Here is a 56,985-nt window from a genome sequence, read left to right on the forward strand (position 1 = left end):
GTGATTCGGGAATTCCTGGAGGAAGAACGTGGCGACGGAGGGCACCACCGCCTCGGCGCCCTGGTCGATGAGCCATTGGACGACGTTTTTGTTTCCTATGGAATTATACTTTACGTAAATCTCGCCGACGATGCCGATGCGGGGGACGCGGCGGTCGTGGTCGCAGATGGCGTTGAAGTCGGCTGCCGCCTCGGCGAGGAGGCGGTAGAGCGCCTTGGTGTCGCGCACCGCCACGCGGGCGATGGCAGCCTGGATGTATTCGTCGCGAAGACGCGCGGCGGAGCCGGGTTCGCGTTCGCGGGGCACGGAGGCGTAATACATCTGCGAGATGCGGTCGGCGTAGAAGACCGAGCCAATGATTTCGCTAAGGTTGCCGAGGAGCTTGAGTTTGAAACCGGGCTGGGTGTTCGAGACCGCGCCGCTCGATGTGCCGAGCGAGACGACGGGGATGTTGCCGTGACCGGTGGCGATCATCGCTTTTTTGATGAGGGCGATGTAGTTTGACGCGCGGCATTGTCCGCCGGTCTGGCTAATGCCGATGGCGATTTCGTCGGGTTTGTATTTGCCGCTGTTGAGCGCGCGGACGATGTCGCCGACGACGAGCGTGGCCGGGTAGCAGACTTCGTTGTTGGCGTATTTGAGGCCGAAGTCGATCGAGGCGGCGTCGCTCGGCGGCATGACTTCGCATTTGTATCCCATGAGCCCGAGGAGCATCGGGATGAAGGGCGAATAGACTTCCGAGAAAAACGGCAGGAGGATCGTGCGATGCCGGTCGGCCTCGGTGAAGATGGGCGTGGTGAGGGGTTGGGTGGATTGGGTGGCATGGGCGACCCGCCCATGTGGATTGGGCGCGAGGGAGAGTTTGCGCGCGGTGGCGGGGGAGGCGGGGAGTTTTTCCCAGCGGTTGGGATTGGCGGGGGGGGACATGGGCGAGTCGCCCATGCCACTCGATCCGCGGTAGGCGAGGCTTTCGACGAGGGAGCGGATGCGCAGGCGCAGGGAGCCGAGGTTGCTGATGTCGTCGATTTTTAGAATGGTGTGGCTCTTGCCGTTGCGGCGGAGGATGTCACCCGCCTCGTCGATGATGAACGCGTCGGGGCCGCAGCCGAACGAGGTGAGTTGCACGAAGTGCACGTTCGAGGGCGCCTCGGCAACCCAGCGAGCGGATTTGAGGATGCGGTTGGTGTAGGCCCATTGGCGGACACTGCCGGGGCCGCCGGCGTCGGTGTCGTCGTCGAGGCGCACGAGGTCTTCCGAAATCACATCGACGCCGAAGCCGGCGATCATGTCGGCGACTTTGTGCTGGATGAGCGGGTCGGCGTGGTAGGGGCGTCCGGCGAGGAGGATGGTGACGCGGTTTTCGGCGGCGGCGCGCGCGGCGATGGCGCGGGCTTTTTCGGCGAGGGTGCGGAAGTGCTCGGTTTGCGCGGCGAGCGCGGCAGCGAAGGCGCGCTCGAAGGCGCGCGGGGCGACGCCGAGCGTTTTGGTCATGTAGTCGCGGCAGGCGCGTTCGAGGAGTTTGCGGTCGCGGAAGCTGAGCGTGGGCGCGTCGAGCGGGATGCCGTGCTTGCCCTCGGGGTTGATGGCGCTGCGGATGACGTCGGAGTAGCCGGTGACGATGGGGCAGTTGTAGGTGTTGACGGCGTTTTTGTCCTCCTGCTCCTCGTAAACGACGAAGGGCATGAGGATGCGGTCAACTTTGCGCGCGATGAGGTCGTAGATGTGCCCGTGGACGAGTTTCGCGGGGAAACAAATGTTGTCCGACATGACGGTGTGCACGCCTTTGCCGTAGAGCTCGAAGGTCGAGCGCGAGGAGAGCGTGACCTTCATTCCGGCGTGCGTGAGGAGCGCGTGCCAGAAGGGGTAGTTTTCGTAATAATTGAGCGCGCGCGGGATGCCGATGGTGATGGGATTTTCGATTTTCGATTCTCGATTTTCGATTGCTCCGGCTGCGGGTGACGGCGCGGTTCGTCCGAAGAGTTTGCTGTATTTGAAGGCGTAGATGTTTTCGCCTTTGCGGGTGTCGGCTCCGCGGTTGGTGAAGATTTTTTCGCACTTGTTGCCCGAGAAAAATGTGTTCGCGTTTGCGAAGGTGTATTTGCGGACAACACATTTGTTTTCACAACCGGGGCAGGTGGTTTCCTCGGTGGTGGAGGTGGCGGGATGGGCTAAAGAAGAGAGAAGAGTGAAGGGTGAAGGGTGAAAATCCGATCCTTTGGAATTTGGAACTTGGGGTTTGGGATTTGCACGCGAAGCGTGTATGGCGGCGCCATACGCGCCCATGAGTTCGGGCATGTCGGCGAAGGCGACGTCGCGGTCGGTGAGGTGCTCGAGCGCGCGGACGACGGCGTGGTTGCGCATGGTGCCGCCTTGGACGACGATGTGCGCGCCGAGGTCGTCCACGTTTTTTAATTTGAGAACTTTGTAGAGGCAGTTTTTGACGACGGAGTAGGCAATGCCCGCGGCGATGTCGGGCAACGTGGAGCCTTCGCGGAGCGATTGCTTGACCTTCGAGTTCATGAACACCGTGCAGCGCGTGCCGAGGTCGCAGGGATACTCGGCGGTGCAGGCGGAGGTGGCGAATTGCGCGGCGGTCTGGCCGAGGGTGTTGGCGAAACTTTCAATGAAAGAGCCGCAGCCGGAGGAGCAGGCTTCGTTGATGTCGAGGCGGACGATGGAGCCGTTTTCGATGAACGTGGCTTTCATGTCCTGACCGCCGATGTCGAGGATGAAGGTGACTTCGGGGTTGAGTTTGTGCGCGGCGAGGTAGTGCGCGATGGTTTCGACGAGGCCGCTGTCGAAATTGAACGCGGCCTTGATGAGGTCCTCGCCGTAACCGGTGACGGCGGCGCGGGCGAGGCGGAGCGCGGGGCGTCCGGCGGCGATGGCGGCGGCGTTGAGCCCGGCGAGGCCCTTGGCGACGACGGCGAGCGGATCGCCGGAGTTTTTTTCGTAGAAGGTGTGGAGGACGTTTTCGCGCGCGTCGGTGGCGACGATTTTTGTCGTCGTGGAGCCGGAGTCGATGCCGAGGTAGATTTCCCCGTTCTCGGGCAGGTCGGCGAAGTGTGCGCGCGGGAGCGCGTAGCGTTGCTTTTCGATTTTCCAGGCTTCGTGTTCGGCGGCGCTGTCGAAGAGCACGCGGAGCGGCTGGCCGTTGAGGAGCGGGCGGCCGGCGCGCGTGGTGTTGGCGAAGCGCGCGAGGAGTTCGTCGATGGTGATTGCGAGGCGCGGGGTGTCGGTCGCGAGCGCGCAACCGAGCGCGGGGATGAGCGCGGCGGCGTCGGGCACGACGCAATCGTCGTCGGTGAGACCCATGACCTTGAGGCACGCCTTGCGCAGTTCGGGGATGAACGCGAGCGGGCCGCCGCACAGGAGCGTGAGCGGCGCGATTTCGCGTCCGCGCGCGAGCGAGGTGACGAGTTGCAGCGCGACGGCGTGAAACACGGACGCGGCGATGTCGGCCTTGGAGACGTTGCGCGCGAGAAGATTTTGAATGTCGGTCTTGGCAAACACGCCGCAGCGCGAGGCGATGGGATGCAGGGCGGTTGAGTTTTTGGCGAGTTCGTTGAGCTCGGAAACCTCGCAGCCGAGGAGCGTGGCCACCTGGTCGATGAACGCGCCGGTGCCGCCGGCGCAGGAGCCGTTCATGCGGATGTCGGGCGCGCGGCCGGGCGAGAAGAAAATCATTTTCGCATCCTCGCCGCCGATGTCGACGAGCGTGCGGATGTCGGGGTAACGGCGCTGGGCAACCTCGCCCGCGGCGACGACCTCCTGGATGAACGGGATGCGGTAGGTTTCCGAGAGTCCCATGCCCGCCGAGCCGGTGACGGTGAGCGAGACAGGGGCGTTGCCGATGCGCGTGTCGCGCGCCTGCGCGAAAGCCGCGCGCAACGCGGCGGGCACGTCGGCGTTGTGGCGCCGGTAATCGGTGAAGAGGATTTCGCCCGCGGAATCGGTGATGACGATTTTAAGCGTGGTCGAGCCGACGTCGAGGCCGGCGAAAAGCGAGGGTGCTGGTTTGTCCGCGGGTGCAACTGTGTTAGCCGTGCTCATGGCTTGTGGATGCAGATGTGGTTGAGTTGGGGGGTCAGGCGGCGGCGCGGGCGGCCTTGCGTCCGGAAACCGCCGCCTTCGTTTTTGCGCGCGCGGTTTTGTTTTTTGCGGAGGAAGACGCCGGCGCGGCGGATGTGGCCGCGGCGCGTTTCATCGACGCAAACAGGGTTTGCATCATGGAAACGATGTAGGGCTTGCGCTCCATCATGAACGCGCGGAAGGCGTCGGGGTTGTTGTCGAAGAAAACCTCGTCGAGCGCGGGCTTGGCGAGGAATGGGAAAATGAGCATTCCGTAGAGGCTCGTGAAAATATGCGCGAGCGCGGCGTCGGTGTCGCCCTCGATGCAAAGCTCCTTGCCGATCTGGGCCTTGAGGCGCGAGACCTCGCCGAACTCGCCGCGCTTGTCGCGGAAGAGCTGCACGAGCACGCGCGGGTCGCGCTGGATTTCCATCACCATGAAATGCGGCAGGAGCGGGTCCTCGAGCAGGAGCGCGAGGTAGCCGTCCACGAGCAGTCCGGCTTTTTCGATGAGCGGGATGTCGAGCTCGATGAGCATGGCGACCTTGGGGATGAATTCGCCGACGGCGCCGTCGAGGATGGCGCGGAAAAGGGTGTCCTTGTTGCGGTAGTAATAGTGCAGGAGGGTGCGCGAGATTTTCGCCTCGGCGGCGATATCCTGCATGGTGGTGGCGCCGAGTCCCTTGCGGAGAAAAACGGTCTTTGCGGCGTGAAGTATGGTCTGTTCGGTCATCCGGTGCTTTTGTAAAGAGGTGGCGAAGGAGACGCATTTTGACACCTGTGTCAAACATGTTTGTCAAACAAATCTTGCAGGCAAAAAACGCGCCTTTTGGCTTACTTTTCGGGCTGATTGCCCTTGAGGACGAACCGCCACGGCTTGGCCGACCAGACGGGACCGGCGTAGTCGATGCCGATGCGCGGGGTGATGAGTATTTGTTTTTGGGATGCGCGAACCGGCGCCGGTGTGTCCTCGATCCAGAGGCCGCTGGCGGGATCGCAGGCGCAGGCGCCGTTGAGCGCGCGGTTGATTTTGAGGGCCTTGGTCAGGCGTCCGGGGCCGGTGACTCCGCCCGCGGCGCGGATGAGAATTGCGCTCGGAAAATCTTCGGGGCCGGTCACGAGATTGAGCATTTCGTGCACGCCGTAGCAGAGATAAACATACCAGACGCCGCCGGCGCGATACATGACATCGGTGCGCGCGGTGCGGCCTTTCGATGCGTGGCAGGCGAGGTCGGTTTCGCCGTGGTAGGCCTCGGTCTCGGTGATGATGGCGCGTTGAGTTTCGCCGCCGGGCAGGCGACGGGCGAGTGTTTTGCCAATGAGCCGGCGGGCCAGGGCGACAGTGTTTTTGCAACGCAATACCTCGGGAGACATCACGTTGCCTGCCCGGTTTGGTTTCGCTTTGATTGATTTGCCCATGCGCGTTCAGTCCACTGATTCAGTCACATTTTTGCGTCAACGCATCCTTTGTGTCAAAACGCGCCCGTGTTTCAACACCGACGCGATGCCCGGGCTTGGCTTCCTCGTGAAGCATGTCTTGTATTGCCCGCAAAACCGGCGCCGCGCCGCGCAATAATTTCCAATGATCATCACGCTTACCGGAAACCTCCTCGCTGAACGCACTTTCGAATTTGCCTCGTGGCAACCGGGCGGGACGCAGCGCGCCACGGCGGAGTCGTTTCAAGTCGGAGGGAAGGGCATCAATGTCTCGAAAATGCTCGCGAACCTCGGCGCGCCCACGCTCGCCGTCTGTTTTGCCGGTGGCGAAACGGGCGATGAATGCCTGCGCTGGCTGAAGGCGCGCGGCCTTCCGCATCATGCGTTTCACACGGGCGCTCCGACGCGCAGCGGCACGGTGGTGCGCGCGCCCGATCGCGCCGAGACGACTTTTCTCGGCGTCGATGTCGAGCCCGGCGAGGCTGCGTTTGCCAAATGCGCCGCGTGGCTCGACGCGCAACCGCCCTCGCCCTCGCTCGCCATTTGCGGCAGTTTTCCCGGTTTGCTCGAGCCCGCGGGCGCGCTTTTGCGCGAGGCGATTGTCCGGCGCGTTGCGCACGGCAGTGTCTTTGTCGATACCTACGGGCCGCCGCTCGCGTGGCTCGTCAATGAGCCGGTCGCGCTCGTGAAAATCAATCGCAACGAATTCGACCAGCTATGCGCCTCCGTGAAAAACCCGGAGCTGGCGCGCGCGCTTTCTCCGTCCAACCCGATGCCCGACCGCCTCGTCGCCGCATGCCGCAACTGGCCCGTTCGCGCCTGGGTGATTACCGACGGACCCGGTCCGGTCTGGCATGCCGGGACCCCGACGGATGGGAGCGCCCCCGCCCCTGTTTCGCACCAACCGCCGGCAATCCGCGAGGTCTCGGCGACCGGTTCGGGCGACGTGCTCTTTGCCGTGTTGCTGCATAATCTCAAAAACCGTCATTTTTCACTCGCAGACGCGGTTGCGAACGCCATACCTTACGCCTCGGCCAACGCCTCAACCTCAACCCTTGCAGAGATAAACGAAAAACAGGACTGAACCAACCGCCGACTTTCCGGTCTGACACAAAAACCGGGCAAACTTTAAATTCTCACCAACAACCAACACTCAACCGTTAAAAAACAGCCATGAACAAAGCCGTAATCGCAGCCGTCATCATCATCGCCCTGCTTGTCGGAGGCTACTTTGGTTACCAAAGCCATCAGACAAAAAAGGAGAAAGCACTTATGGAACAACGCATCGCGGACGAACAGGCCGCCCATGAGCGCGCCCTCGCCGAGGCCAAGAAAAACGCGGAAGCCGCCGCCGAGGCCGCCCGCCTCAGCGACCTCAAGGCCAAGCAGGAAGCCGAAGCCGCCCAGCGTGAAATCGCCCGCTTGCGCGCCGAACAGGCCGCCGCCGAGGCCGCCCGCCGCAACGCCGAGGAGCAAGTCCGCTTCGCCGCCGCCGAGCGCGCCCGCCTTGCCAAGGAAAAGGAGCAGGCCATCGGCGAAGCCCGCCGCATTGCCGAGCAACGCGAGAGGGAAGCCGCCGCCGCCGAGGCCGCCCGCAAGGCCACCCTCGAAAAACTTGCCGCCGCCGAGGCCGCCCAGCGCGCCGCCGCTGACCGCGAGGCCGCCCGTCTCGCCGCGCTTCAGACGCAGCAGGCCGTCGAGCGCGAACAGGCCCAAACCGTGGTCGCCAAGACCCGGGCCGAATACGAGGATCGCGCCGTTTACAACACCGACTACAAGCGCCGTTCGCACTACAACCTCAGCGTTGAAATGAAAAACGCCGAGACGGAAGGCCAATAACCCGCAAACGCAACCGGTGCGAAACCGGCGGGGATCCAAAAATGCCCAAAACGCCGCCGCGCGTCCCTCAAAAAGGGGCGGCGGACGGCTTTTCTGATGTTTTTGGCAAATAATCCTTGCTACCGTTTGCGCCGGGCTTCTTATTCCGACCTTTTATTTTCACATGAAAGCCATTATTAAAACGCAAGGACAGCAGTTCGCCGTGACCGAAGGCGACATCCTCGTCGTCAACCGCTATCCCAAGACAGAAGCCGGTAACACGGTTGAGATCAAAGAGGTGCTCTCCGTCGGCGAAGGCGATTCTTTCCGCGTTGGCACGCCTCTCATTGAAGGCGCAACCGTCACCGCCAAAATCCTTGAAAACAAGCGCGGCGATAAAATCGTCGTCTTCAAGAAAAAGAAACGCAAAGGCATGGAGCGCAAACAAGGCCACCGCCAGGAACTCTCCGTGATCAAAATCGAATCAATCAAAGCATAAGGAACAGTCATGGCGCACAAAAAAGGTCAGGGAACATCCTCCAACGGACGCGAGAGCCATTCGAAACGACTCGGCGTGAAGAAATTCGGCGGCGAGTCCGTTATTGCCGGAAACATCATCGTCCGGCAGCGCGGCACCAAGCTCCACGCCGGCCGCAATGTCGGCACCGGCCGCGACTGGACGCTCTTCGCCCTCAAGGACGGCAAGGTCGTTTACGACAAGCCGCACCGCAAGGTCTCCGTCGAATAAGACGTAAACGCGGAGCATCCGCGCAACACGCGCAACCCATTTCAAACGCGGCCCGAGGGCTGCGTTTTTTTATTTTGCGGGGTTGGCCCGCCCATCCTTTGCGGGCTTGCGGGCAGGGCGGTTTCGCCGTTTCGAGCGATAACGACAGTCCGCCAATTGCCGCGTTTTGTGTTTCCCGCACCCGGCACCCGCGATTCTCGGAGCGCTTGGCGAAACGGCTCGACTTCGCGACAATCCTTTTCATTCTCGGGGACAACCCCGCTTCCCCATGCAAATCCCCCCGCTTCGTCTGCTTGCGTCTAAATTGTCGCTGCTGTTGTTTGTTTTCTTGCTCGCTCCGTTTGCTCCCGGTGCCGGCGATGACGCCGCGCGCATCGAGCAACTTCGCGTCGAGATCGCGCGCCACGACGACCTTTATTACAAAGCCGCGGCGCCGGAAATTTCCGATACCGAATACGACGCGCTCAAACGCGAGCTGCGCGAACTTGAGGCCGCCAATCCCGGGCTCGCCTCCAGGCAATCGCCCACGCGCCGTGTCGCAGGCGACGGGCACGACAATTTTTTCAAACGCCGCTCGCACATCGCGCCCATGCTCAGCCTTGAAAACACCTATGATGAGAACGCCGTTCGCGCCTTCGACCGGAAAATCCGCAAGCAGCTCGCGTCCCCGCCCGCCGCGGTCGCCACGCTTCAATATGTCGTCGAACCAAAAATCGACGGCGCGGGCATCAACATCGTTTATGAAAACGGAAAACTAACCCAGGTAATCACGCGCGGCGACGGCGCGGAAGGGGACAACATCGTCGCCAATGTGCGGGCCGCCCGCGCGTTGCCCGAGCAGCTCGTTGACGACGGCAACGGTCTGCCCTCATTCATCGAAATACGCGGCGAAATCCACATGCCGCTCGCCGATTTCAACCGCATCAACGCGCAACGCGCCGCCGAGGGCCGCCCGCTTTATGCCAACGCACGCAATCTCGCCGCCGGAAGCATGAAGCTGCACGATCCCGCCGAGGTGGCGCGACGCGGTTTGCGTGTTTTTGTCTTTGGCATCGGCGCGTGCGAACCCGGCACCGAGATGCGCAAGCCCATTGCCAGCCAGGGCGAATTGCACGCGCGTTTTCGCGCGTGGGGTTTGCCCGTTATGGAAAAAACATGGGTTGCCGACTCCCCCGAAAAACTTCTCGCGGCAATTAGCGAGCTTTCCGCCATGCGTCCGCAACTCGCGTATCTGATCGACGGCGCGGTCATCAAGGTTGACAGCTTTGCGGCGCAAAACCGGCTAGGCTCGGGCGCCACCGCGCCAAATTGGGCGATCGCCTACAAATACTCGCCGCGCAGCGCCGAGACGCGCGTGCGCGCCATCACGCTCCAAGTCGGACGCACCGGCGCGATCACTCCCGTCGCGGAGCTGGAGCCCGTGATGCTCGCGGGCACAAAAATCACGCGCGCCTCGCTCCACAATCCGCGCGAAATGGTGCGCAAGGGCATCGGCGTTGGCGACATTGTGGTGATCGAGAAGGCGGGCGAAATCATCCCCGAGGTTGTGCGCGTGAAACCCGAGGCGCGCTCGCCGGAGAATCCTGTCGCGCCGTTTTCGTTTCCAAAAAATTGCCCCGAATGCGGCACGCCTCTTGTCGGTTCGGGCGACGCCGGTGATGAAATTGCGAACCGCTGTCCCAACACACAGTGCACCGGGCAGGTGAAGCGCCGCATTGCGCATTTCGCGTCCAAGCAATGCGTCAACATCAGCGGACTTGGCGAGGCGACGATTGGGAAACTTGTGGACGGCGGTCTCGTGCGCGACGCCGCCGACCTTTACGAATTGGAGGCGGCGCAAATCGCAAAAATAATCAGAAGCGAAAAAACCGCCGCGCGTTTGCACGCATCCATCGCCGCCAGCCGCCGCGCGGATTTGTGGCGCGTGATTGCCGGGCTCGGCATTCCCGACGCGGGCGCGGCAACGGCAAGGGCGCTCGTCAAAAAATACAATTCACTCGAGGCATTCATCGCGGCGGACGAGGCCTCGCTTGTTGCGATTTCCGGCGTCAATAAAAAGTCGGCCGCCAGCATCGCCGCATGGCTTGCCGACCCGGCCAACCGCGCGCTTGTCGAGCGACTCGACAAGCACGGACTCGGTTTGCGCAAACGGTAGGGCGGTTTCGCCGAAAGGTGGCGCGGACTGGCACGCCTGCCTCGGAAAAAAATTGCACGATTGACGGAAGCCAGACTTGGCAGTCCGCGCTACGTTACAGCTTGTTTGCCATCCGGTTTTTCCTACGCACTCCGGCTTGGAGCGGTGCCGGCGGCGCGAGCAATCGCATCCGCCATGAACTTTTCCTGCGCGGAAACGAGCGCGGCGTTTGGCGCGTGCGCGACTGGCGTGTAGTTTCCGTTTGAGCGCAACTCGCGCGCATTTTCGTTGTCGGCCATCTCGGTCGGGAAAAAGCGGCTGGTTATCCATTCGCGAATCGCGGGCGCGTCGATCGGATAAAGCACCTCGACGCGGCGGAAAAAGTTGCGCGGCATCCAGTCGGCGCTGCCGGCGTAGATGAGCGGCGCGGAATCGATGTCGCCGCCGTTGTTGTTCTCGAAATAAAACACGCGGGCGTGCTCGAGGAAGCGGCCCACGATGCTGCGCACGCGGATGTTTTCGCTGCGTCCGCGGATGCCGGGCACGAGGCAGCAGATGCCGCGCACGATGAGGTCGATCTTCACGCCCGCGCGCGAGGCGGTGTAGAGGTTGTCGATCGTCTCCTGGTCAACGAGCGAGTTCATCTTGGCCATGATGCGCGCGGGGCGGCCGGCGGCGGCGTTGGCCGCTTCCCGGAGAATGAGTTCCTGCATGCGCTCGTGCATTCCGAAGGGCGCGACGATCAGCCGGTCAAACGCGGGCGAGCGGCTGAAGCCGGTGAGCGTGTTGAACAGGTTGGCGGCGTCCGCGGTGATGGTTTCGCGCGCGGTGAAAAGGCTGAGGTCGGTGTAGAGGCGCGCGGTGTTCGGGTTGTAATTGCCGGTGCCGAGGTGGACGTAGCGGCGGAGCGCGTCGCCCTCGCGCCGGACGACGAGCGAGCATTTGCAATGCGTCTTGTGCCCGACCAGGCCATACACGACGTGCACGCCGGCGTCCTCGAGCTGGCGCGCCCAGTGGATGTTGTTGGCCTCGTCGAAGCGCGCCTTGAGCTCGACGAGCGCGGCGACTTGCTTGCCGTTGCGCGAGGCCTCGATGAGCGCGCGCACAATGGGCGAGTCGCCGCTGGTGCGATACAGGGTTTGCTTGATGGCGAACACCTGCGGATCGCGCGCGGCATACGAGACAAAGTCGACGACCGGCGCGAAGCTGTCATACGGATGATGCAGCATCACGTCCTGCTCGCGCAGGATTTCGAAAATGTTTTTGCTGTCGGCGTGATTGGCCCTTGTGTTTCCGGCGGCGGGGATGTCCGGGTTTGCGAGCGCGAGCGGCGAGCAATTCACCGGTGTGAAGGAGGGATACTTGAGCTCGGGCCTGTCGATGGCGGTGAGGCTCATCAGGCGGAAAAGGTTGAGCGGGCCGCGCAGGCGGAAAACGTATTCGGGCGCGATTTTCAGGTGCGAGCAAAGGGTGCGGTAGATGAAGCCGGGCGCGTGGTCCTCGATCTCAAGGCGCACGGCGGCGCCTCGCCGCAGGTTGCGGAGTTGCTCCTCGATGTGCTTGAGCAGGTTGTCCGACTCCTCGTCGTCGATGTAGAGGTCGCTGTTGCGCGTGACGCGAAAGGCGCATGTGTCGCTGATTTCGTAACCGGGGAAAAACGAGGACGCGCACAGTTTGATGATTTCGCTCAGGAAAATGTAATTCGGCGACTCATCGTCGGCGAGCGTGATGGGCACGAGCCTGGGCAGAATACGCGGCACGGGAAGGATTGCGATGCGCGGTTCGTTGTCGTCGGACTCCCCGCCGCTGGATTCCCCGGCGAGCGTGACGAGGACGTTGAGCGTCTTGTTGCCGAGCTGCGGAAATGGATGCGCCTGGTCGATGGCGAGCGGCGTGACAACGGGCAAAACCTGCTCGTAGAAATACGCCTGTATCCACGCGAGCTCGGCGGGGCGTAGGTCGCGCGCGGTTTTTATGACGATGCCGTTTTTTGCGAGCGCGGGGACGAGTTCGCGGCGCCAGCAGCGGTATTGGTCCTCGACGAGCGCGGCCACGAGCGCGTGGATGCGGCGCAACTGCTCCTTCGGCGAAAGGCCGTCGGCCGTCGGCTCGGTGATGCCGGACTCGACTTGCTGGATGAGGCCGGAGACGCGAATCTCAAAAAACTCGTCGAGGTTGGAGCTGACGATGGCGAGAAACTTCACTCGTTCGAGAAGCGGGTTTTTTGCGTTGCGCGCCTGGTCGAGCACGCGGCGGTTGAAGGCGAGCCATGAGAGCTCGCGGTTGAAATACGCGCCGCGCCGGGTCGTGCGTTTGCGCCCGGTCGATTTGCGCTTGCGGCGCTTGGACGCGGCGGCCCCCGCGGCGGACTGGCCCGTCGCGCGCGAAGAGTTTTTGCGTTGTGCGTTTGTCTGCATTCCGGCGTCTGGTGAAGTTAAGTGAACTTGAGGCGGCAGGTTAGTGATCGCGCGCGCCCAATCCACACAAAACAAACCGCGCGCGCGAATCGTGCGCTGTCGCACAGACATGCAAACACCGCAAAAGTGCGCATTGTTCATGCGCGGCAAAAAAACACCGCCGACTTGCGGTCGGCGGTGTTGAAAATCTGACGGATGAATTTAAAGATTTATCTAATTCGCCTTATTCTTTTTATCCCCCTTCGGCGCCTTGCCGCCTTTCTTTTCCTGCCTGGCGACGATCCGGTCCTTGATCGACTCGTAGGCTTCACTGGTGATGATGTTTTTGCTCTTGAGCTGGGTCTTGTTGCCGTAGGGACGGCCTGCGATGATTTTGTTCGCGGTGGCGACATCGATTCCGGGTAGCGAGGCGAGTTGTTCGGCGGAGGCGCGGTTGATGTCGATTTTGGCGGGGCCCTTGGCCTTGCCGGATTTCTTTTCGGTTTTTACGGGCGCGGCATCTTGCGCATTGACCACGACCGGCGTGGCAACCAGGGCGAATACAAAGCAGAGCGAGGCGAGTTTGATGAGGAGTTTCATGGTGGGTAATGGGTTGATTGAAGCACGGGTATTATTGCCACAGATGCTGTGCGTTTGAAAGCAAATTAAGCGCCGCCCGAAAAACGGCGCTCCATTTGCCAAAAAATGCCGCCGATGAATTGTGTGAGATATCTGCAACGCGCGCGTGTTTTTTGACAGTGTAGCGCAAAAAACTTGTTCGGTTTTGCTAAGCTTTGGGATTATATGGGCAAAAGAACATGCCGACTGATGCTGAACTTCTTTGTGCGTATGCCGGAAAACATTCCGAGGCGGCTTTTACCGAATTGGTGGAGCGGCGCGTCGGCTTTGTTTATAACGCGGCGCTGCGCCAGCTGGCGGGCGATGCGCACATGGCGCATGATGTGACGCAAATCGTATTTTCGCTTGTCGCCAGAAAGGCGGCGGCGCTTGCGCGTCACGAGTGTTTGTCCGGCTGGCTTTACACGACGACAACGCATGTGGCCCGGCGCGCACTGCGCGATGCGCGAAACCGGCAAAAACGCGAACAGGAGGCGGTTATCATGAGCGAGATTCAAAAAAGCGAGCCGACCATGCCGGAGGCTGAGTTTGCGAAGTTGCGTCCACTGCTCGACGATGCGCTCGGCGCCTTGCGGGACGGCGAGCGCGAGGCGGTATTGCTGCGTTTTTTCGACAAATGCAGTTTTGGCGAAATCGGCGCAAAACTGAAAATGTCGGAAGACGCCGCGCGGATGCGCGTGACGAGGGCGGTCGAAAAAATGCGCACTGTGTTTGCGAAGCGTGGCGTGACATCCTCGGCCGTGGCGGTGGGAATGTTGATGACGGCGGAGGCGGCGGCGAGCGCGCCTGCGGGGCTTGCCGCGACGGTATCGGCTGGATCACTGGTCTCGGCGGGCGGGACGCTGGCGGCAATCGCGGGTGCCGGCGGCATTATGGCTTTTATGGGTTCCACAAAAATAACAATGGCTGCCTTGGCTGCGCTGTGCATCGCGGCTGGCATGACGTTTTACGGGACGCAACAGGAGCGCGCGGCTGAGGCGAGACTGATGCAGGCAAAAGACGAAAACAGCAAATTGACCGGGCAATTGGCCGCCGCCGAACGAAAGGCGAATATCCAAAGACAACGCACGACCTCCGGCGGCCGCGCGCCGATGGGGAGATCGGCTGAAGAAACCGAGGCTGCGCGTCTCGCTGGGGAAAAACTTTTGGCCGAGCATCCGGAGATCAGGGACAAATTAAAAATGCTCGGAGTTTCCTCAAGTTTTATCAAAGCACATCGTGTGGCGGATGAATTGGAATTGTCCGCAGAGCAGCGCGCAGCGCTGATTGACGCCTGCGCCACCAATTGGAGCATGTCGATGCGTGATGTGCCGGGATACGGAGCGGTTACGCTTGGGGGCAGAAAACCTGGCGATTCGGGGCATTCACGGAAAGAACAGGATGACAGAATTCGCGATTTGTTGGGGGACGATGGATTTGAGAAATACAAGGCGGCGGAGGAGCGGCATTCCAAATATGCGAGGTATTCGCGCACGATGGCGTCGGCGCTTTATTTTACCGAGACGCCTTTGGCGGCGGAACAGGCACGGGCGCTGGAGCGGGTTTGCGCCGACCTGCGGGAAGCGCAGGGCGGCCCCGTTGACAAGGCGGTTTGGTGGGACGCATTGGAGGCGCGGTCGCAGGCGTTTTTGTCAGAAACGCAGATGATCACTTTGCGTAAAATGAAGGAACGCCTTCAGTCGAATTATGAGGGGCAGTTGCGGCAGGAAGAGCAATCGAAACGGCGGAAGAATCGAATAAAATGAAAAGACGCGCCCAAATAAGAAACGCCGTGCTCGTGGTATTCGCGGTTGTCGCGATTGCCGTCGCGGGTGTGTGGACGAAACGCGCGCTGACCGCTAGGTTTGCGCATAACGCGGCGAGCAAGGATTTGGATTCAAAGAATCTCGTGCTCCTTGAGCAGATTCGCCAAGCCGAGGCCGTGCAGCCAGCGGCCGCTTCAGATGCGAAATCGGCGCAAGCGGATGAGGCGCGCAAAGCCCGGGAAGAACGGGGTCGGAAATTGTTCGAGAGTCTCCACACGCGGGCGAAAACCCTCAACGAACGGCTGGAAAACGACAGGGCGTTCGCAGTCAATTATTACGCGGAAAAACGCGCGAATGTTGATCTCAACTACGGGCCGTTTCTTTACTGCATTCGGGCGACCGCCGCGCAGCGCGATGCGATTGCCGAGGCTTTGTTTGCGCGCGACATGCGCCTTGATTTGCTGGACGGACGCGTGCGCGCCGGCGAGTCGCCGCGTGACGACTTGGCCTCACGGAATGCAAGGGAGAATGCCAGCAATGAATTGCGCGAAAACATTGCGACGATTGCCGGCGATGACGCGGCGCAAGCATTTGATCGCTACGAGCGTGCGCGGCCGGCATGGTATTTTGTGAACCAGCTTGCGACGGAGCTGGCCTTCACAACGTCACCCTTGGATTTGAGCCAGGCCGTGAGTTTGGCGTCGGCGATTGCAGGGGGTAGCGAACCGTATCAAAACGGCGGCAAGATGTTTAATCGCAAAATTGACTGGGATCGTGTGGATGCGAAAGCGCGGACATTTTTGGACGACACCCAATTCGAATTTTTTTCCAAGGCGCAGCTCACGGCGCCCGGCGGCGTGATGAGGCAGAGTGACGAGATGCGCCAGGCAATCGACAGACTGCGCCGACAAGGCGAAGAATAAAAAAACGCGAACCGTTGCGGGTTCGTGTTTGGGAAAGAGCAGGGGGCCGAGCTGATGCTCGGCGTTCCCGGGTTGTTTCGCCGCGTCGTCGGAGGCACCGATGCGAATCGCCTTCACGTAAATCCCTAAGTCGGAAGTCGAGGAAATCAACCGTTTGCTGAAGGGGCGTTTCCGGCGAAAAAAATTCACCCACGAGAATTACTTGGCCAAGATTGCCAGATTCCGATTAGTGTTAATCCAAGCAATATAGCGAGGCCGATTGTGGCGAGCCTGTTTCGGTGTTTGTATTGGTTGTATATTATCGCGACCATTCCCGCTGTCGCCACAGCCGCGAGCAACCATTTGAGCAAGTCGCTATATTGCAGCCGGGACATACTGGACAGCGCGGTTTGTCTCGGCGCGAGCGCTGATAATAATGTGACGCCGAAGCCCGTGAGGAATAAACTAACAATATACTGCAACGTGTTGCGGGTTAGGGAGGCGACCAGCATCAGCGCGAGGGCAATCACAAGCAGCTGAGGGAAAAGCAAAACAATTGCCTGCGCATTTTTTGCATCATGAAACCACCCGTTCCCCACAAATCCGCATATTTTTGCCATCGATAGCGACAAAATTGGGGCGATTGCGCAGAACAGGACAACTACTATAAATTTTGATAAAAACAACTGTGCCCCGGACACCGGTCGGGTCATCCAAAATTCCGATGTGCCGGACGGAGGCGCGTCGTGAACGATGAGTGACACAAAACTCACCCACATCACCCATGTCAGGGATCCCAAGAACACCATGTGCATCCCCGCGCCATCTAGAAAATTGTGTGCAAAATATATAAATGCCGCCACCATCCACAACAGGATCAACAAGGCAAACCGGCGCAGGTCCCTATAAACAAAAGCTCGAATGACATTCATAATGTTTTGGTTCCTTTCCTTGAGGCGGCGTTTTTTACCACCACCATATAAATTTCCTTCAATGACATGGGTTGCAGTATGAAAGAGCCCGATGGCCACGCAGTGCGATAGTCGGACTCCGTTTGCGGCGAGAAATCAGTTTCGATCCACCGAGCCTGCGTTCTGACGTGCTCGAATCCGATGCATGTGCGCGGTAGATCAGAAGGTGCTCCGGTGAAGGTTGACGCTTCCACGCGTCGGAATCTCGATCTTAGCGAATCCACCCGCTCGTTTATCAACAGCGCGCCCGATTCTATAATTACTGCCGTTTCAACAAGCCGTTCCACGTCGTCAATATCGTGCGACGAAACGAGTAGCGCCCATTCGCCTGTGCCGGCGAGTTCGAGGATACCGTGCGTGAGCTCGTCGCGCACTACGGGATCGAGTCCGCTGAAAGGCTCGTCGAGCACGATCAGCTTGGGCCGGTAGGCGAGCGAGGAGAGCAGCATCGCCTTCATGCGCATGCCGCGCGAGAGGTGCGCGAGCTTGCGCTCCGGCGGCAGTTCGAAGCGCGCGAGCAGGCGGGTTTCAAGATCAACGTCCCACTTCGGGTAAAGTTTGCGGCAGAAATCAAGAAGACCGCGCACGGTCATTCCGGCGGGGAGCTTTTGGTTTTCGGAAACATAACCGATTTGCTGAAACTCCGCCGGACTGAGTTTGCGCGAGTCCGTGCCGAGCACGGTGGCGCTGCCTCTGGACGGGCGCAGCAGGTTCATGAGTATTTTGAGCGTGGTTGTCTTGCCCGCGCCGTTCGGGCCGAGAAGCGCGCACGCGTCGCTTGGAGAAACGGAGAACGTGAGCGAGCGCACCGCCTCCGTTTTGCCGTAGTTATGGGACAGGTTATGGGTTTCGATTATATTCATGTGGAGGGGGATTATGGGATCACGCGCCGCCGATTTTTTTCCAGTGCTTGTCGATGGCGGCCTTCAACTCGGCGGATGTGATGCCGAGAGCCGAGGCCTCGACGACGAGGCGCTCGATCTCGGCGTTGAGAAATGCCGTCTTTTCCCGGCGGCTGCCGCCGGGCTGCGCGGCGACTGTGGTTCCGACGGCGGGCGTCGCGATGAGTGTGCCCTCGGAGACGAGCGCGGCGACGATTTTGTGCGCGGTGTTCGGGTTTATTTTGAGCTCCATGCTCAGCTGCCTGACCGACGGGAACGGATCGCCCGCAGCGAGCCGGCCGGTGGCAACGGCCTTTTTTACCGCGAACACAACTTGTTCCGCGATGGGCAGGCCGGGTTTGATTTCCACGGGGAAGGGGAGCATGGGATTGTTTTTTGAAAAAACGGGTTGGTTGTCACCTGTTCTACTTGAAGTAGAACAGGTGGGACAGTTTGTGCAAGAAAAAATCACACAAACGTGCCGCGGTCAAAACAACGCCAGGGATCGAAGTTGCGGGCTCCGGGTTTTTATTTGCCTGGGTTCAATACTCCGAAGCTCGCTTCGGCTTGGCTGGAGGGACGACCTTCGTGTCGTCCGGGTTTGGACGCAAAGGTCTTTTGTCGTTCGCGGGCCGGACAGCGCCGGTCCCTCCAACGCCCGGAGATTGCTCCGGGGATCTTTACTGATAAAAAAACGCGAACCGTTGCGGGTTCGCGTTTGGGAAAGGGCGGGGGCCGAGTTGGTGCTCGGCGTGGCCGGCTTACTTTGCCGCGGCTGCGGCGTTGATGAGTTCGAGGAAGCTGCGCGATTCGAGCGCGGCGCCGCCAATCAGGCCGCCGTCGATGTCCTTTTGCGCGAGGAGCTCGGGCGCGTTGGCGGGTTTCATCGAGCCGCCGTAGAGGATGCGGATTTTTTGCGCGAGGGCCTCGCCGTAGAGTTTGGTGAGGAGTTCGCGGATGAAGGCGTGGACTTCCTGAGCCTGCTCGGTGGTGGCGACTTTGCCGGTGCCGATCGCCCAGACGGGTTCGTAGGCAATGACGACGTTTGTGATGTCGTCATTGGACACGCCCTCGAGCCCAACTTCGACTTGGGTTTGCACGACTTTGAGGGTGGTGCCGGCTTCGCGCTCGGCGAGGGTTTCGCCAACGCAGAGGATGGGCTTGAGCTGGTTCTTCAGCGATGCGGTGACCTTCTTGTTAATGAAGGCGTCGGTTTCGCCGAAATAGCTGCGGCGTTCGCTGTGGCCGAGGATGACGTGCGTCGCGAAGAGGTCGCGGAGCATGGCGGCGGAGATTTCGCCCGTGTAGGCGCCGCCGGCCTCGGGGTGCATGTTTTGCGCACCGAGTTTGATGCTGGAACCGTCAACAATTTTGCCGACGGTTTCAAGCGCGGTGAAGGGCGGGCACACGACGATGTCCACGTCCGTGTTGCGGCCCGCGGCGGCGACGATTTCCTGCGCGAGGGGCGCGGCTTCGGTCGCGGTTTTGTTCATTTTCCAATTTCCGGCGATGAGTTTTTTGCGAATCATGATGGTGTAATAATTAGGAGTCAGGAGTTAGAATACAGGAGTCAGGAGATTAAAACAGGGGATGGTGGAGTGGCGATAAGTGGAAAGGATGTCAGGATTCTCGGAGTTTTTAGGATGACGAAGTGGTTTCTTCTGACTCCCGTCTCCTGAACCCTGACTCCTTTCCCCGAAAACGTCAGCTTTCCAAAAACACGACTCCGGGGAGCGCCTTGCCTTCGAGGAATTCGAGGCTGGCGCCGCCGCCGGTGGAGCAATGGGTGACTTTGTCGGCGACGCCGAATTTCTTCGCGGCCGTGGCGGTGTCGCCGCCGCCGATGACGGTGGTCGCCCCCGCCGCGGTGGCCTCGGCGATCGCGGCGGCCTGGGCCTTGGTGCCGTCGGCGAATTTATCGAATTCGAACACGCCGGCGGGGCCGTTCCAGACGATGGTCTTGGAGGCTTTGATCGTTTGCGTGAAGAGTTCGTTGCTCTTGGGGCCGACGTCGAGGCCCATCCAGCCGGCGGGGATGCCGGTTTCGTCGGTGGCGGTTTGCACGCTGGCGTCGGGGGCGAACTTGTCGCCGCAGACGTAGTCAACGGGGAGCACGAGTTGCACGCCCTTGGCCTTGGCTTTCTCGACGAGTTCGGGGACGAGCTTGGCGCCCTCGGCATCGAAGAGGCTGTTGCCGATTTCCATGTTTTGCGCGACCTTCTTGAAGGTGAAGGCCATGCCGCCGCCGATGATGATGGCGTTGGCTTTGTCGAGGAGGTTGTTGATGAGGGGAATCTTGTCCGCGATCTTCGCGCCGCCGAGGATGGCGAGGAGCGGGCGCTGCGGGTTGTCGAGGACCTTGGCGAAGGCGTTGAGCTCGGCCTCCATGAGGAAACCGGCGGCCTTTTCCTTGAGCGCGACGCCGACCATGGAGGAGTGGGCGCGGTGCGCAGTGCCGAAGGCGTCGTTCACATAGATGTCGCCGAGTTTGGTGAGGCTGGCGCGGAAGGCTTCGACGGCGGCCTTGTCGGCCTTGACGGAGGTGCCGTCCTCCTGCTTGGCCTTGCCTTCTTCCTCGATGTGGAAGCGGAGGTTTTCGAGGAGCATGACGTCGCCGGGCTTGAGCGTGGCGGCTTGTTGCTCGACGACGGGGCCGACGCAGTCGTCCGCGAAGAGGACGGGTTTGCCGATGAGTTTTTCGAGTTCGGAGGCGACGGGTTTGAGCGAGTATTTCTCGACGCGCGCGCCGTTGGGGCGGCCGAGGTGGCTCATGAGGACGACGGACGCGCCTTTTTCGAGGGCGTATTTGATCGTGGGGAGCGCGGCGACGATGCGCTGGTTGTTGGTGATTGCGCCGGTGGCCTTGTCCTGCGGGACGTTAAAGTCGACGCGGATGAGAACGCGTTTTCCGGCGAGGTCGAGATCACGAATGGTTTTGAATTTAGGCATGGTAGGAAAAAGAACCTCCAAAAAAGAACGGTAATGGCGGTGCTGGCAAGAATTGGTTGCGGTTTGCTGAAATGCGGTGGTTGAAACTTGGAGGCTATCCCGAGTTGAGATTTTCTGATTTTTCTAACCACGGAGGGCACTGAGAGGCACGGAGAAATCCATGAAAACCCATCGGTGAATTTCTCTCCAGGCTCCGTGCATCTCCGTAATATTACCCCTGAAAGTTCCCTAATTTTAGCACGATCCTCCTATGTCGCACCCCAATAAAATCAAAGACAGATTTAACCGCAGATAAACGCCGATGGACGCAGATTTTCAAACCATCGATTCATAAATTCATTGTTTTCCGTATCTGCGTATATCTGTGTCCACCTGCGTTTAAAAAATCTTCGGTTGCGGCAAAGCCGCTCCGTGTCCTCCGCGATTATGTTTTGTTCAGGGATAAACCTTTGGGCGGAATCATCTTCCCTCGGTTTCCCATCCGGCCTTCTTTGTTCTGACAACAACCGGCGGTGTTTTTCGCATCCGGTCAGTCAAATGCCAGCGATGCGACTTCGCGCAAGGGGAGCGCGGTGATTTTGTCATCGAGGGGGAAATGGTATTCGCCGGGATGCACGATATACAGGTGTTCAAGGCCCAAGTCTTTCGACAAAAGTTTATTGAATATCGACAAGCATGGGTTGCGGTTTTCAAGAACGCAGACTGCCGTTTCAGGTGGATTGAAGTGATGAAGGCAAACTTTCGGCTTGATGAGCTGATTTTCCACGTTTTCTCTTCGCGAATCACGGCGCGCTTCGCCTTTGAATGCAAGTGGAATCCCCCTGCCGGCGCGGCGCCTCTGGCTACGTTCTCTATCTGCCGCCCAAGCGTTAACTAGACCGTCGTGAATTCCGAAAATTATATTGATTTCGTCACGGGCAAGAGCAGGGCGTGAGCCTGGCATCCTCTTCATATGGAGGAGTTAAATAGTGGTCTTTGCTACACATTATCCATGCACCTTATTCCATATTTTGATCACTTCGCCTGTTTCACAATCCCCATAATTTCGAATTCAACTCATTTAAACTCCACTTTCGGTAGACTTTTGACGATTTGCACAGTTTGCATACTGACTGCGATTACGCTTAATAATAGATTGTGCATGTAGGCGGGTTGTTCGTGTTCGCGCGCCCAGTCGTTGGGGTCGTTCACGATGCCGCTCTCCTTGTGGGTCGTGATTTGGTAGCGCTCCATTATCCATTCGATGGCGGATTTGCCGTTGACGATGTATTCGTAGGCTTCGACAGGGATGTTGCGGATGACGCGGTGTTCGTTGTAACGGATGGCGGTTTTGTCGTCTTCTTTGCCGTTTTTCTCGAAGCGCATTTTGGTGACGGCGTAGGTGAGATAATCCGTCTTTTTTCCGGCGAGCGATTTTTCGACGTCGGCTTTTGTTGTCGGTTCGAGGAGTTGGATGACCCCGAAGCGTTCCGTGGCTTCGTGCGCGTAATCCTCGTAGTGCAAATGCAACTCGGCAAGTTCGCGTCCGACTTCGGTGTATTTCCAAAACGCGGCGGAATCCTCGACGAGCGGAATGCGCGGCAGGGATTTTTTTAGGTCGGCGGAAAAGGTCTGTCGGTAGTCGGGATTATGCAGCAGTGCGTAGACGTAATAGAACACGTCTTCCTTGGTGGTTTTCGAACCGTAGTTTTTGCGCACGCGTTGCAGGATGCTGTCGCTGATACCGTCGCGGCGGGCGTAGTGTGCGGCTTGGGGTTCGGCAACTTGATCGAAAAGCGTCGCTTCCTCCTTCTTACGCAAGTCTTCATACCAGTAGAGAGGGAAGCATTGGCCGTTAAACATCAGCTGTATGTCAGGAGTGATATTTGTAATAAAGCAGGAGGATTCTTTATTTCCACCGAGGCCCGGCACGCAAATAACGATGTTTTCTGTTTCGGATGTCGGGAAAAGTTGGGGGATGCGATACGTCATCTCATTCAAATTTTTATCCGAATAGAGATATTGAGCAAAGAACGGACGATACATACTCCGGACAACCCGACCGTCTTTTTTTAGGACATTCCCTTTTTGGGCACCATTGAACAAGGCTCGGCTCCAACTGATTTTCTTCGCGTTCTTTTCGACGAATTCCTCGGCTGAAAGTTTTGGATTGCCGCCAACAGCCGTTTGAAAGGCGGCAACTTGTCCGTTGTAGAAATCTATCAACCCATTCATTTGCCGCCGCAATTGCTCTTGGGATGAAGAATAGGCCCATGCATCGCGTTGGGTTTTTAACCCGCTGGAATAAGTGGTAAAAACGCTGCTGGTTTGGGCATCGAATTTCTTTTCGGAATCAAGGGGAATAAAGCTGTCGAAAGCATCGTTTCGGTGATTGATCCAGTCGCCGTGTTCGTTCGGCAAGAGAGTTTTCCACGGCATATCCGCGCCAGCAAGATCGTGAAACTTTTGGATGATGGAAAGCTTCTCGTCTCGGCTGAGGTAGTCGCCGATATCGTGATAGTGAATGATGGCTTTGCCTTGGTGCCGCGGTTTTTTGACAAGCAAGGTGATGCTGATGGGTGTGCGACTGCCGGAGCCGAAAATTTTGCCGCCCTCCTTGCGTGAAAGTTCACCACTGGTGCGTTGGTTGCCCCGGAGATTGAAAACGTAGATGGCGGAGAATTCGTTTTCGAGGCAGAGGCGGAAACCTGCGGTGCTGTTTCCATCGAGCCATGCGCCATTGCTGACGAAACAGATAATGCCTCCGTGTTCGGGATCGAGGCGGTCTGTGCTCCAGCGGAATGCTTTTATGTAGGAATCATAAAGCGCGTTTTTGTTGGTTGCGTCACTGGCAGCCACGTAGGTGTCGGCGATGCGTTTTTCGAGTTTTGGATAGGCTTGGTTTTGCGCGTTGTCGTTGGCGGATTTTTGTCCGACGGAATAGGGCGGATTGCCGACGATGATGCGGAGCGGCGCTTTGCGTTGGGCGCGGACGCGGGCTGAGTTGGCGGGGAAGATTTCGTCGAGGAAATCCTCGCTTTCCTTGGTTTCGCCGAGCTGGAAGGTGTCGGTGAGGCAGATGCCGTCAAAGGGGACGTAGTCGGAAGTCCCGCCGGTTTTGTTGGCGAGGTCGTGGAAGACGTTTTCGATGTTAACGGAGGCGATGTAGTAAGGCAGGAGGACGATTTCGTTGGCGTGGATTTCCTTCTTGTATTTGCGGAGGAGATTTTTTTGGGAAATGTGTCCGGATTGGAGGAGGCGCGTGATGAAGGTGCCGGTGCCCGTGAAGGGGTCGAGGATGTGGATGTTTTCGTCGTCGAGTTTGCGCGCGAATTCTTTTTCGAGAACGGCGGCGACGGAGTGGATGATGAAATCAACGACGGGGACGGGCGTGTAGACGATGCCGAGTTGCTCGACCATCTTGGGGAAGGCGTTGCGGAAGAATTTGTCGTAGAGTTCGACGATGATGGCTTGCTTGGCTTCGGCGTTGTCGATGTCGGCGGCACGTTGTCGGACGGAGTCGTAGAATTTTACGAGGGTGGCGTCGTCGTCCTCGCTTCGGTTTTCGCGAAGGAGGAAGAGCATTTTCGTCATTTCCTTGGAAACGGGATTGTTTTGAACGAAGGAGTAATTTTCAAAAAGCGCCTCGAAGACGGGTTGCGTGATGAGGTGCTGGGCAAGCATCTCGATGGCGGAGGCGGCGTTGACCGAGGGGTTGATGTTTTTTTGCAGACTGCCGAGAAACTTTCCGAAGGCGGCGTGGTGTTTCGGGGAGTTTTTGACGAGAGCGGTGATGTTTTTGATTTCGCGTTCGGCGATTTGCGCGACGTCCTTCGCCCATTGTTCCCAGTAGCGGCGTTCGCCGACTTTTTCGACGAGCTTGGCGTAGAGAAGTGACTGCATTTGGTCGAACCGCATCGTGAGTTGCCCCGCGGCGTGCTCATGGGCGCCTTTGCCGACACGCTCGGTGCCGTCGGTTGTTTCGGCTTCGCCGTGGGCGGCTCCTCCGATGACGATGCCGAGGGGTTTGTTGCGATTGAGTTCGATTTTGTTGACGGTGGCGGCGAAGCGGTCGTCGTGGGCGCGAAGGGCGTTGAGAACGGTCCAGACGACGGCGTAGGCGGGGTTGTTGCCGAGGGCTTTTTCGCCGGAGACATCGGTGGGCGTGACAATGGGGATGATGATGTAGCCGTATTTTTTGTCGGGTGCGCGGCGCATGACGCGTCCGACGGATTGGACGACATCCACCTGCGAATTGCGGGCGGAAAGGAACATGACGGCGTCGAGTGTGGGAACATCCACGCCTTCGGAGAGGCAGCGGACGTTGGTGAGGATGTGGCAGGGATTGGCGGCGGCGGTGTTTTGTCCGGGGCTTTTGAGCCAGGAGAGTTTTTGTTCGCGGGTAGGCGCCGCCATGGTGCCGTCAACATGGTCGGACGAAACGGTGACGAGTTTTTCCCGCGCGTCGGCGGAGAGGGTTTTGTAGTAAAGCTCACCCATCTGATTGAGGGTGGCGGTGATTTGCTTGGAGGTTTTGATGTTTTGGCAAAAGGCGACGGCAGTCCGCATAAGGGCGGGGTCGGTTTGGCGGGTGATGCCTTTGTCGCCGACGATTTGTTTGCTGAGGGCGTTGATGCAGCCGATGAGTTTGTTGATGTCGGCGGCGGGGATTTCAGTTTTCCCGGCGGCGATCATTTTTTGCGCGGCTTCTGGAAGGTCGCCGTCGTTGACGGTGAGGATGAGGACTTTGTAGTCGGAGAGGAGCCCGCGTTGGACGGCTTCGCCAAAGCCGATGTGGTAGAACTGCGGGCCGTAGAGCGATTCGTCGTCCATGGAGCAGAGCACCATGTCGTTTTCGTCGGCGATTTTTTTGGCGGTTTCGTGATAGAGGCGCGGCGTCGCCGTCATGTAGAGGCGGCGGCGCGCGGAGACAAAGGCGTTGTCGTGAACGCGGACAAAGGCGGATTCGTCCTCATCGGCGAGGGTGACGCCGGTGGTGCGGTGGGCTTCGTCACAAATGATGAGATCAAATATGGCCCTGTTTTGACCGACTTTTTGAGCCCATGCTTTTTGCGCTTTCGCAACGACGGAGATTGATTGGTAAGTGCTGAAAATGACCGTGAGTCCAGGAGTGTTTGTTGCGGCGTCGAGTTGCCGGAGAATAACATGGGCGTCCGTCGATGCGGGTAGCGCGAGATCCACTACGCTGAAACCGCCGGAATCCTCATCCTTTGTTTTTTTCTTGGAGACTTCAGGATCGGAGCAGATACAGATTGCCTTGATGGGATGCGCCGCGTGCGCGCTCCACTCATCAAGAGTTTGGCCAAGGAGCGAGATTGAAGGGACGAGGAATAGAACGGTGCCGGCGCTGTTGGCGTTTTCGAGAGAAAAAGTTTCCGCAATTTTAAGGGATGTGAATGTTTTGCCCGTGCCGCATGCCATGATGAGCTGGCCTCGATCTGCAGTTGAAAAATGTTTCTTCGCGGCGGAAATGGCGTCGAGTTGGTGCGGCTTCGGTTGATGGGCGGGTTTGCGAGCCTTCTCGCCGCTCATGTCGCGGGCAAGTTTGTCCCAGTCAACCGCACTGTTTTGCAAATGTGCCGGAGAAATGCGGGATACTGGTGGGATGCGGTTGTGTATCGCTTCCTCTGCATTTTTCCCCCAGTTGTCGGTCGTGGAAATCCAGAGACAGTGCGCAAATTGGGCAGTCCTTCCCGAGTCATCCACAAAGGATCGGCTGGCGGTCGAGAGAAAGCTGTCCACCTCGGCTTTGTCGATGCGGGCATCGGCAGCGTAACATTTGCACTGAACCGCCCAGTAATCCCCGAGTGTGTCTTGGGCAACCAAATCGATTCCGGTATCCTTGCCACCGAGATCGGCACGGAAGGGGAATTCATTCCAGAGCCAAACATGTTTGAAGCGACCTTCGTATGTGGGATCTGTTTTCAGAAACCGCTGCATAAGACGCTCAAAACGCGCGCCTTTTTCGCGCTCATTGGCCGAATCCGAACGAAAGGTTTCGAGCAGTTGTTTGAAATCGCGACGCCCCACGGCGTCGCCAACAGGATTATGTGCAGACATGGTAAAAGGGCGCGCTTTTGCCGTGTCTGCGGAAGTTCCTTTTGCGGGATTTCCTTGGTGCCCGAATACAAAAAAGGGACGCATTTACTTGCGTCCACCATCGGGCACCTTGGACGGCCCGCAAAAAGAACGCTTTCAATGCGCCCCAATGGGAGCGCATGTCGAGCGCGGCCTTTTTGCTCACGAAATTTCCAAGGTTTCGATGGTGACAGCAGCCGAAGCTACGCGAAATAAGTGTTTTTTATATAGTTATTGGTTCTGTGTTTATTGAAAAAATAGAGGGTATGGACTATAGCAGGGAAAAGGAGAAAAACAAGTAAGCACGGGGACGGTAATAGTGGCAAGAACAGGTTGAGTTTGCCCAAAAAAGGCCAGGGCGTTTTGCGCCCCGGCCTTGGAAGTGAATCGCGCGTTTTTTACGCGTTTTTCGGACCTGATTTTATCAGAGCTTCTCAGCCATTTTCTGGGTGAGCTCGACGACGCGGTTCGAATAACCCCACTCGTTGTCATACCAGCTCACGAGCTTGAAGAACTGCGGGTTCAGCTCGATCGAGGAGCCGGCGTCGAAGATCGACGAGAGCTTGTCGTGGATGAAGTCCGACGAGGCGACTTCGTCCTCGGTGTAGCCGAGGATGCCCTTCATGTAGGTCTCGCTGGCCTTCTTGAGCGCGGCCTTGATCTCGGCGAGCGAGGTGGGCTTGGCGGTCTTGAAGGTGAGGTCGACAACCGACACGGTCGGGGTCGGCACGCGGAACGACATGCCGGTGAGCTTGCCCTTGACTTCGGGGAGCACGAGGCCGACGGCCTTCGCGGCGCCGGTCGTGGAGGGGATGATGTTGATCGCGGCGCTGCGGCCACCCTTCCAGTCCTTCTTGGAGGGGCCGTCCACGGTTTTTTGCGTGGCGGTGTAGGAGTGGATGGTCGTCATGAGACCTTCGGTGAGGCCGAAGCCTTCCTTGAGCATGACGTGCACGATCGGCGCGAGGCAGTTCGTGGTGCAGGAGGCGTTGGAAATGATGTTGTGGTTGGCGTAGTCGATCTTGTCGTCGTTGACGCCGAGGACAACGGTGATGTCCTCGCCCTTCGCGGGGGCGGAGATGATGACCTTCTTCGCGCCGGCGGTGATGTGGCCCTTGGCTTTTTCGGCGTCGGTGAAGAGGCCGGTCGACTCGATGACGAGGTCAACGCCGAGCGCCTTCCAGGGAAGGCCGTCCGGGGTGCGGGCGGAAACGACGAGGATTTCCTTGCCGTTGACAACGAGGACGTCGTCCTCGGCCTTGTCGGCGGCGGATTTCTTGGAGGAAACGGTGCCGGCGAAACGACCCTGCGTGGAGTCGTATTTCAAAAGGTAGGCGAGGTTGTCGGCGGGGACGATGTCACCGACTGCGACGACGTCGAGTGTGGTGCCGAGCAGACCCTGCTCGACAAGTGCGCGGAAGACGAGGCGGCCGATGCGGCCGAATCCATTGATTGCAACTTTGATTGCCATGATTAGCTCCGATTTCTTTCTGAGTGTTGTATTACTGTTTGACTGATGCGGTTTGCGGAAGCGCATCCCGTGATGTGAAACGCAAATAAAATAGCCGCGCGCGCCGCTTGGCAAGGGTTTTGGTTTAAGGATATTTATTCACGTTTTTGCGGCTTGGCGGCGTTTGGCGGCGGCTTCGGCGCAGTTGGAATATCCCGCGCTGTTTCCATTTTGCCAACGCGTGCTTGCATTTTTTTTGCATGGCGTGCGTTTTTGCGGGCATGCGAAAAAACATGTGCCGGCCCTTCGATTTGTCCCCTGCGATTGTCGCTGTTTTGTTGTTGTTGCTCGCCCCCGGATTCACGGCGAACGCGGCGCGGGCGGAAACCGGCGGCGGCAAATCCGACTACGAGCTCGATGTCGAGGGAATGATCGCGGTCCGCTTTTATGATTCCGTGCGCGAAATTACCCGCGGTGTCCTGGAGTCGCTTGAGCGCGTTGAGAAAAACATAAGCGACGCGGATCGTTACATTCCGAACGCCGACCGCTATAAATCAGGCTACTCGAACTGGCGTTCCATGCGCATCGAGTCGCGCGCCGGCGGCGCGTTGCGCGTGCCCAACTTTTACGAGAAAAAAACCATCGAGGAGTTTCGCTCCGTGCACGGGAATCTCATGTCCTCCCTCACCGAACTGGCGGCGCTCAACGACTCGCTGGTCGAGTATTTCAAGGGCGAGGGCGCGAAGGCGGAGAGCTTCAAAAAATACACGGACGCAAAACCGGGGCTCGAAGAGTTCGTTTCCAAAACCCGGGACATGGCCAACTGGCTTGATTCCCTCGCGTTGAAAATCGCGACCGCCGGCGAGGCGCGCACGCTCGCGAAAAATCCCCGCGGCGTGTTCATCACCAACATGCGCGAAGTGCTCGCCGTCGCCGAGTCGGCGCTCCCGTTCGTCAGCGATCCCGCGCTCAAGCCGCGCGATTCCCGAGGAGATCGCCCGCCGGAAACGGACGCCGAAAAAAGCGTGCGCATGGCGCTTGTCACCAGGACCGCGGAAAAACTCGACACGATCACCGCCCGCCTGAAGGAGCTCGCGGCCGCGCACAAACAAACCGGCACGGACGCGATCGCATACGAAAACAAATCCGCCGTCGAAACGAGCCTTCGCGCGCTGGGCCGGTTTTACGACGACGACATTCCGGCGCTGGTTGAAAACATTGAAAAAATCTCCGCCGAGCTTCGCGAGAAAGGCGCCATTGGCGACAGCTCGCGCGTGGAAAGCCGCGTGAGGAATCTCAATTATTACCACGACGAATTTGTCGGCATGTTCAACATCTGGGCCGGCGGCACGCGGGCGATGAAACGCGCGCGGGATTAACCATCAACGCATCATTTTTATGAAATCACTCCGCTATTTTTCCGGCATCATCCTCGTTGCGGCGCTCGCCTGTTTGTGCGGCTGCGACCAGTTGTTCAAGGCGAGGTCGAGGGGCTCCGAAACCGTCGAGCGCAAATCCGGGAAGCACACGGTGACCACGGGTTCAAAAAAGTCCGCGAAGCCGTCCGCCGCCAAGACAAAGGACAAGGCCGAGAGCGACGCCATCGAGTTTCACAACATCCTCTACGGCGTGCTCGCCGCCGCCAACAAACCGCTCGAAAAAATCTCCAAGGAAATGACCGAGTCGGTGAGCGACGCGCATCGCGATCACCTCTCGGATCGCACGCGCTGGCGCTCGCTGCGCGGCTCCGGGCTCGGCAAGGGATTTCCGAAAATCCCCGGCTTCGACCTCAAGCCGCCCGAGGCGTTCAGCTCGGAGGACAAGGAGTTTTTCAACGCCGGCATCACGACGGTGCGCGATTCCGTCCGCGAAATCATCGCGCTCATCGACGAGCTCGAAACGTATTACGCCGCCGAGGACTACAAGGACGACTGGTTCAAAAAAGTTTACATGACCGCCCCGCGCATGGAGGCGTTGATCGCCACGATCCGTGACGCCAGCGACCCGCTGCGCGAGCGCGTTGACGAGATCACGGATGAAATTGACGCGCGAAATGTCGCCAAGATTCCCGTCGGCCAGTGGGTGCTCAACATGCGCGGCTTCATGAAAAAATACCGCGCCATGACCGCGTGCCTGTTGCGCGCCGAATTCGCCGATCCCTCGCACGGCACCGGCATCACCCCGGAGCAACGCCGCGCGCGCATCGCGGCCGCCGAGGAATGGGCGGCAAAAGCGGAGGCGTTGTGCGCCGAGCTCGACGAACTTGCCGCCGAGCAGCGCGCGCACGCAATCGCGGATTACGAAGGATCGCGCTACGAAAAAATCTACCACAAGTTTTACGCCGAATACGACGAATCAAAAATCGTGATTCGCCGCGTGCTGCGCGGCATGCGCGAGAAGGGTTCGATCTACGATCAAAACAGCATCAAGAGCGACCAGCGCGACATCGCCCGGCATCTCGGCGAGTTTGTCCGGCTGTGGAACGAAAAAGGAAGCCGCGGGAAATAAGATCGCGCGCGAAGTGTCGGGCGCCTTGCTTTGCGAACAAGGCGCAATGTGAGTGGTTAAAATCGTTGCCAGAAAAGATGGTTTCCCCGGGTGGGGCGCGCTCGCCGGGCGTGCCTGGAATTACGAGGGACAAACACGATGGTTGGAGGAATGTCGCCGGCGCTCGGAACGCGAAACCATCCTGCCCGCTATTCCAGTCACATTTTTAGGTAACACTGGTGCAATAAGGGACGTCGTTTAGTGCGCACGCGCGGCGTTGGTCGCGCGGATAATCTGCAAAAAGTTTCCTTTGAGTTTCCGGTTTTTTGATTTCTGATTCCGGGGCTTTTTTGAAACAAAACACATCCATGTCCCCGCTCACGCCCATTGCGATTTTTCTTGGTTCGGCCCTGTTGTTTTGCCTGCAACCGATGGTCGGGCGCACATTGCTGCCCGCGTTTGGCGGATCGGCGGCGGTGTGGTCGGTGTGCCTGGCCGCGTTTCAAGTGTTGCTCGTGGGCGGTTATGCGTATGCGCACGGGTTGAACAAGTTGGGCGCGCAAAAACAGCGGCGCGCGCATGTGGCGTTGCTTGGCGTGGCGGCGGCGTGGACGTTTGCCGCGGCCATGGCGGGGCTGGCGTGGGTGCGCGGAGGTTTGCACGCGGGGGCGCATCCTGCGCTGGGGGTTTTGGGTGTTGTGCTCGCGGGCGTGGGCGTGCCGTATCTGGTTTTGTCGGCGGGCAGTTCGCTGTTGCAGGCGTGGGCAAGCGAGACGGCGCGCGAGCATGGCGGGCGCGGGGTGTATCGGCTGTATGCGATTTCCAACTTGGGATCGTTTTTCGGATTGTTCGCCTATCCGTTTTTGCTGGATCCGTTCGTGTCGTTGCGCGGGCAATGGCTTGGATGGTGCGCGGGATTGGTGGTGTATCTGGCGCTGGTTGCGGGCGTGGCGCGGGGAAAGCGCGGTGGCGGGGCGGAGGCGTTGAGCGATCTTGACGCGGCGCTGGCGGCTTCGCGGCAGCCGAAAAAGACGGAGCCGGTGGTGCTGGCGCGCGGGCTTTCCGGCGCGGCGTGGTGGTTTGTGCTTCCGGGCTTGAGTTCGTTCATGCTGGTGGCGACGACGAACCATCTGTCGATGGATGTGGCGCCGATGCCGTTGTTGTGGGTGATTTTGCTGGGCGCGTTTTTGCTGAGTTACGCGGTCGGGTTTTCGCGCGCGGGCGAGCGATGGCTGCCGGTGTGGCGGTTGCTGGCGCTGGGCGCATTGATCGCGTGCGGGTTCGCCGCGCAGGAATCGGGCGGCGACGCGTTTACGGCAAACATTCTGGCGGGCGCGGCGCTGGTGTTTTTCGGGGGCGTGTTTTTGCACGGATGGCTTTACGCGACACGGCCCGAGGGCGCGCGGTTGACGCGGTTTTACCTGTGCGTGGCCGTGGGCGGGGCGGTTGGCGGGATGCTGGTGTCGTTTGTCGCGCCGGTGGTGTTTTCGGGATATTGGGAGTATCAGGTCGCGCTGGTCGCGGTTGCGGCGGCATCGCTGGTGTTCTCGGTATTGTCATGGGAATTGGTCTGGCATGCGCGGCTTCTCAACGGCGTGACGGCGGTGGCGAGTGTGTGCGTGTGCATGCTGGTGTGGACGGCGATGACCGTGGAGTCGCGCGGGATCGTGTTGCGCGGGCGCAATTTCTACGGCGCGTTAAAAGTGAGCCAGTCGGATATGATGCTGGCGGGTGACTTGGCGCGCGTTTACGCGCTTACCAACGGTGGCACGATGCACGGGCAGCAGGCGCATGGGCGAAATCCGGAACTGGAAAAAATGCCCACTTCCTATTACGGGTCGCTGGCCGGCGGCTTGTCGGTGATGCTGCACAAAAAATGGACGGGCGGGGCGCGCGGGAAAATCAACTTGGGCGACATGGCCAGGCCGGTTTCCGGCGAAAACGGATCGCCGATGCGCGTGGGCGTGATCGGGCTTGGCGTCGGCACAATGGCGACATGGGCGAGGGCGGGGGACGAGTGGCGTTTTTTCGAAATCAATCCGCTTGTGGACAAGGTCGCGCGCGACGAACAGTTTTTCACCTGCGTGACGCGGTCGGCGGCGGCTCCGCTCACGATCCTCGGCGACGCGCGCCTGATGCTTGAGCGCGAGCAGTCCGCGGGCGAGGCCGTTTATGATGTGTTGATAATCGACGCGTATTCGGGCGATTCGATTCCGCTGCACCTGGCGACGGAGGAGGCGTTTCAGTTATACGCAAAACGCCTGGCGCCGGACGGGATACTGGCGATGCACATTAGCAACTGGCATCTGGATTTGCTGCCGTTGTGCAAGGCCGCCGCGCGCTCGCTCGGTATGTCCGCGATGGGCGTGCAATCGTTTGACAATCCAAACGAGTTGACCGAAGGCGCGATGTGGGTGTTTTTGACCCGCGAGCCGCTCGATGTGTCGTCGGGCGCCGTGGTGGAGTTGGTGGATTTTTCGCGCGTGCGCGACATTCGCCTGCCGACCGATGAACGGGGAAGCTTGCAGGGGCTGATTCGTTTCAACTACAGCGCGCCCGTGCTGATCGAGGATGGGTGGCGCGATTATTTGGAAACGGAAACGCGCGCCGACGGGGAATAAAAAGAGTGCCGAAAAAACGGCTGTTTATCACTCCGCCGCCTGGGCGGGAGCTTCCGCCTCGGGGACGATTTGTTTGATGAATGCCATCAGCGGCTGCACCTCGGGGGGAGGCGGAACGAAGTTTCCGTATAGCAGCTCGGGCATTGTGTATTCGGTGTTGTAGAATTTGCGGTTGGCGTCGTCGTTGCGGCTCATGTAACCGGCCTTGACGGTGGCGCCCGCCATCAAGCCCTTGTTCTTCACATAAACGAGCACGGGCACCTTGAGGATTTCCTTGCTCACGCTTTCGGCCTCGGCGTATTTCGGTCCGGCAACCGCCTTGGCATCCGCGCCGACGTTGAGGCGTTTTGTGAAGAGCACCTTTGGCGTGGCGTCATCGGTGATGATATAAACGGTTTCGATCGACTTTCCGCCGACTTGAAGTCCGACGCTGGCCTCGCCGGCGCGGATGAGGACGGGAATACTCCAGGTGCCGTCGCCGCGCTTGACCATGATCACGCCGTAGCCGCCCTTCATGCCGAAGATGAGGCCGGCCTCGAACTGGCTTGTGATGACAATGGCGCGCGCCTCCCTCAGCACGGTGTCGGGAATCGCGTGGTTTTTGTCGGCCATGAATTCGCGGATGATGGCCTCGCAATTCTCGATTTGTTTCACGTAGTCGGAGCGACCGTCGGCGCGCGCAAGGGGCATGGCGGCAAACAAGGCTGTCAGGGCGATGAGGAGAATTTTTTTCATGGCAAAAAGATAATGATGGATGCTGCGTTTTTCAAACGGAACACTGTGGAAAAAACGGGGGCATTATGCACGGACGACGCCTGTTGAAAAGCGCGTAGTGAAAAAACGTTGGGATGGCGCGGGCGAGCCGCCCCCCGGATTTTGCGCAAAGGCCCGGATTCGCGCCGGAGTATTGCGCCCAAAGGGGCCGTTTTTGGATGCGCGGTTTCGCCCACTGCCCCCGTAAATCGCACTTGCCACCGCGCGTTGCGCCGTAAAACTCTCTCACTTTAATCAATACACAAACCACCGCACCCTATTGCAGTTACCTCCACGGGCCCAGGCCTTTTTTCATTGATAAAGTCTAATCATGGACGACCAAGCATCCAAAGAGAATCCCTCCAAGGATTTTAACAAACTCGATCTCAGCCAACTCCAGGGGTTCAGCTTCGGCACCCAATGGACGCAGGACAAAACCTCGTCTTCGCGCCAAGGCGATTCACGCCGATCCAGCGAGGGCGGCGAGCGTCCCCAGCGCAGAAACGGCGGCGACGCCCGGAGGGATCGTCGCGGTTTTCGCAAGCCCGCGACCCCCGCGGATGGCGCGGATTCGCCCGCCGGCGCCGATGCGCAATCCCGTCCGCGTCGTGATGACCGGATGCCCCGCCGCGAAGGCGACCAACGCGGCCCGAGGCGTGATTTCCGCGGCCCGCGCCGCGACGACCGCCGTCCCGGCGGCCACCAACGCGAAGGCGCGCGCGAGTTTGCCGGACCGTATTTCAGCCCGTATTACACCGTCACGTTTTATCCGGAGGACAACGGTTTCGCCGCGCTCGTGAAAGCGATCCGCGCCTCGTGCCGCACTTACGAACTCTTTGAAATTGCGCGCGTTGTCATTGGCAAAAACGACCGTTTTGTCGCCGCAATCCAGCGCAAGCAACCCGACGCGCACAAGGCTCCCCGCGCTTCCCGTTCGCAGGCCGACGCGGCGGCCGAAGAAGACGGGATCGCGACGGAAACCCCCGCCCGCGCGAAGCCCGCCCTGTTCGCCATCTCGATTCCCGACGGGCTTCCCTTCGACAGCGAGGATGCCGCCATCGCGCATGTTCTCAGCAAGCATCTCGACAAGTTTTTCGACACCTCCGAGGTCGAAGTCGAGCCGCCCAAGGGCAACTACCAAGTTATCAACAAGTGCGGTGTCACAGGCGAGCTTTTGGGGCCGCCGAACTACCACCTCTACAACCAGATTGTCCAGCAGCACCACGCCTCGCGCCTGGGACGCATGAACATGGACGCGTTCCGCTCGCGCATCGAAACCGTGCGCGACCCCGAGGTCGTGAACCAGTGGCTTGAAAAAATGAAGAAGGCCACCCGCTATACGTGGAAACTTGAAGCGCCCGCCGAAGGCGCGCCGCCAATCAGTTTTGACTCCTTCGACGACGCGCGCGCCCACCTGCTCGCCAATGCGCGCGACAAAGTTGTTCGCACTGTCGAAACCGCGCGCATGCACGGCAAACTTTTGGAAATCATGCCGCAGGGCGAAATGCGTCGCGCGGTCGAAAGCACGCTTGAGCGCCAGCGCCGTTTCCCGCTCGACACCGCCAACGCGCTTCGCGGGCGTCTCCGCCGCGAAGGTTTCACCATCTTCAAGAAAGGCTCCAAGGGCATCTCCTACGTTTGCGCCGTTAAGCGCAAGTTCCGTGTCCCCGGCCAGACATTCGCCGACAGCATTGACGCGCTCATCGCCTTCATTGAGGCCAACCCGATGGTCAAGGCCAGCGAACTTCCCGCGAAATTCCTCGGAATCAAACAACTCGAAACACACGCCGCCACAGCCATCGCCGCGCCCGAGGTCGCCACAGTGCCCGCGCCGCTCGAAAAAGCGGTTGCGGATGAAACCGCGCCCGCCGCCGAATCGCAACCCGCCGAACCCGCGCCCGCCGGGGAAGCGCCGGCGGAGACTGTGTCGGCGGAGACGTCCGCGCCCGCCGCCGAGGCCGCGCCGGAATTGGCGGCGGCTCCCGCATCCGCGCAAACCACTCCGCCGATTGTGCCGCCATCCAGCGGCTCTGTTGCGCCGTTCCCGACCGAGCCGCTTTCCGCCGAAGAGCAGGCGCGCCTGCACCGGCTCACCGGCGATCTGCGCTGGCTTGTGTCCGAAGGTTACGTCACTGAATACATCGACGGTTCGCTATTCACTTATCCGCCGATGTCCGAGGCTCGCAAAAAGGAGGTCGAAAATGAGGATCGCGACGACCTTCCAACCGCGGAAGCGCACACGGTTTCCGAGAGCGAGTCCGGACAATCCGAGCCGCCCGCCGAACAGGCGCCCGCGGAGACCGAGGCCCGGGCTTCGGTTGAGCCGCCGGTCACGCCCGCGCCCGAAATTGCTTCGGAGCCGGAGCCCGCATCCGAGACGGCCGCGGATTCGACTGAAGGTAATCCCGGCGAGCCCAAAAACGAAAGTTGAGCCTGCGCGCAAGGGAACGGCGGTCTTCGGATCGCCGTCCAGCGCGCGTCTTCGCCATGTGCGTAAAAAAGGCTTTTTTGAGGCTAATCTCCATGAAAAAACGGGAAAACAGGGGGCAATTCTCGAAAAGAGTTTGACACTGAACCTCAATCACGAGGTATTTCCCAATTCTCATTTTTTGGCTTCCTAGCTCAATGGTAGAGCAGTTGACTCTTAATCAATTGGTTCAGGGTTCGAGTCCCTGGGGAGCCACCAAGTTCTTTTCCGCGTGTCTGGTTTGCGATTGCCCGGGTAAAATAAAAAATGCCGGACATTGCCGATGCAGCACAGGCAGTCCGTTCTTTCCCACTCCAACAGACCATGAATGACGCAGAAACGCCGCGCAGGTTTCGCGCGGGGCATATTTTTGCCGACGTAGCTCAACGGTAGAGCACCTGTTTTGTAAACAGGCGGTTACAGGTTCGAATCCAGTCGTCGGCTCCAGTTTTTCCAATCGCCGCCTGATTCTTGCCATTTTCCACCCATTTTCTCTGCCCTCATTTCCTTTCCTTTTTTTCCCACTGCCCGATGGTGTAATGGTAGCACAGCAGATTCTGACTCTGCTTGTCTAGGTTCGAGTCCTAGTCGGGCAGCCAGCAAGATATTGGGGGAAAATGCCTTAAGTCGCGTTCAATAAAAAAATAAAAGAAGAGCGTTGACTAGGAAACCCGCTGATAGACAAATTCCCGAATTTCTTCACCTTATTTTCACCCAACAATACCAAGCCCGCCAATCGCCCTTACACCCTTTTTCCCCTCTCCCAAGCCAAAGGCAGTGAATCCGCCGCATCGCGTGCGTAGTTCCAAGCTGCCGGAAGCACCAAGACAGGAATCCTGAATATTTTTCAAACGAAGATTAATAAATCCCCTCCAATCGCGTTATCCAATACGACCCCTCAAAAAATAGTAGATTTGTAAAAACACTTACCTTTAACTCTCACTCCCAAACGAAATCACAAATACTATGATTACAGCAGTCCTCAGCAGCTCACCGCTCGCGTTCTTCAAGCTCATGAACCAAACCCCCATGGAGCTTTTTCTCCATGGCGGCCCAATCATGTGGCCTATTCTTATCACGGCCTTTGTCGGCATCACGGTATCTGTCGAACGCACGATCTTTCTCGTCCGCTCGGCGATGAGCCGCCAGCCGCAAGTCCTTGAGGCCATTTACAAGAAGATTCAGGACGGTGATTTCGAGGGAGCCAAGCAGATCGGCCTCAAGAGCAAGGATCCTGTTGCCAAGACGATTTCGGCGGCTCTTGCCGTGCCTTCCGCCGGTATGATGAGCGCCTTCACACGCGAGGCCAACAGTCAGCTCCGCCTTTATCAACAAGGCAGCGCGGTGCTCGACACCGTGGTTACGGCGGCCCCTTACCTCGGCCTTCTCGGCACGGTCACGGGCATGATGGAAACCTTCGGCGCCCTTGGCACCGGAGCGGACATCAGCCAGTCGTCCGCCAAGATCACCGGCGGTGTGGCCGAGGCCCTTATCGCCACCATGTGCGGTCTCGCCATCGCCATCCTCGGTCTTATTCCTTACAACACTCTCAATGCGAGCATCGAGCAGGTCAAACACGACATGGCGGATGCCTCCAACACACTGACCATTTACAAGGTAAACAAGGCGGACAAAGTTCACGCCTGATTCGTCCGACGATTTCGTTTGAAACCGCCCGGAATCAATACCCGGGCGGTTCCCAAAAAAAATCATTACTAGATAACAATAAAAAACTTATAAAACTATGGCAGGCGGCGGCTCACATAAAGGCGACGGTCCGAAAAAAGCGCGCATTGAGATCATTCCCCTCATTGACGTTATCTTCTTTCTGCTTGCCACCTTCGTATTGTTCACCCTTTCGCTGAACAAATCCAACGGTTTGTCCGTTCAATTGCCCAAGGTTGAGAACAGCGGACCCCGCGACCCTTCAAACTCGGTTACCATTTCGATCACCGACAACAACGAGATCGGCTGGGACAAGGACACCATATCGCTCGAGGAGTTTGTCACCCGCATTCATGATTACGCGATCCGTGTCGGCCCCGAAAACGCCCGCATATTTATCAATGGCGATGAAAACGCCAACTACTCCTCGGCTCGCTATGTGATCGACCAGATCAAGCGCACGCAAATCCAGAAAATCATGATTGAGACGCGCATCGTCCCTGACGCCGAGCGCCAGAATTAATCAAATCATTTTAAAATATAGACACCCATGGCTGAAAATCCTGACACACCACAGTTGGGCACAGGCGGTTCCAAAAAAGCGCGCATTGAGATTATTCCCCTCATTGACGTTATCTTCTTTCTGCTCGCCACCTTTGTATTGTTCACCCTCTCGCTGAACCGCATCGAGTCCATGGAGACCAAGCTGCCGGTGACTAGCAAGGAGACGGAAAAAAAATCCGACGACGAGCCTCTGATTGTTCAGGTTTCGGACGGAACCACTGTTTATATTGCCCGCGAGCCATCCGATATGGCCGATGTGTATGCGCGCATTCTTCATTACAAGGAATCGACAATCAATCAGGGCAAGGTTCCCCGCGTGCTCATTTCGGGGGATGACCGCGCCAAATACGGCGCCTTGATCAAGGCGCTCGACTATGCGAAAGCCGCCGGCGTCGAGGAAATATCATTTGAAACCAATTATCGCCTTTCCGGCAAATAACCAAAGGAGACCCATACCATGAGACGCGACTTGATTATCGGCACACTGGTTTCCTGCTTTGTCATTGGTGGATTGGGCTGGGGCGAAACCGCCTACGGCAAAATCCGAGACGCACTTTTTGGCCCCAAAAAGGAGGTTGTCACACAACAAAAATCGACCGTGGAAGTGGAAATATGGGAGGCTCCCGAAATGCCTGAAGTGCCGCCCGATCCCACCGAGGCAGCGGATGAGGAGCCGGCGGTTGACGTGGCCACCATCGCCCCGCCCAGCCTCATGGACGTCCCCGGCAATGTGCAGGTGGACTCCTTCACTCAGCAAATGCAGCCGCCGCCACCACCTTCACTCGGCCGTCCCGATGGCGGCACGATGACCATCCCCAAAGGCCCCCCAGGCTCGGGAGTGAAAAACACCATGGGTGCTATTTTTGACCTCAAGGATCTCGATCAAAGACCCACGCCGCGAGGCATGCGCGCAGAGCCCCAGTATCCCTATGAAATGAAGCGTCAGGCAATCTCAGGGGAAGTTATACTCCTGTTCCTCGTCGATGAGCGCGGAGATGTTCGTGATGTCACGGTCACTCGCTCCACACATCGCGAGTTTGAGGCACCCGCAATTCAAGCTGTTCAGAAATGGAAATTCCGCCCCGGTAAAAAAGGCGGCAAGGCTGTCATCACTCGCATGCAAATCCCCATCGCGTTCAATCTGAACGAAGACGAATAATCTCGCCCATCCCATGTCCCGCAATAGACGAACACTTTCATCCTTCCCGGCCAAGCTCGGCATATTGCTGATCGCGGCCATCACATCCATTTCCCTCGTGGCGCAGCAGGCGCCCAAGCCGGAGCTTTCGGAAAAGGTCTCCGAAAGCATTCAGGCCATCGGAAAAAAGATCGTTGAGGAACCCCGCGATTTGGATGGCGCGATCAACGACATCAACACCCTGCTCGCCCAAGTCAAACCGGACAGCTACGACACCGCTTACCTCACGCAATTGAAGGCTCAGGCTTATATCAACAAGCAGGATTACACCTCAACGATCCCTCTTTTGGAGACAGTTTACCGCCTCGCCAAGGAATACAAGTATTTTGGCATCGAACAGGAACTGGGAATTACGTGGATGCTTGCCCAGTTGTATGTTCAGGACGCCAGCACGGAAAAGAACACGGAAATTCAGAGCACCAAGTTTGCCAAGGCACTTTCCATGGTGCGCGAGTGGCTCTCAAAAACAAAAAAGCCGACATTTGAGGCCTATCACTATGCCGCGTCCATTCTTTACCAGCAGGCGACAGGCGGTGGCGCCGCCAAGGAAGTTGACAAGGAACTTTTGAAACAAGCCGAGCAGGAATGCCAAAACGCGCTGACCATGAACATCCGGGCGCGGGAGCAAATCTACCAACTGCTGGTTGCCATCGCGCAAGCGGCCAACGACTACGAGACAGCCACCAAGTATTTGGAGCTCATGGTCGCCGCCAATCCCAAGAGCTCCCAGTATTGGACCATGCTTCTCTCGATGTATCTCGGCTCCGCCGAAGTCCTCCCCGAAGGCTCCTTCTTGCGCAACGACGCCTATGCCAGGGCCGTCTACACCATTGAGCGCGCCCAATCCAACGGCTTCATGACCGCGCCGGGGGATTACCAGCGCAAACTCGCCTGCTATTTCAACTCAGGCCAGTTTGAAGGCACGGTCGACATTCTTGAGGACGGGCTCCGCAACGGAAAAGTTGAGAACACCCAAAAGAACTGGGAGCTCCTCTCAAGTTGTTACCTTCAGCTCAATCGGACCCAGAAGGCCATCGACACGCTTGTTGACGCATCCAAGATTTTCAAGGACTCGGGCGATCTCGATATGCAAATCGGCTATCTCTACTACGGTAACGAACAATACCAAAAGGCGCTCGAGTTTATGAAAGTGGCGCGCGACAAGGGCGTGGATAAAAACAGGACCGCGTCGCTTTTGTTCTTCATCGGTTATTTGCACTTTGAACTCAAGGAGCTGGACGAGGCACTCGCCTCGGTGGAAAAAGCCCTCGAGGTTGATCCCAAAAATCAAAACGCCCGCGAGGTTCAGCGCGCCATCAAGGAGGCCATCGATGACCGCAATCGCAACCTGAAGAAGGATGAGCCAGCCGAGAAAAAAGAAGGCGATTCCAAGGCTGGGGAACAAACCAAGAACGCACAGCAACCCGCCAAATAATCCCGAAAATTACAGGCCATGAAAAAACTCACAGCCCTCTACTTCATAGTTCCGATAATCGGTGTCATCTGCTTTTCCTTTTTCTACACAAGCGTCAAGGCCGAGCTCCATGAACGCGAAGTTCAGCGTAAAAAACAACAGGAGCAGGAGCAGCTAGAACGCGCCAAGCGTGACGTGGAATTGCGACAGGAAGCATACCGAATCGCTCGCGCCGATGTTGACAGGCGAATCAAGGAGATCGAGGAGCGAAAAAAAGAGGAGGAGCGCAAGGCCGCCGAAGTGCAAGCAGCCAAGGATTCGCGCGACCTCGTTTATCGCGAACGCGAACGCCAAAGCAAGCGCCTCACCGATCTTTTGGACAGCCGTTCCGTTGCGAACGATCAACTGGCGGCGGTGCAGGAACAACTCAAACTGCAACGCATCCAATCGGAATATTACGGAACAGCGGCCAGCGAGGTTAGCCAAAACAAGAGACTCTATGAGCAAGCGCTGGCTCGAATGGACGCCGCCGCTGCCGCCGCGATCAAGCAGGCGGAAGCACTGAAAGCGCAGGCAAAGAAAAGCTGACCCAACACATTTCGATTTCAAAATGAGAAAACTCTATTTCATCATCCCGATCATACTGGCGAGTATCTTTCTCTTTTTCTATCTAAGCGAGAGAAAGGTCATTCATCAGAGAACCGAGGAGGCCAACGCCAAGCAACAGGCTGAAATTCAAGCCAAAATAAAAAAGGACAAGGAAGACCGTGACCGCGCCCGTGCGATAGCGGTGGCCCAGTCCGAGGCTCGCGCCGCGGAACGCGAAAAAAAGCGCATTGAGGAAGATGCGCAAAAGGCTCAAATGCAGTCGGCGCGCGACGCGCTCGCCGATGCGTTGCAAGAGCGCGAACGCGCGTATAAGCAAAAACTCAAGCTCACGGAAGATCGTAGCGCGGGGGATGCCCAGCTGCGGCGCGCACGGGAGCAAATCAAACTGCAGCACGCCCAGCTCGATTACATCAAAAACTCCGTCAAGGAAGTCACCGCCAAAAAGTCAATTTACGAACAATCATACGGAAAACTGGAGGCGGCCGAACGCATTGCCGCAGCCAATGAAGCCGCTCGCCTTGCCGCCGCCTCCCCGAAAAAATAACCCTTTAAATCACACGTAACATGAATCGTTTACTCTATATCGGAATCCCCGTCGTATTAATGGTCGCCTTTCTCTTCATCTATGCGGACAGCAAGAAGAAGATTGAAGCCGCGCAAGAGAAGGCTCGCATCGAGAAAGCGGCGGAAGATAAGCGAATCGCCGACGAAAAAGAGGCGCTTCGCATACGAAATAAGGAAAATGCTGATAAGGCCGACGCAAGACGCAGGGCGGAAGAGGCCGAAAAGGAACTGAAAAAGAAGCAGGAGTATGAGGCCGGCCTTCAGAAGATCCGTGACGAGGAAGCCACTTTCACCGCAGACCTGAACAAATACAAGAGGGAGATTGCGGAGCTTGAGACGGAACTGGACAAGATTCGCGCGGAAAAGGAAAAGCTCAGTCGCGAGTCGATTGATCTCAGCAAGGAGATCGCGGCCGCATACATTGAGCGCCAGAACGCCGAGATGGAAGTCCAGCGCTACGCCGCAATGGTCGCCCGTCGCGCCAACGACAGCCCGCTCGCTCGTCCCCCCGCCGTTGCGCCAGCCCAGTAATTGCCGGGTATTGCGCATCAAAAATTTCAAGCCGCCGGGTTTCCCCAGGCGGCTTTTTTATTGGTGAGATCGCAGAGACTGCGATCGGCAACTGACCGTGATAATGGCCTTTTCTATGGTGTTGAATGTCACACCAAGCTCTTACGCACTTGCGCGGCGGCGTCGGCCCAGGTGGGGAGCGGACGCGCAAGAACCTCGGAACGCAGACGGGTGAGCTCGGTTTCGTCGGTGAGGATGCGGCGCAACACGGCCTTCCATGCGGCGGCATGATTCACGGGCGCGGTTACGCAACCACCGCTGTTGGTGTATTCACGCAGGACGGGCAGGTCGCTGCACACGCAGGGCAGGCCCATCCAGAGCGCCTCGAGCGGGGGCAGGCCGCAGCCTTCGGCAATCGTCGGGAAGAGCGCCGCGCGGCATTTGGTGTAGAGCGCCAGCATGGCGTCGTCGGACGCGCTTTCATGCAGGTGCAGGCCACGATATTTTTTGCGCATTGTCTTGATGCGACTCTTGATCGGCTCGCCAAACTCCTCGTTCACGCGACCGACAAAGTTCATTTCAAATTGCAGGCCCTCGTCCCAAAGCGCCTCGCACACATCAAGCAGGAAGTTCTGGTTTTTGCGCGGTTCGAGCGCGCCGACGCACAGGAACGCGGGGTTGGCCGCCGCGGGCGTGTTTGCGGCGCTCGCCCTCGGTGTGTATTTTTGGAAGTTCGCGCCGAGTGTGATGCGTTCCACGGTCGCGCGCGGGGCGATGCCCTGGAATCTCCAAAACTCGTGAAGATCGTTTGCGCTGTAATTGGAAACGGCGAGGATGCGGTCGAAGTTCGAGAGCATCTTCATGTAGTCTGGCGCGCGCAGCACGCTGTTGCGGCGCGTGATTTCGGGATGCTTCAGCGGGATGGCGTCATGAAAAACGGCGGCGAGTTTGCATTTGCCTGATTCGATGAATTCGCGGAAGCCCTCGCGCTCGCCCTCGCTGAAAAGCTCGACGGTTAAAAGCCATTCGTTGCGCGCCTTTGAAAAGGCGATCTCGCGGCCGGTCTCGGAATTGCGCCAGCCGCCTTTTTTCCAGACGACCGCGGTGCATCGTTGCGAGGCGAGTTCGTCGAGCAGGCGATGGCTTACGCGTGTAAGACCGGAACTGTATTTCGCGGGACCTGTTTTGGTAACGTCGAAGTAGATCATGATGTTTCAGGGTGTTGAGAGCGTGCAGTGTTGTCGATTGTTGTTTGCGCGGCCAGTTCAAAGCACGCGTAAAGCTGGGAGGCGTTTTTGTGCGCGTCGAAGTTTTCCTCGACCCAGCGGCGGGCCTCGGCCCGGAGCGATTCGGCGAGAAGGTCGTCGGTTGCGAGACGGCGCACGCCGGCCACCCAGGCGTCAATGTCCTCGACACCGGCAACGAGTCCGGTCTCGCCGTGGTGAATCGCCTCGGTGGTCGCGGCGGCGGGTGATGTGATCACAAGCACGCCGGCGGACATGGCCTCGGGGATGACGTTGGGCAGCCCGTCGCGGTCGCCGCTGCGCGCAACCACCCCGGTGTGAATGAGCACATCGGCCCATTGGAGCTGCCGCCAGACTTCGGGCAGGGCGAGATGCCCCATGAGCGCAACCTTGTCGGCGACGCTGTTTTTGGCGGCGGTTTGCGCGAGTGTCTCGCGAAGCGGCCCGTCGCCGATGATGCGCGCCTCGAACGCAACGCCCGCGTCACGGAGCGCGGCATAGATTCGCATTTGATGCGCGAAGCCCTTTTTCTCAACGAGGCGGCCAACGCACACGATTCGAATCGGCGAGCGGTCGGGGCGCAGCGGATTCATGATGGGGAACGCGTCGAGTCCGCGACGGATCAGGCGGACCTTGCCCGCGGACACGCCGCGCTGAACGAGCGTGGCTCGTCCCATCGCTGTTGACGTGTGGATGAAGCGCGCGTCCGCCAGTTTTTCGTCAAGCCACCAGTCCCCGCCGTGTTCGTAAATATCATAGGCGTGCGCGGCCGCCGAGTAGGGGATTTTGTTCAAGCGCGAAAGGCACCACGCCGCCGTGGCCGGGGCGCCGCTCCACGCGGCATGAATGAGCGAGGGGGAATCTTTTTTGAATGCTCGGTAAAACACACCCGCGAAACCCGCGCCGAGCATGTTCTCCCAAAAATTAATCCACGAGGGCGCGCGCCGCGTGAGAAGCCCGCGCAACAAAATGCCAAACACATCCCAGCGCGTGACCGCGACCCACGGGATGATCCAGAATAGCTCCAGCAGCCGCCATTTGTTAAAGGCGCGCACGGGCAGCCCGCAGAACGTCCCGCCGCCGCCCCAGAACGAATAAATGCGCAAGTCGGCGCCGAGCCGGTGCATCGCGATGATTTCGCGCTGGAGGAACGTCTCCGTGTTTTTCGGAAACGTCGTGAAAAGATAGGCGATCTTGAGGCGAGGTTTTTGCAAGGCTCGTCAGACTGGAAAACCTGCCCGCGCAGGCCAAGCAGAAGTTTTTCGCGCATGTTGCTTGGCGCGTGATGAGCCCGCGTGAAGAACCCCGGAAAAAACGACCATTACTTTTTCCTTGCGCACCCCGATGCGAAAAGTCCTTACTCTGCCCCTCAAAATTACGGACCCTTAGCTCAGTTGGTTAGAGCGCTTCCTTGACATGGAAGAGGTCGTTGGTTCGAGTCCAATAGGGTCCACCACTTTTCCGGCAAAAGCCGCCTTTCATAGGGCGGCTTTTGTTTTTGACTGAATCGGTTTGCGGTGGTTTGAAGGCAAAACACAAACCAAACACAAACCAGAATGCAAACCAAACGCAAACCAGGGTCCAAACCAGACGCAAACCGAGGTCTGTCTCAACAAGGTGTGAAACGAAGCAGGGAATGGGTTCCCCCTCGCGGTATGCGTTATTCATTTCGTCCTGAGCGAAAGTCCGCACCATTTTATTTGCATTGGCGCAAGAATGGAAAAGAGACAGCCCTCGGCTTCAAAGACAAGGCATCTCGTGAGATCAAGGCTCGCAGCCTTGCGGAAGCACGTGACGCGCATGGAAGCGAAGTGCTCACATTCGATCCAGTCCTGTGGCGAAAATATCGGGAGTTTCAGGCAATCGTCGGCGAGGGCGTCGATCCGGTTATTGTCGCCCATGAGTGGAAAAAAAGCAAACAGGGGACGGCGCGCATTGAGAGCCTAGTGTTGACCGATGCCGTCACAAAATACTTCGCCTTGCGCAAAAGCGAACAAAGCTGGGGACGCGACGCAGAGCGTCATGCTGAGAAACATTTGAAGCGCCTGTGCGACGAACACGGGGCGAAGCGCTTGAGCGAGTTGTCGCGCGAGGAAGTGCGCGAATGGATGGACGGACTCGTTGACGATGAGGGAAATCCTATCGGCCCTTATTCAAAAAAAGACCATCTGAAGCATGTGAGGACATTTTTCGACTATGCCCTTCGCGAACGCTGGGGCGCCGTTGAAAATCCGTGCCTGCTGATCAAGCCGCCAAAAACGGAGGACGGTGATCCAGTCGTGATTCCGCTCCGCGACGCGTTTGAGTTCTTCAAGGCAAACCGCGACGAGCGCGTGGTTGGGCGCGTGGCATTGGAGGCATTCGGAGGCATCCGCTACACGACCGCAGGATTGATCCAGAAGGACGCCGTCAACTTCGAGAACAAAGGCCTGAGGCTGGTAGCGCGCATTCACAAAACAGGAAAAAAAGACGGACGCACGCGTTACCGCCAAGGACATCCGGACAATCTCTGGACATGGTTGGCGCACACGCCGGAATCGACATGGGCGATGAGCGCATTGAATTACCGGGAGGGCAAACGTCATGCGGGGATCCGGGCGGGAATAAGGCCGTCGGACACATCGGATGCGGAGAACCAGGAAAGGATCCGCGGACTGCGCAACGTGTGGCGGCACTCATTCATTAGCTATCACTTGGCCGCGTTTAAGAACACCCCGCTCACTCAGTATCTGGCGCAGCACTCGAATCCGAAGACGACCGAGGAATACGAAGGCGTCGCCGACCAGACGGACGCCGCGCGCTATTTTCTGATCACCCCCGATTCCGTGAAGCTCTCGTGGGAAGAATTTTTAAAACTTCCCATCAAGGAAAAGAAACCTGGGACGAAGGGCTGAGGGCATTCAGCCGCCATCATGTCGGTGCGCTGAATCCGGTAGTCTATCATTTTTACATTCCTCCGGATTCAGACATCGCGAGAGCCATGATCGCCAGTTTAAATGTTTAAGAGGCCCGTGTTATTAAAAGGCGGGGCATCAGCGCTGTTTTGTCAAAATAACAACAGTCCCATCACGCAAAACTGATCGGAATTAAGAATCGCATTTCTATGCAGACATTGTATTCGGAAATTTTTAAATGTTTAGCGGTGCCGTATTTTTGTCGAAAGGTAATGTTAACACGGGAAAAAATTCTGGCCATTCTGCCCCTAGCTAGAAAAATCGTTTGTATGAATAAAGAACCCCGCCGCAAGTAGCGGTGTATTGAATAAAACACCAAGCAACGGACTCCGTTGTTGTTTCAAGCGAAACGAGGCAATTCTCGGGGTATTAAACCCACAACAAAGAAATTTCCATAGTTTATAAAATCATATCAAAAAATCAAATTACCCTGATCATAAACCGAATATTCCATTTCATGTCTTGTAGATCTTACGATCGATTTTTTAGTGAGATTTTGAAAATAATTTTTGGAATACCGTTTCTTTTTTATAATATTAAGGAAGCCGGAGGCGGATCGGTTTTCGCCAAGGCAACAAACTATGAATGCAAATCAAAATCCTACAACGGCGGAGCCCTCCCAGGCAGCCGCCTCGACATACACAGCAGCCATCCTCAAGGCGGGCTACTATCCACATGAAAGCCTGGTCACGCAGGTTCAAGCCGCGCATCTTGCGTTGCTTAATATGAACCTCGTGAAGCGTGTTTTCGTCGGGTGGCAGCGCGCAATGCAGAAGGAAGCCGCCAAACGGGCCGAAGCCGCTAAACAAGCAGGAGGTAAAAAGGCTTAAGCCCCCCCGCCTGCCCTTCTTTGCCGGGGAGGGGCAGGCAATTCGCTCAACAATCAAAACATATTCAAATATGAAACACATCATCAAAGTAAAACGCCCACGCACCCTAATGCATCTTGATTCGAAGGACAAAATTCACTCGGACGACCAAAAATTGTCGAGATCCTTGAGATCTCACAAAAAGCGCCGAAAAGATTCTCGATTCTTAGCGGTTATTCCTCAGCCAAAGAGCAAGAAGCACGAAGAAAGCAAAGAGCCTAAAGTTCTCAAATATCCAAGCCTCGACGGAGGCCTGCTAATTTCTGCAAAGGGCAAAGAAATGACATCTGAAAAACACGCGCTCCTGCACACCTGGCTTATCAAAAAATTATCATTCTATTGGAGGGATGAAATTCGTCCCGACGGACGCATGCGCCGTCGCAAAATCAAAACCGATGGGGTATTGAATCTTGAGATATCGTTTCGACCCGATCATGCCATGGCATTGATGGAATTGGAGCGTGATCCGGAGCTAAGCAAACTCATCAAGCCATTCCTCATGGAATTGGCTTATGCATTGGCGGTGGAGTTCAAAACCAAGACTGGGTTGCGTGCCATGTGTGTCCAGCTGCATCCCGAAGAGGGTGTTCTGCACTTTCACATCACATTCACTGCCGTTTCAAATTACAATGAGTTGATGTGGCTGGATCGCGGTGTTGGAAGAAAAGGCATCCGCTGCCTAGGCCCTCAACATATCGGAGATCTCCGGCTCGCGCGCGCGGGAATACTGCCTCTGGACAGCGCCGAACTTGCCGAGGAGGATTTCAAGCGTATTCATAAAACTCACGGTGAAATTCCCATTGATTGGCAGCTCTCCGAATTGGTGGTGGTTTCATGCCAAGATTTCCGCATCAAACACAAGCTTAAGCATTATTTTGATGCCGCCAAAAAACGCTACACTAAAGAAGTATTGGGGCGGTTTGCTAAACGTCCCGATCAGCTCAAAAAACAAAACCTTCAGCTGAAGGAGGATGCCGAAAATGCAAGGCGAGAAATTGAGCAACTCAAAATTGATCTTGCGACTACCGTGCAAAAAGCGGATCAACTAAAAGCAGAATTCGAAGAGGAAAAACAGAAAAATGAGTTTTTTCATCGGGAAAATGAATCGCTTAAAAAATTCCTTATGGAAGAGGATTATGAGGAGACCGAGAGGAAGCCCGGCGGGATGGAAATGGAGTAACGCGACAGATCGGAGTGGCTTATTAAGCCATGCCAAAAGCACCAAAGGGCATCGTCATAGTGATTGGCGGTGCCTTTTTTTGTCTTGGTTATTTCGACTCCGAAATTGGAGGACTATTATGAGTTCGCTGTAGTCTCGCACGCAGTCAAAGCTATAAGTAAAAGCACTGGGGACGATATCTCATCTCGTAATATACTCCCCAAGAATATCGAGGTTAAATAAAATTCAGCGGTAACCATGCTCAGAATAGCAGCCGAGCTTGTAGCCAATCTACCGCCTTATCAGCCGCTTGATGAGCGCCGTGGCGCCGAGTCCGAGGACGTAGAGGAGCGACGGGGCTCCGCCACCGCCGCCGCCCCCGGACGAGCTGTTGTTATTGCCGCCTGTGTTGCCGCCACTTGTGGTGACGGTTACGGTGACTGCGCTGCTGGTGACGTTGCCGTAGGCGTTGCTAATCGTGACGGTGTAGTTGCCGTTGTCAGTGGTTGCGGCCACCTTCGAGTATGTCCTCGATGTAGCGCCGGCGATGTTGGCGCCGTTCTTTTTCCACTGATAGCTGAGGCCCGCTCCCGAGGCCGTAACCGCGAGCGTGAACGTGTTGCCTTGGGCAACCGTGATGCTTTGCGGCTGGCTGTTGATGACGGGCGGCTTGCCGGCTGCGTTCACCGTGACGGTGGCGGCGTTGCTTGTCTTCGAACCAACGTCGTTGGTGACGGTGCAGGTGTAGGCACCCGAATCCGTGGTGACGCTGTTGGTCTTGGTGTAGCTGCTCGAGGTGGCACCGGCAATGTTCGCCCCTGCCTTTTTCCATTGGTAGGAGAGTCCGGTTCCCGAGGCCGTGATGGACACGGTGAAGCTGCTGCCTTCGGTCACGGTCACGTTTTGAGGGTGGCTCGTGATGCTGGGCGGCTGCGGCGGCGGGTTTACCGTAACGGTGGCAGTTTGGCTGTTGGTGTCGCCACCAGGGTTTGACACTACGACGGTGTAGAAGCCGGAGTCGCTTGTGGCGCTGTTGTTTTTCGTGTAGGTCGTGGACTTGGCGTTTGTGATGGCCACGCCACCCTTATACCACTGGTAGGTCAGGTTGGTGCCCGAGGCTGCGACTGACAGCGTGAAGGTGGCTCCCGCGGTCACTGTCACGTCTTGAGGATGTGTCAGGATGACGGGCGCCAGGATCGGCGTCACTGTGACGACGGCCGGGTTGCTGGTGACATTTCCGTATTTGTTGGAGATTGTCGCAACGTAGGTGCCCGACGTAAGCACGGTGCCGTAATTAGTGTAGATTGCGGTCGTGGTGCTTGTTTGCACGCCGTTGTGATACCACGCATAGGTCATGTCGTTGCCCGAAGCGCTGACCGTCAGCGTGAAGCTCGCGTTTTGCGCGATTTCCACGTCTTGAGGGTGTGTTAGGATAACCGGGGGATTCCGGTTAATCGGCATGTCAGGAGCCGTTTCCCTCATGTAGCGCGCATTGTCCGCGGCACCGTATTGTCCTTCGGCTACTCCGATGGTTACAGTAACGCTGGCGTCATCGGTGAACGTGAGCAATGGGCTTGAGAAGTAGGGAATGTAGCGGCTGGCATAGCTCATTATGGTTCCAATTTTAGTGTTTTCCCAGCCTTGGTCGTTTCCGAGAAAAATGAAGCCATAATTGTATTCGGCTGAGTCCGGAAGATTTTCTGTGCTGCGATCGTGGAGGCAGCCGAAGTTGTGGCCAAGCTCGTGAGCGAGCGTGTTGTAATTGGCGTTTGTGCGCACGCTGGCTGCTCTTGCAGGGGAACCTTTCCATCCTGTCCAAGCAAGTCCGGCGATACCTTGACGGTTTGGCCAGATTTGTGCGATGAATACGGATTGGTCCGCTTTGACTTCTTCAATTTTTGCCATGGCAAAATTGTAGGCTTCTTGGTTGCGTGCGTCGATAATGTTGAACGAATAGTTCCCAAGGATTTCTATTCCATTGTGAAGCGGTGAATCCGCATTTGGCACCAAGCTGCCGTCTGGCTCTCTTAGTTCACGGTCACTGATGAGCTGGAATTCTGGCATTTGGAATGCTCCCACATAGTTCCACTCGAGGGGGATGTCGCTGTTGGAGAGGGTGATATTGGCTGCCTCAACATGCGCGATATACCGTGTTTCCAAGGTTGTGGGGTTGGTTGGTAGGATGTTGGTGCCTGATGTTGAGAAGTTATCAAGTGTGGCTTGATTATAGAAGAACACCACATTGGAAACGTGGTTGCTTCCACTTTGAAGAACGCCTACGGGCATTTCGACTTGTTGGGCGGCTGCAACCATGGCGGCGTGCGTGGGCACATGAGCTGCCTTTTTGGGCGGCTCTTGGGTTCCGCAATCGGCGTTCGGCGCCGTGGTCACGGTGACTTCGTTGTCCTTGTTGACATGGATTTCGAAGATGTCGGAGCCTGGCACGGTGACGATGGTAAGGATTTCATCCGAGGTGGCCGCGGTGACGGCGTATCCGCCTTGCATGCCATTGCGGTAGATTTGAACGAGGCGATCTTCGCCCTCGGCTGCTTTCACCGTTTTGGCGGTGTCGAGCTGGAAGGGAATTTGGATGTCCTCGTAAGGAGCAATCAGCACTTCTTTGGGGCTGAAGTTCTTCCAGTTGGCGGGAAACGCGGTGAGCTCCGGAAAGACGGCTTGCAGGCGCTTGAGCTGCATGGCGGCGACGGCCTCCGGATCGTTGGCGATGTCGGGGTAGGCCTTGGCCACCGGGAGCTGTGCGGTCAGGTGCGCTTCAAGCTTTTGGAGCACGATGGGCTCCTTCGCATGGTCGTGCGTGCAAGTTGCGGCGGCTTGGGATTGTGGTTGCACGGGTGCATCCTTGGTGTGAATGCCGGCGATATAGAGTATCGCGACGGCGAAAGCGCTGGCTATGCCGGCGCTGAGGAGGATTTTGGTCTTCTTCATTGGAGGATGCGGTAAGTTCAATGCATGGGCCCGGGGCGGAGGCGTGTTTAACACAAATAATATGCGTGCAGTCCCGCGCCAGCGCACGTGGGAGTCAATCAAAAATGCTGCCTGTCAGCATGTGGCCTTAAAAGAGGCGGACGGTTATATTTGAAGGCATGCCCGCCACATTGAACAGGACGCAAAGAGCTCTCGGTCAGGCCATCCGCGAAATCCGCAAGGAGGCGGGGTATTCGCAGGAGGGTTTCGCGCTGGAGGCGGACATCAACCGTGCGTATTTTGGCAACATTGAGCGGGGTGAGAAAAATGTGTCGCTGTCGATGCTGATGCGCATTTGCGCGGTCTTGAGGACGAAGCCGTCGGCCATTTTTTTGCGCGCGAAGCTTTGATATCTCCGCGTCGAAGCGCCACGCATATTATAAGTCCCTGTTGATTTTATCGATTTCCGCGTCGAGTTGTGCGCGGGTGATAAACCGTGGCGGCGGTATGCAAAGGAGTCTGCCTATGAAGGCATGCAGCCTTATCCGGAACTTGAGGAAGGCGCTTTGATTCTCCGGCGCGTTGAAAAAATCCTCCAAGGGGTGCCGATCAGGCGGGTCGTTGGGCGGTGGTGTCATAAATGATTTAAATGAGCGCTGTTTTGGCGCGGGCCAGTTGCGCGTTTCCGAATCGTGCGCGGCGAGTGTTTTCACGGGAAATTGCATGGCAAGGATAAACTACTATTGATGTCCTATTATTCATGGGTGACTCCTTATGCCATTTTTGCCAGTGTGCCCGCATGAAGTCCGGTGAAAAACGCCGCGCCGAGAGGCGCAAACACAAGAAGGAGCTCTCCGAGAAGCTCGGACGGCTGATTGCCGCCGAGCGCAAGAAAATCGGCCTCAACCAGGACGATTTCGCGCACGAGGCCGGCATCCACCGCTCCTACATCGGTTTCATCGAGCGCGGGCAGCGCACCATCACTGTCGCCCTGCTCGCCGATGTGTGCCGGGCGCTGGGCAAGCCTCCGTCAACACTGCTCAAAAAGCTGAAGCTTTGATCGCAGCCGGCGGCGCGGGCACGCCCGCGGTTGCGTCCAGGGCAAATCACCGGCGCGTGCCCGGCGACGGGATGTGATTCAGGAGTTTCGTAAACTCCCGGTAGAGCATATCCCTGAAAACCTTGGCGTTGATCGCGTCGATCATGTCGAGGCGATTGGCGAGCATGTTGGCTGTCAGGCCCTCCCTGTAAAAGGCGAGCTTCACCGGATCGCCTCCGCTCAAGTGAGGCATGAAAATGGTCCGTCCGGGCGGGTGTTCGGGGTATTTCGCGCGCGGCGAATCATCGTCCGCTCTTCTGATTTGAAAGAATGTGGCCCAGGGAAATGCGTTTTTGAGATCGAGCCAGCATTTGGTGTTGGCGTGGCCACCATCGACGGGGACGATCAAAATGAGTTTGGTGCCAGTTTCGTTGCAGAATGCCTCGAAGTCAAATTTGCCGATAAACACATCCAGGATTGCGTCTATTACAGCGAAGCCACCCTCGAAGTCGGCGATGATATTTTTTCCTTCGCGCAGGGAATCGAAAAGCAAGTCCTGGTTTTCAAAGCGATCTATCTTGAGGCGGTTGGGGATTGTCTCGGGGAAAATTTTTACGAGTTCCCCACTGATTGAATCGGCGTTGTGCAGGAGAAATTTGTGACCGAGGTTTTTCAGGTATTCGTAGAGATGCGCGCAGCAAAAAGTTTTGCCGAGGGCGCCCTTGCTCTGGATGAAAAAGATGGCGGTGTTTTTCGTTTGGTTTTTGCAAGCGCCGACGGACGCGTCGCCGGCGGCGCTGTCCTGAGGGACAATTTTGAAATCGCGGAGCGCCCTGGCGACTTCCGCGTTCAGTTGCGAGCGGGTGATCAACTGTCGCGGGGTGATTCCGAGGAGTTTTCCGATATGCGCATACAGTCGCTCGCGGCGCGTGGGAACGTGTTTTTTGTTGTCCGGCGTGGCGGATGTGTCCGCCGGCGAGATGGAGTGCTGGGTCATGATGGTTGTGGTTGGAATTGTGCGGGGCGAGACATGCGTGAGTGTTTCATCGCAGGTTCCGATGGCAAGAAGATACTACTATTGATAGCTTACTCTTGATGGATTGATGTGACGACGTTTTCACGACCGGCTTCGCATAAACCCCGGTCAAAAACCGCCCGCCTCGCGGCTCGCGGAATTGTTTCCGCAAAGCCGGTCGGCGGGCGGTTTGTCAGTCTGCGCGCCTACTCAAATGTCGGCGGTATTTCACCGTGAATCGAAGCGAGCAGGTGCGCCAGGGTTGGCGCGTAGTCCGACTTGGAGCCTTTCACCCTCCATCCATTTTTTGGAGTGAAAACGATGATGTGTTTTCCGTCATGGATGATCGTTCTGCCGCTGACATCAAGGACCGCCTCGGCGACTCCGGCCTCAAGAAGCGTTTCGTAGTCGTTGGTGCGGGTGCCCCTGTTCATCGTCGTCAAGGCGGTGATCGTGCGCGCTTGGGCGTCGGTGACGTCGATGTCGTTGTCGAGTTGACGGAAGCCTTCCTCGGCGGCGTTGGCGTCATCGGCCTCGGTTTCGTGTTTTCCATAGATATGGATGCTGCGGAGGCCGCGCAGGAGCGCGATGGGAACGGGCACGGTGCGCCCGGAGGGTTGTATCAATTTTATGATACATGGTTTGGTGCTTGTCATTTTTTCGGGTGTCTTCGCCCACGAACCCTTCAGCCGAAATTTCGGATGAATACAAAAAGCCGCGCGCAAGGACGCCCGCGGGGCAAATCATGCGGGAGCCGCGGCCCGAAGGACCGCGGCTCCCGTGTTGCCACATCAGCTCAGATGCAATCGTCCGGAAGCGGCAAAAGCTCCACCCATCCGAACGTCTCGATGATTTTTTCCTTCGCGATGCGCCGTTTCACCGCCGGCAGTTTTCCGAACTCATCCGCCTCCGGCCATGTCCCCGAGGTGAAAGCTCCAAACCTGTCGGTGACGAAGGAATAAAAGGGATTCACGCCCTGAGACGGCGGCGATTCCATCTCGACGATTTTGTCCAGGAGGTTGTTGACGATGACACTTTCGGCTTTCGTCAGCCCGGTGGTTTCCGTCGCGTCAGCGTCCGCCTCGACCCACTGGAAGGCGTCCTCGATTTTATCCGCCTTCCAGATGGCCCTCAAAATCGCCGGAAGGCGCAGCCACACCTCGTGGGAGATTTCGCGCTCGAGCCTGGTTCTGGCGTGGAAGTAGGCGTCAACCTGCCATTCGATGTCGGGCTGGTCCGGCAGCGCGTCGAAGAACTCTCGAAATGATTCAAGGAACGCTTGGTCAAGACTGCCATGCTTGTGCTCGGGCCGTCGCAAGGCGCCATGTTCATCGGGACGGATTTCGACGAGCGCGTGGGTGACGCCACCGTCCCCCGTGAGCGATTTGCCCTCAAGGAAGGTGCGGACCTCGCTGGCAAGCTCCTCGCGTGTCATCGTGGTGTAGAGCGAGGATGCGATGAGGTTGAGCACCTCGTGACGGCGCACGAGTATCCAGCGATCCTCGGTCGTGGATTCATCCGGGGGAGCCTTGAGGTTCTCCCTCATCGCGATGATCATGGCGTCGATTGATTTGTATGGCACGACGCAGCCGGTATAGGCCCAGCCCTCGTCGGGAGTGAAGTCTATCGCGATGCCGTAGAGCCGGGTAAACGCGGTGCCATCCGCGCTGATGGTGAGTGTGTCGAAGCGCAACTCCAATGCCGCGTCGCGGTCGGAGCGTTTCGTCCCGGGGTCCGGAGAGACGATGCGTTCGAGCGTTTTGACTTGGGCGGCTGTCGGAGTGAATCCGTCGAACATGGCGGCCTTCGTGAGGGCGGCGCGGCGCTCGCCGCCGGTTGATGTTTGCGCGGTTTGGGCCGCGCGAAAAAGGCGCAGGAATCCCTCAGGCGCCAGTTTGATTTCCCCTGTTTCGGTGACGAACTTCAGGGGGACGTTGTGTTGTATATTCATGTGTTTGAGAAAGCCCCCGCACGAACCCCACCGCCGCGGATTGCGGACGGTTATAAAAGAGCCATGCAAGGGGCATTTTCCGCACACACACAACGCCGGAACCGGAGCGCAACGCGCGACTCTTCCGGCATGCCGCAACGCAATAACGCACATCGGAACGCTACCGAATTATAAAAACATAAGCGCCTCTTCAATGCGCCTAAGGCGCGCAAAGTCAATGTATCCGCGAGGTGTTCGCTGAAGGCGCTGAGCCCAACGGCAGATTGCAGCGAACACGTTTACCCGACAAAGGGCGTTGACATGCAAAAACATAACAGGTGCGATGCGTGCACACCACCTGTAAGCAAATCGTCAGTGGTAATTTCGAACTCCAAATCTGCAAGCACATCTCAGCAATCCATAGCGAATCGCTCGGCCAAGGATTCCCATTCAAATTTTTTAAGTCTGGGTTGGAAAATTTTACAACTAGTTATGAATTATAAAAATATGAAAATAAAATTCAGCGTTTTGATCATCGCATTGACGATGATGGGCAAACTTTTCGCTGCCCAGTATTGCGTGAAAACTGACGGCAACGATGAGGCATTGGGCACAAGTTGGGCCGAGGCCTACAAGGATGTGCAAAAAGCCATTGAAGCCTGTGCCGCAGATGGGGGCGGTGAAGTATGGATAGCGAGCGGGACGTATGTGCCGATGGATAGGCCGAATGGCGGAAACGAAGCAGACAACCGGACGAAGCATTTTTCATTGAGGAACAA

The 56,985-nt window shown here is 57.8% G+C and carries 45 protein-coding genes, 4 tRNA genes and 1 pseudogene (1 of these 50 running past the window's edge); 29 read left to right on the top strand and 21 right to left on the bottom strand.

Going from position 1 to position 56,985, the window contains the following annotated elements; genetic code table 11:
- The 3 genes from M2447_RS07665 to M2447_RS07675 all read right to left on the bottom strand — a co-directional run.
- Positions 1-4,053 carry the 5' portion of an acyl-CoA dehydratase activase-related protein gene (locus M2447_RS07665; RefSeq protein ID WP_277558075.1) on the bottom strand. It extends 465 nt beyond the left edge of the window, so the window shows 4,053 of its 4,518 coding nt (coding positions 1-4,053); it begins with the start codon at positions 4,051-4,053; its stop codon lies beyond the left edge, outside the window.
- A gap of 34 nt (positions 4,054-4,087) precedes the next feature.
- On the bottom strand, positions 4,088-4,804 hold the full coding sequence (locus tag M2447_RS07670) for a TetR/AcrR family transcriptional regulator (protein WP_277558076.1): 717 nt from the start codon (positions 4,802-4,804) through the stop codon (positions 4,088-4,090).
- A gap of 101 nt (positions 4,805-4,905) precedes the next feature.
- The gene (locus tag M2447_RS07675; RefSeq protein WP_277558077.1) at positions 4,906-5,445 is read right to left on the bottom strand and encodes a DNA-3-methyladenine glycosylase; all 540 of its coding nucleotides are present in this window, start codon (positions 5,443-5,445) and stop codon (positions 4,906-4,908) included.
- A gap of 208 nt (positions 5,446-5,653) precedes the next feature.
- Between M2447_RS07675 and M2447_RS07680 the strand changes: the two genes are divergently transcribed.
- The 5 genes from M2447_RS07680 (at position 5,654) to ligA (ending at position 10,229) form a co-directional block, all read left to right on the top strand.
- A complete protein-coding gene (locus tag M2447_RS07680; protein WP_277558078.1) occupies positions 5,654-6,592 on the top strand; it encodes a PfkB family carbohydrate kinase in 939 nt (312 codons plus the stop codon).
- Positions 6,593-6,681: 89 nt separating this feature from the next.
- Positions 6,682-7,347, top strand: coding sequence for a chromosome partitioning protein ParA (locus M2447_RS07685; RefSeq protein WP_277558079.1), 666 nt, complete (start codon positions 6,682-6,684; stop codon positions 7,345-7,347).
- 163 nt (positions 7,348-7,510) lie between these two features.
- Positions 7,511-7,825 (top strand): 50S ribosomal protein L21, encoded by a 315-nt coding sequence (gene rplU / locus M2447_RS07690; RefSeq protein ID WP_277510703.1) that lies wholly within the window; start codon positions 7,511-7,513, stop codon positions 7,823-7,825.
- A gap of 9 nt (positions 7,826-7,834) precedes the next feature.
- Positions 7,835-8,074: a 50S ribosomal protein L27 gene (rpmA, locus tag M2447_RS07695; RefSeq protein WP_108824681.1), complete on the top strand. Its 240-nt coding sequence runs from the start codon at positions 7,835-7,837 to the stop codon at positions 8,072-8,074.
- Positions 8,075-8,402: 328 nt separating this feature from the next.
- Positions 8,403-10,229, top strand: coding sequence for an NAD-dependent DNA ligase LigA (gene ligA / locus M2447_RS07700; RefSeq protein WP_277558080.1), 1,827 nt, complete (start codon positions 8,403-8,405; stop codon positions 10,227-10,229).
- A 122-nt stretch (positions 10,230-10,351) separates the two neighbouring features.
- Here the strand turns inward: ligA and ppk1 are convergent, their stop codons facing one another.
- Positions 10,352-12,625 (bottom strand): polyphosphate kinase 1, encoded by a 2,274-nt coding sequence (ppk1, locus tag M2447_RS07705; protein WP_277558081.1) that lies wholly within the window; start codon positions 12,623-12,625, stop codon positions 10,352-10,354.
- 213 nt (positions 12,626-12,838) lie between these two features.
- Complete coding sequence (locus tag M2447_RS07710) at positions 12,839-13,204, bottom strand: helix-hairpin-helix domain-containing protein (RefSeq protein WP_277558083.1); 366 nt, start codon at positions 13,202-13,204, stop codon at positions 12,839-12,841.
- 218 nt (positions 13,205-13,422) lie between these two features.
- Here M2447_RS07710 and M2447_RS07715 point away from each other — a divergent pair, with 218 nt between their 5' ends.
- The gene (locus tag M2447_RS07715; protein WP_277558084.1) at positions 13,423-14,988 is read left to right on the top strand and encodes a sigma-70 family RNA polymerase sigma factor; all 1,566 of its coding nucleotides are present in this window, start codon (positions 13,423-13,425) and stop codon (positions 14,986-14,988) included.
- A 68-nt stretch (positions 14,989-15,056) separates the two neighbouring features.
- On the top strand, positions 15,057-15,911 hold the full coding sequence (locus M2447_RS07720) for a hypothetical protein (RefSeq protein ID WP_277558085.1): 855 nt from the start codon (positions 15,057-15,059) through the stop codon (positions 15,909-15,911).
- A gap of 185 nt (positions 15,912-16,096) precedes the next feature.
- On the opposite strand, the gene M2447_RS07725 is transcribed toward M2447_RS07720, so the two are convergent.
- The 8 genes from M2447_RS07725 to gap all read right to left on the bottom strand — a co-directional run bounded on the left by M2447_RS07725 (position 16,097) and on the right by gap (position 28,240).
- A complete protein-coding gene (locus M2447_RS07725; RefSeq protein ID WP_277558086.1) occupies positions 16,097-16,822 on the bottom strand; it encodes a hypothetical protein in 726 nt (241 codons plus the stop codon).
- Entirely contained in the window at positions 16,819-17,724 is a 906-nt protein-coding gene (locus tag M2447_RS07730; protein ID WP_277558087.1) for an ABC transporter ATP-binding protein, read from the bottom strand. Before M2447_RS07730 ends, M2447_RS07725 begins: the two co-directional genes overlap by 4 nt.
- A gap of 19 nt (positions 17,725-17,743) precedes the next feature.
- Positions 17,744-18,127, bottom strand: coding sequence for a GntR family transcriptional regulator (locus tag M2447_RS07735; RefSeq protein ID WP_277510711.1), 384 nt, complete (start codon positions 18,125-18,127; stop codon positions 17,744-17,746).
- 376 nt (positions 18,128-18,503) lie between these two features.
- Entirely contained in the window at positions 18,504-19,271 is a 768-nt protein-coding gene (tpiA, locus tag M2447_RS07740; RefSeq protein ID WP_277558088.1) for a triose-phosphate isomerase, read from the bottom strand.
- Between the two features lie 175 nt (positions 19,272-19,446).
- Positions 19,447-20,691 carry a phosphoglycerate kinase gene (locus M2447_RS07745; RefSeq protein ID WP_277558089.1) on the bottom strand — a complete coding sequence of 415 codons (1,245 nt, stop codon included), beginning with the start codon at positions 20,689-20,691 and terminating at the stop codon, positions 19,447-19,449.
- 529 nt (positions 20,692-21,220) lie between these two features.
- The gene (locus M2447_RS07750) at positions 21,221-21,634 is read right to left on the bottom strand and encodes a hypothetical protein (protein ID WP_277558091.1); all 414 of its coding nucleotides are present in this window, start codon (positions 21,632-21,634) and stop codon (positions 21,221-21,223) included.
- A gap of 113 nt (positions 21,635-21,747) precedes the next feature.
- On the bottom strand, positions 21,748-26,751 hold the full coding sequence (locus M2447_RS07755) for a type ISP restriction/modification enzyme (protein WP_277558092.1): 5,004 nt from the start codon (positions 26,749-26,751) through the stop codon (positions 21,748-21,750).
- A 442-nt stretch (positions 26,752-27,193) separates the two neighbouring features.
- The gene (gene gap / locus M2447_RS07760; RefSeq protein ID WP_108826444.1) at positions 27,194-28,240 is read right to left on the bottom strand and encodes a type I glyceraldehyde-3-phosphate dehydrogenase; all 1,047 of its coding nucleotides are present in this window, start codon (positions 28,238-28,240) and stop codon (positions 27,194-27,196) included.
- Positions 28,241-28,500: 260 nt separating this feature from the next.
- Between gap and M2447_RS07765 the strand changes: the two genes are divergently transcribed.
- The 3 genes from M2447_RS07765 to M2447_RS07775 all read left to right on the top strand — a co-directional run bounded on the left by M2447_RS07765 (position 28,501) and on the right by M2447_RS07775 (position 33,327).
- On the top strand, positions 28,501-29,598 hold the full coding sequence (locus M2447_RS07765) for a hypothetical protein (protein WP_277558093.1): 1,098 nt from the start codon (positions 28,501-28,503) through the stop codon (positions 29,596-29,598).
- Positions 29,599-29,617: 19 nt separating this feature from the next.
- The gene (locus M2447_RS07770) at positions 29,618-30,727 is read left to right on the top strand and encodes a hypothetical protein (RefSeq protein WP_277558094.1); all 1,110 of its coding nucleotides are present in this window, start codon (positions 29,618-29,620) and stop codon (positions 30,725-30,727) included.
- A gap of 347 nt (positions 30,728-31,074) precedes the next feature.
- Complete coding sequence (locus tag M2447_RS07775) at positions 31,075-33,327, top strand: fused MFS/spermidine synthase (RefSeq protein ID WP_277558096.1); 2,253 nt, start codon at positions 31,075-31,077, stop codon at positions 33,325-33,327.
- 27 nt (positions 33,328-33,354) lie between these two features.
- Here M2447_RS07775 and M2447_RS07780 read toward each other — a convergent pair whose 3' ends face one another.
- Positions 33,355-34,062: a lipid-binding SYLF domain-containing protein gene (locus tag M2447_RS07780; protein WP_277558098.1), complete on the bottom strand. Its 708-nt coding sequence runs from the start codon at positions 34,060-34,062 to the stop codon at positions 33,355-33,357.
- 349 nt (positions 34,063-34,411) lie between these two features.
- On the opposite strand from M2447_RS07780, the gene M2447_RS07785 reads away from it, so the two are divergent.
- From M2447_RS07785 to M2447_RS07840, 12 genes are all read left to right on the top strand, one after another.
- On the top strand, positions 34,412-36,511 hold the full coding sequence (locus M2447_RS07785; RefSeq protein WP_277558099.1) for a hypothetical protein: 2,100 nt from the start codon (positions 34,412-34,414) through the stop codon (positions 36,509-36,511).
- A 180-nt stretch (positions 36,512-36,691) separates the two neighbouring features.
- Positions 36,692-36,766: transfer RNA gene (locus M2447_RS07790), tRNA-Lys, on the top strand.
- A gap of 153 nt (positions 36,767-36,919) precedes the next feature.
- A tRNA-Thr gene (locus M2447_RS07795) sits at positions 36,920-36,994 on the top strand.
- A gap of 78 nt (positions 36,995-37,072) precedes the next feature.
- Positions 37,073-37,146, top strand: a tRNA-Gln gene (locus M2447_RS07800).
- A gap of 367 nt (positions 37,147-37,513) precedes the next feature.
- Positions 37,514-38,194, top strand: coding sequence for a MotA/TolQ/ExbB proton channel family protein (locus M2447_RS07805; RefSeq protein ID WP_108824694.1), 681 nt, complete (start codon positions 37,514-37,516; stop codon positions 38,192-38,194).
- A 97-nt stretch (positions 38,195-38,291) separates the two neighbouring features.
- Positions 38,292-38,735: a biopolymer transporter ExbD gene (locus M2447_RS07810; protein WP_277558101.1), complete on the top strand. Its 444-nt coding sequence runs from the start codon at positions 38,292-38,294 to the stop codon at positions 38,733-38,735.
- A 27-nt stretch (positions 38,736-38,762) separates the two neighbouring features.
- Complete coding sequence (locus M2447_RS07815; protein WP_277558102.1) at positions 38,763-39,215, top strand: biopolymer transporter ExbD; 453 nt, start codon at positions 38,763-38,765, stop codon at positions 39,213-39,215.
- Positions 39,216-39,233: 18 nt separating this feature from the next.
- Positions 39,234-39,935 (top strand): energy transducer TonB, encoded by a 702-nt coding sequence (locus tag M2447_RS07820; protein ID WP_277558103.1) that lies wholly within the window; start codon positions 39,234-39,236, stop codon positions 39,933-39,935.
- 13 nt (positions 39,936-39,948) lie between these two features.
- Complete coding sequence (locus M2447_RS07825) at positions 39,949-41,409, top strand: tetratricopeptide repeat protein (protein ID WP_277558105.1); 1,461 nt, start codon at positions 39,949-39,951, stop codon at positions 41,407-41,409.
- An 18-nt stretch (positions 41,410-41,427) separates the two neighbouring features.
- A complete protein-coding gene (locus M2447_RS07830; protein WP_277558108.1) occupies positions 41,428-41,976 on the top strand; it encodes a hypothetical protein in 549 nt (182 codons plus the stop codon).
- A 22-nt stretch (positions 41,977-41,998) separates the two neighbouring features.
- The gene (locus M2447_RS07835; protein ID WP_277558109.1) at positions 41,999-42,541 is read left to right on the top strand and encodes a hypothetical protein; all 543 of its coding nucleotides are present in this window, start codon (positions 41,999-42,001) and stop codon (positions 42,539-42,541) included.
- A gap of 20 nt (positions 42,542-42,561) precedes the next feature.
- Entirely contained in the window at positions 42,562-43,092 is a 531-nt protein-coding gene (locus M2447_RS07840) for a hypothetical protein (protein WP_277558110.1), read from the top strand.
- Between the two features lie 128 nt (positions 43,093-43,220).
- Here M2447_RS07840 and M2447_RS07845 read toward each other — a convergent pair whose 3' ends face one another.
- Together M2447_RS07845 and M2447_RS07850 are read right to left on the bottom strand one after the other, a co-directional pair.
- Positions 43,221-44,279: a glycosyltransferase gene (locus M2447_RS07845; RefSeq protein ID WP_277558111.1), complete on the bottom strand. Its 1,059-nt coding sequence runs from the start codon at positions 44,277-44,279 to the stop codon at positions 43,221-43,223.
- On the bottom strand, positions 44,276-45,529 hold the full coding sequence (locus M2447_RS07850; RefSeq protein WP_277558112.1) for a glycosyltransferase: 1,254 nt from the start codon (positions 45,527-45,529) through the stop codon (positions 44,276-44,278). The genes M2447_RS07845 and M2447_RS07850 overlap by 4 nt, the downstream gene beginning before the upstream one ends.
- Positions 45,530-45,694: 165 nt before the next feature.
- On the opposite strand from M2447_RS07850, the gene M2447_RS07855 reads away from it, so the two are divergent.
- From M2447_RS07855 to M2447_RS07870, 4 genes are all read left to right on the top strand, one after another.
- Positions 45,695-45,771 (top strand) — tRNA-Val (locus M2447_RS07855).
- A gap of 100 nt (positions 45,772-45,871) precedes the next feature.
- The gene (locus tag M2447_RS07860; protein WP_277510734.1) at positions 45,872-47,209 is read left to right on the top strand and encodes a hypothetical protein; all 1,338 of its coding nucleotides are present in this window, start codon (positions 45,872-45,874) and stop codon (positions 47,207-47,209) included.
- Between the two features lie 641 nt (positions 47,210-47,850).
- On the top strand, positions 47,851-48,099 hold the full coding sequence (locus M2447_RS07865; RefSeq protein ID WP_277510735.1) for a hypothetical protein: 249 nt from the start codon (positions 47,851-47,853) through the stop codon (positions 48,097-48,099).
- A gap of 70 nt (positions 48,100-48,169) precedes the next feature.
- Entirely contained in the window at positions 48,170-49,318 is a 1,149-nt protein-coding gene (locus tag M2447_RS07870) for a hypothetical protein (protein ID WP_277510737.1), read from the top strand.
- A 270-nt stretch (positions 49,319-49,588) separates the two neighbouring features.
- Here the strand turns inward: M2447_RS07870 and M2447_RS07875 are convergent, their stop codons facing one another.
- Positions 49,589-52,243 carry an immunoglobulin domain-containing protein gene (locus tag M2447_RS07875; RefSeq protein WP_277558113.1) on the bottom strand — a complete coding sequence of 885 codons (2,655 nt, stop codon included), beginning with the start codon at positions 52,241-52,243 and terminating at the stop codon, positions 49,589-49,591.
- A 158-nt stretch (positions 52,244-52,401) separates the two neighbouring features.
- Between M2447_RS07875 and M2447_RS07880 the strand changes: the two genes are divergently transcribed.
- Positions 52,402-52,632, top strand: a complete 231-nt coding sequence (locus tag M2447_RS07880) for a helix-turn-helix transcriptional regulator (protein ID WP_277558114.1) — start codon at positions 52,402-52,404, stop codon at positions 52,630-52,632.
- A gap of 27 nt (positions 52,633-52,659) precedes the next feature.
- On the opposite strand, the gene M2447_RS07885 is transcribed toward M2447_RS07880, so the two are convergent.
- Positions 52,660-52,935, bottom strand: a complete 276-nt coding sequence (locus M2447_RS07885; protein ID WP_277511120.1) for a hypothetical protein — start codon at positions 52,933-52,935, stop codon at positions 52,660-52,662.
- Between the two features lie 86 nt (positions 52,936-53,021).
- Between M2447_RS07885 and M2447_RS07890 the strand changes: the two genes are divergently transcribed.
- Positions 53,022-53,282, top strand: a complete 261-nt coding sequence (locus M2447_RS07890) for a helix-turn-helix transcriptional regulator (protein WP_161554740.1) — start codon at positions 53,022-53,024, stop codon at positions 53,280-53,282.
- Positions 53,283-53,328: 46 nt separating this feature from the next.
- On the opposite strand, the gene M2447_RS07895 is transcribed toward M2447_RS07890, so the two are convergent.
- The 3 genes from M2447_RS07895 to M2447_RS07905 all read right to left on the bottom strand — a co-directional run bounded on the left by M2447_RS07895 (position 53,329) and on the right by M2447_RS07905 (position 56,227).
- Positions 53,329-54,258 (bottom strand): hypothetical protein, encoded by a 930-nt coding sequence (locus M2447_RS07895; RefSeq protein WP_277511122.1) that lies wholly within the window; start codon positions 54,256-54,258, stop codon positions 53,329-53,331.
- Positions 54,259-54,482: 224 nt separating this feature from the next.
- Positions 54,483-54,902 (bottom strand): hypothetical protein, encoded by a 420-nt coding sequence (locus M2447_RS07900; RefSeq protein ID WP_277558117.1) that lies wholly within the window; start codon positions 54,900-54,902, stop codon positions 54,483-54,485.
- A 170-nt stretch (positions 54,903-55,072) separates the two neighbouring features.
- Positions 55,073-56,227 (bottom strand): hypothetical protein, encoded by a 1,155-nt coding sequence (locus tag M2447_RS07905; protein WP_277511125.1) that lies wholly within the window; start codon positions 56,225-56,227, stop codon positions 55,073-55,075.
- Between the two features lie 471 nt (positions 56,228-56,698).
- Between M2447_RS07905 and M2447_RS07910 the strand changes: the two are divergent.
- A pseudogene (locus M2447_RS07910) lies at positions 56,699-56,985 on the top strand (hypothetical protein); the annotation flags it as partial.

Source organism: Ereboglobus sp. PH5-10 (genome assembly GCF_029504735.1).
GTDB lineage: Bacteria > Verrucomicrobiota > Verrucomicrobiia > Opitutales > Opitutaceae > Ereboglobus.

Coding starts and splice junctions, on each gene's coding strand:
- M2447_RS07670 (WP_277558076.1), bottom strand. CDS start 4,804: ATGACCGAACAGACCATACTTCACGCCGCAAAGACCGTTTTTCTCCGC.
- M2447_RS07675 (WP_277558077.1), bottom strand. CDS start 5,445: ATGTCTCCCGAGGTATTGCGTTGCAAAAACACTGTCGCCCTGGCCCGC.
- M2447_RS07680 (WP_277558078.1), top strand. CDS start 5,654: ATGATCATCACGCTTACCGGAAACCTCCTCGCTGAACGCACTTTCGAA.
- M2447_RS07685 (WP_277558079.1), top strand. CDS start 6,682: ATGAACAAAGCCGTAATCGCAGCCGTCATCATCATCGCCCTGCTTGTC.
- rplU (WP_277510703.1), top strand. CDS start 7,511: ATGAAAGCCATTATTAAAACGCAAGGACAGCAGTTCGCCGTGACCGAA.
- rpmA (WP_108824681.1), top strand. CDS start 7,835: ATGGCGCACAAAAAAGGTCAGGGAACATCCTCCAACGGACGCGAGAGC.
- ppk1 (WP_277558081.1), bottom strand. CDS start 12,625: ATGCAGACAAACGCACAACGCAAAAACTCTTCGCGCGCGACGGGCCAG.
- M2447_RS07710 (WP_277558083.1), bottom strand. CDS start 13,204: ATGAAACTCCTCATCAAACTCGCCTCGCTCTGCTTTGTATTCGCCCTG.
- M2447_RS07715 (WP_277558084.1), top strand. CDS start 13,423: ATGCCGACTGATGCTGAACTTCTTTGTGCGTATGCCGGAAAACATTCC.
- M2447_RS07725 (WP_277558086.1), bottom strand. CDS start 16,822: ATGAATGTCATTCGAGCTTTTGTTTATAGGGACCTGCGCCGGTTTGCC.
- M2447_RS07730 (WP_277558087.1), bottom strand. CDS start 17,724: ATGAATATAATCGAAACCCATAACCTGTCCCATAACTACGGCAAAACG.
- M2447_RS07735 (WP_277510711.1), bottom strand. CDS start 18,127: ATGCTCCCCTTCCCCGTGGAAATCAAACCCGGCCTGCCCATCGCGGAA.
- tpiA (WP_277558088.1), bottom strand. CDS start 19,271: ATGATTCGCAAAAAACTCATCGCCGGAAATTGGAAAATGAACAAAACC.
- M2447_RS07745 (WP_277558089.1), bottom strand. CDS start 20,691: ATGCCTAAATTCAAAACCATTCGTGATCTCGACCTCGCCGGAAAACGC.
- M2447_RS07750 (WP_277558091.1), bottom strand. CDS start 21,634: ATGCCAGGCTCACGCCCTGCTCTTGCCCGTGACGAAATCAATATAATT.
- M2447_RS07755 (WP_277558092.1), bottom strand. CDS start 26,751: ATGTCTGCACATAATCCTGTTGGCGACGCCGTGGGGCGTCGCGATTTC.
- gap (WP_108826444.1), bottom strand. CDS start 28,240: ATGGCAATCAAAGTTGCAATCAATGGATTCGGCCGCATCGGCCGCCTC.
- M2447_RS07765 (WP_277558093.1), top strand. CDS start 28,501: ATGCGAAAAAACATGTGCCGGCCCTTCGATTTGTCCCCTGCGATTGTC.
- M2447_RS07770 (WP_277558094.1), top strand. CDS start 29,618: ATGAAATCACTCCGCTATTTTTCCGGCATCATCCTCGTTGCGGCGCTC.
- M2447_RS07775 (WP_277558096.1), top strand. CDS start 31,075: ATGTCCCCGCTCACGCCCATTGCGATTTTTCTTGGTTCGGCCCTGTTG.
- M2447_RS07780 (WP_277558098.1), bottom strand. CDS start 34,062: ATGAAAAAAATTCTCCTCATCGCCCTGACAGCCTTGTTTGCCGCCATG.
- M2447_RS07785 (WP_277558099.1), top strand. CDS start 34,412: ATGGACGACCAAGCATCCAAAGAGAATCCCTCCAAGGATTTTAACAAA.
- M2447_RS07805 (WP_108824694.1), top strand. CDS start 37,514: ATGATTACAGCAGTCCTCAGCAGCTCACCGCTCGCGTTCTTCAAGCTC.
- M2447_RS07810 (WP_277558101.1), top strand. CDS start 38,292: ATGGCAGGCGGCGGCTCACATAAAGGCGACGGTCCGAAAAAAGCGCGC.
- M2447_RS07815 (WP_277558102.1), top strand. CDS start 38,763: ATGGCTGAAAATCCTGACACACCACAGTTGGGCACAGGCGGTTCCAAA.
- M2447_RS07820 (WP_277558103.1), top strand. CDS start 39,234: ATGAGACGCGACTTGATTATCGGCACACTGGTTTCCTGCTTTGTCATT.
- M2447_RS07825 (WP_277558105.1), top strand. CDS start 39,949: ATGTCCCGCAATAGACGAACACTTTCATCCTTCCCGGCCAAGCTCGGC.
- M2447_RS07830 (WP_277558108.1), top strand. CDS start 41,428: ATGAAAAAACTCACAGCCCTCTACTTCATAGTTCCGATAATCGGTGTC.
- M2447_RS07835 (WP_277558109.1), top strand. CDS start 41,999: ATGAGAAAACTCTATTTCATCATCCCGATCATACTGGCGAGTATCTTT.
- M2447_RS07840 (WP_277558110.1), top strand. CDS start 42,562: ATGAATCGTTTACTCTATATCGGAATCCCCGTCGTATTAATGGTCGCC.
- M2447_RS07845 (WP_277558111.1), bottom strand. CDS start 44,279: ATGATCTACTTCGACGTTACCAAAACAGGTCCCGCGAAATACAGTTCC.
- M2447_RS07860 (WP_277510734.1), top strand. CDS start 45,872: ATGCAAACCAAACGCAAACCAGGGTCCAAACCAGACGCAAACCGAGGT.
- M2447_RS07865 (WP_277510735.1), top strand. CDS start 47,851: ATGAATGCAAATCAAAATCCTACAACGGCGGAGCCCTCCCAGGCAGCC.
- M2447_RS07870 (WP_277510737.1), top strand. CDS start 48,170: ATGAAACACATCATCAAAGTAAAACGCCCACGCACCCTAATGCATCTT.
- M2447_RS07875 (WP_277558113.1), bottom strand. CDS start 52,243: ATGAAGAAGACCAAAATCCTCCTCAGCGCCGGCATAGCCAGCGCTTTC.
- M2447_RS07880 (WP_277558114.1), top strand. CDS start 52,402: ATGCCCGCCACATTGAACAGGACGCAAAGAGCTCTCGGTCAGGCCATC.
- M2447_RS07890 (WP_161554740.1), top strand. CDS start 53,022: ATGAAGTCCGGTGAAAAACGCCGCGCCGAGAGGCGCAAACACAAGAAG.
- M2447_RS07895 (WP_277511122.1), bottom strand. CDS start 54,258: ATGACCCAGCACTCCATCTCGCCGGCGGACACATCCGCCACGCCGGAC.
- M2447_RS07905 (WP_277511125.1), bottom strand. CDS start 56,227: ATGAATATACAACACAACGTCCCCCTGAAGTTCGTCACCGAAACAGGG.